This window comes from Prauserella oleivorans (genome assembly GCF_042685745.1).
Lineage (GTDB): Bacteria > Actinomycetota > Actinomycetes > Mycobacteriales > Pseudonocardiaceae > Prauserella_A > Prauserella_A oleivorans.
The window spans coordinates 2,986,083-3,042,460 of sequence record NZ_JBHUNT010000001.1; the positions used below are offsets into that span (position 1 = coordinate 2,986,083).

Here is a 56,378-nt window from a genome sequence, read left to right on the forward strand (position 1 = left end):
GGACGCCGCGGCGGAGTGGAACGGATCGGCGAAGGTGCCCGGTGAGAGGGCCGACGATGCCGTGTGCTTCGTGCACGGCCGTGGGGGGTGGATTCAACTGGCCAGCGCAACACCGGGTAGATTGCTGTCTGGTTGCGAGAGTAGCCGATCGAGCGCCTCGGCTGGGCTGCGCCAGCCAAGGCGTTTGCGGGGCCGGTTGTTGAGTTCGGCCGCGACGAACTCGAGGTAGTCCGGGTGGTAGCCGGACAGGTCGGTGAACTTCGGAAAGTACTGCCGAAGAAGGCCATTCGTGTTCTCGTTGGTGCCGCGCTGCCAGGGCGAGTGCGGGTCGCAGAAATAGATCTCCAGGTCGGTCGCCGCGGCGATCTGGATGTGGTTGGCCATCTCCTGCCCCTGGTCCCAGGTCAACGTCCGGCGCAGCGTCCCCGGCAGCCTGGACATTGTCGTCGTCATCGCTTCTTGGACGTCGAGGGCCTTGTGCGTGTGCGGCAAATGCAACAACATGACGAACCCGGTTGCTCGTTCGACGAGCGTGCCGATAGCGGAGCCGTTTCCGGCCCCGGTGATGAGATCTCCCTCCCAGTGCCCCGGTACTGCTCGGTCCTCGACTTCGACAGGCCGTTCGCTGATCGAGACCGCACCAGCATGTCGGCTGCGGCGTTGGTCGGGCTTGCGCTGAGGCTTGCGCAGTGCGCGACCGGTCCGCAAGCATTGCGCCAGTTCACGTTTCAGCGCGCCCCGCCCTTGAATGTAGAGCGACTGGTAGATCGTTTCGTGGGACACGCGCATCTCCGGATCGTCAGGGAAGTCGATCAGTAACCGCTGACTGATCTGCTCGGGACTGTGCTTGAGCACCAGCTGTCGCTCAACATAGGCGCGCAACCGGGTATCACGACGAAGCAACGCGATCTTGGGACGACGAGCACGCTTGTCAGCCAGTGCTTGAGCGACACTTGCCCGGTAACCGGTCTTCGGCCGACGAGTACCACGGGTCAGCTCGCGGCTGACGGTCGAGGGCGATCTACCGATCGCCCTCGCAATAGCTCGAACGCCCTCGCCGGCCGCTCGGCGACAGGCGATCTCCTCCCGGTCGGCGAACGACAGGCGAGCGGGGCGGCCAGAGGGTTCACACCATGGTGGCGGCATCACCCCGCCAGCCTCACGGAACCACCGCCAGCCCACCGTCTTCGACACGCCGACCGCCGCGGCAGCGATGTCGATGATCTCGCCTCTACGGATCCACTCCCAGAACGAGCGCTGAACCTCGACTGATATCGCAGGACGCCCCAACACAAAACCCCTCGTCATGACGGGTGTTGCACTGACTCCCTGAACCTAAGGGGTGCCGTTCGACCGGATCTGGAACGACCCGCCGCGTCCGGGCGAGGACTGGTCGCGGGAGACGTCGCGGTTCGCGACGCTCGCCCGCCGGGTGTGGGATCCGCTGCTGGCCGTCGAGGAGGTGGGGCGGCTGTGAGCCAGGGATCACGGTTCGACCTGACGGGACCGCTGCCCTCCGGCACGACGGTGATCGAGGCGAGCGCGGGCACCGGCAAGACGTACGCGATCGCCGGGCTGGCCACCCGCTACCTCGCCGAGGGCGTGGCGGAGTTGTCCCAGCTGATGCTCGTCACCTTCGGCCGCGCCGCCACCCAGGAACTGCGCGAGCGCACGCGCGCCCGGCTGGTGGGAGCCGCCGCCGCGCTCGCCGATCCCCGCCGCGCCCGCACCGGGACCGACCCGCTGCTGGCATATCTGGCCAGTGGTGACGAGCAGAGCGTGCGAGCGCGGCGGCTCCGGCTGCTGCGCGCGGTGTCCGATTTCGACGCCGCCACCATCGCCACGACACACGGCTTCTGCCAGCAGATGCTCGACAGCCTGGGCACGGCAGGGGAGCGGGAACCCGACGCGGTGCTCGTCGAGTCGGTCGACGACCTCGCCGAGGAGGTGATCTCCGACCTGTACCTGGCGGGGTATCGCGACGCCGACGAGCCGCTGTTGCCGTTGTCCGAGGCGCGGGAGGCGGCCTGGGCGGCGATCCGTGACGCCCAGGCAACCCTGGCGCCAGCCGACGCGCCGCCCGACACGGTCGCGGGCCGGCGGGTCGCCTTCGCCGAAGCCGCCCGGGACGAGGTGCGGCGCCGTAAACGCAGGCGTGGAATCCGGGATTTCGACGACCTGCTCGTGCTGCTGCGCGACACCCTCGCGCACCCTGTGCACGGTCCGGCCGCGTGCCGCCGGGTGCGCGAGCGCTACCGCGTGGTGCTGGTCGACGAGTTCCAGGACACCGATCCCGTGCAGTGGGAGGTGCTGCGCCTCGCGTTCCACGGCAGCGTCACCATGATCCTGGTCGGGGACCCGAAACAGGCGATCTACGCCTTCCGTGGCGCGGAAGTGCTCGCCTACCTCGACGCCGTCCGCGCGGCGGACCACCGGCTCGCACTGGAGACCAACTGGCGCAGCGACGCGGGACTGCTGACGGCGCTGGAGCAGGTGTACGCGGGCGCGGCGCTCGGCCACCCGGAGATCATGGCCCACCCGGTGGCGCCCGCCATCTCCGCGGCGCGGCTGCCGGGGTCGGCGCCGCTGCGGTTGCGCTACGTCGATCGCACCGGGTGCGGGCCACAGAACACGCGGGGGTTCCCGGCCGTGGACGCCGTGCGCCGCCGGATTGCCGCCGACCTCGCTGATGACGTCGTCGCGCTCCTGGAGAGCAGGCCCGCACTGGGCACCGACCGGGATCGGCGTCCCCTGGTGCCCAGCGACGTCGCGGTGCTCGTGCGCAATCGCACGCAGATCGCCCTCGTCCGGGACGCACTGCACGAAGCGGGTGTCGCGAGCGTACTGGCCGGGGGCACGAGTGTGTTCACGACCCCGGCGGCGGAGGAGTGGCTGCGGCTGCTGCAGGGGATCGAGCACCCGCATCGCCCCGCCCGGGTCCGGCTGGCCGCGCTGACGCCACTGATCGGGGTGAGCGCAGCGGAGCTCGACACCGGCGGCGACGACCTGGTCGCCGACCTCGCCGGGCTGCTGCGGGAACTCGGGGCCACCTTCGCCCAGGCCGGCGTCGCCGCGATGGTCGAACGGCTTGCCGGCCGGACCCGGCTGGACGAGCGGATCATGGGCATGGACGGCGGCGGGCGGATGCTCACCGACATCCGTCACCTCGCGCAGCTGCTCAACCGTGCGGCGACCGCACAGTCGCTCGGGCTCACCGCGCTGATCCACTGGCTGTCGGCACGCATGTCCGAGGAGCAGCGTGTCACCTCCGCCGACCGCAGCCGGATGCTCGACCGCGACAGCGCGGCGGTGCACATCGTCACCATCCACGCGTCGAAGGGCCTCGAGTACCCCGTGGTGTACCTGCCGTTCGGCTGGGACGGTGCGAAACCACAGAACGTGGAGTCGTTGCTGCTGCACGAGGACGACCACCGTGTCCGGGATGTCGGCGGCCGCCGGGCGCCGGGGTACGCCGAGCGCAAGACCCGGCACCAGCGCGAGGAGGAAGGGGAGGACCTGCGGCTGCTGTACGTCGCGCTGACCCGGGCGATGTGCCGGGTGGTCGCGTGGTGGGCGCCGACGGCCACCACGAGGTCCGGTCCGCTGCACCGGTTGCTCTTCGGCCGCGCCGACGGCCACGCGACACCCTCCGGCGCCGCGCCGGTTCCCGCTGATGCCGACCTCGCCGCACGGTTCTCGGACTGGGCGAAGCCCGCCGGCGGCACCATCGAGATCGAGCAGGTCCCGGACGTGCCCGCCCGGCGGTACTGGCAACCGCCCGTCGAACCACACCCGGAACTGGCCGTCGCCGCCTTCACCCGATCCGTCGACTCGAGCTGGCGCCGTGCCTCCTACAGCGCGCTCACCGCGGCCACCCACGAGCGCCCGGGTTCCGCGAGCGAGCCCGAGGAGAGGGTGACCGTCGACGAGCCGGACACCCCACCCCTCGCCCCGGCGCGGCTCGGGGAGGGGAGCGCGACGACATCGTTGATGAACGACCTGCCGTCTGGCCGGGAGTTCGGCTCGCTGGTGCACACCATCCTGGAACGGATCGACACCTCCGCCGGCGATCTCGCGGTGGAGGTGCGACAGCGCTGTGCCGACGCCGCCGCCCGGCGGATGTCCGACGTGGACGTCGTGACGCTGGCGACGGCGGTGACGGCCGCACTGCGCACACCCTTGGGCGACGGCACGCTCGCCGACGTGAGCCCGGCCGACCGGCTGACGGAGCTCGACTTCGAATTCCCCGTGCCGACCCGGGTGTCCGTGTCCAGCCTGGCCGAGCTCGTCCACGCGCACCTGCCTGCCGACGACCCGCTCGCCGGCTACGTGGACGTGCTCGCCACGTTGCGGCCACCGCCGTTGCTCGGATTCCTCACGGGCAGCATCGATGCCGTGCTGCGCAGAACCGGGCCCGCGGGCCCGGAGTTCATGGTCGTCGACTACAAGACCAACAAGCTCGCCGCCGGATGCGTCCACACCGGCCACTACAGCCAGGAGGCGATGGTCGCCGAGATGATCCGCGCCCACTACCCGTTGCAGGCGTTGCTGTATCTGGTCGCGCTGCACCGGTACCTGAGGTGGCGGCTGCCCGGCTACGACCCGCGCCGGCATCTCGGCGGCGCCCGGTACCTGTTCCTGCGCGGCATGGTCGGCCCGGACACACCGCCCGGCTGTGGCGTGTTCTCGTGGCGGCCACCCGCCGCGCTCGTCACCGCCCTGTCCGACCTGCTGGCGGCGACATGACCGGACCACTGACGACCCGGCGGGCCACCGGGATGCTGCGGACGTTCGAGGACGCCGGCGTGCTCGAACCGGCCGACGTGCACGTCGCCTACCGGCTCGGCGCGCTCGGTGGCGAGACGCGCGAACCCGTCCTGCTCGCGGTGGCGCTCGGCGTGCGCGCGCTTCGGCTCGGCTCGGTCTGCCTGGAGCTGGATCGGCTGCCCGCACTCGCTTCGGGCGCCGAGGGGGAGGCGCTGCCGTGGCCGGACCCGGACGCCCTGTGGGCCGCCCTGCGCCGCAGCCCGCTCGTGACGGGAGGACCGGCCGGCCCGCTCACGCCGCTGACCCTGGCGGACACGCCGAGCGGCCGGTTGCTGTTCCTGACCCGCTACCACCGGCAGGAGGACACCATCCGCGCCGTGCTTGCCGCGCGGGAGCGCAGCCGCCCCGACGTCGACCTCGACGCCCTGGCGGCCGGGCTCGACGCACTCTTCCCGGGTGGCGACGGTCCGGACCGGCAGCGGATCGCCGCCGCACTCGCCGCGACCGAGTGGACCACGATCGTCGCCGGCGGACCCGGGACCGGCAAGACCCACACGGCGGCCCGGATCCTGGCGCTGCTGCACACGCTGCACGGCCCGGGGCTCCGGGTCGCGCTGGCCGCCCCCACCGGGAAGGCCGCCATGCGGTTGCAGGAATCGATCACCGGGCAGGCGGCGGAGCTCGGGCTCCCGGACGGCCTGGCGGCGACCACCCTGCATCGCCTGCTCGGCCCACGACGCGACAACCGCAGCCGCTTCACTCACCACGCCCACAATCGGCTGCCGCACGACGTCGTCGTGGTCGACGAGACGTCGATGGTGTCGCTGACGATGATGGCCCGGCTGGTCGAAGCCGTGCGCGCCGACGCCCGGCTGATCCTGCTCGGCGACCCCGACCAGCTGGCGTCGGTGGACGCGGGCGCCGTTCTCGCCGATCTCATCGCGCGCCCGGTCACCCGGCCCGCGAACCCTGCGCTCGCCAGGCTGGTGAACCCGGCTGCCGCTGCACCGGGCGGCGACGCACCGCTCGACGAGCGGGAACGCGAGCGGTTGGGTAGCGCGGTGATCCGCCTGAGCCGGGGACACCGGTTCACCGGTGCCCTGGCCTTGCTCGCCGATGCGGTCCGCCGCGGTGCGGCCGACGAGGCTGTGGCCATCCTGCGTTCCGGTGCCCACTCCGTCACCTTCCACGAACCGGACGACCTCGACGCGGTGCGAGCCGAGGTGACCAGCACGGGCCTCGCGCTCATCGACGCCGCCGAGCGCGGTGACATCCCCGCCGCGCTCGAGGCACTCGACACCCACCGGCTCCTGTGCGCGCACCGCGAAGGCCCCTACGGAGTGCGCCGCTGGTCCCAGCGTGTGCTGGACTGGACCGTCGCCGCGCGGGGGAGGTCGCTCGATCCGGAGCACCGATACGCGGGACAGCCGTTGCTGGTGACCGAGACCGACTACGACACCGGGCTCAGCAACGGCGACAGCGGGGTCGTGGTCCAGAGGCAGGACGGCCTCACAGCGGCCTTCGATCGTGGCGGCTCGCTGCTGCTGCTCCCGCCCAGCAGGCTCGCCGCGGTCCAGCCCCTGTACGCGATGACCGTGCACCGCAGTCAGGGCAGCCAGTACGACAGCGTGTCCGTCGTCCTTCCCGAGGAGGAATCGTCGATCCTGACCCGGCAGTTGCTGTACACCGCCATCACCCGCGCCCGGCGACGGGTGAGGATCGTCGGCCGGGAAGAGACGGTGCGGGCCGCCATCGGGCGCCAGGCCTTACGCGCCTCCGGTCTCGCGCGGTGGTGAACCGGACGGGCGACACGGTCCGAAGTAGACGGCCCCGGCCGCGGGTCCGGGTACGGATATGCGCTCGGCGCGTGGCTGGTCGTGCCGAGGTCTAGCCCTCACCGGCGTAGCGCTCGCGGACGAGGTGCAGGTCGGCGGCGTCGAGGTGCAGATCGAGGGAGCGCAGCGCGCCGGCGAGGTCGTCCGGGCCGATGACGGTGTGCTCGCGCGAGCCGTCCGGGTGCTCGGCCACCAGGTGCTTGCCGATGAGCTTGCGGCACACCCCGTCCGACAGGCGCATCACCACGATGCGGCCGGTGAACGGCGAGCGCGGGTGTGTGGCGACGTAGTGGTTGGCGACCTCATAGTCGATGGGCTGCTGCGGTTCCGGGCCGAACGAGTACTCCGCCCGCCATTCGCCGTCGGTGAACTTCTCCAGCCGGAGGCCGCCCTCGTCGGCGCTGAGTCGGTAGCGCCACCCGGCCTGATCGAACTCGGTGCCGGTGCGTAGCGGCATGGGGTGCATGATGCCGGCGCCGAAACCGGTGTCGGCCAGGTAGTCGGTGCCGTCGACGTGGACGCGCAGGTTCATGTGTGTCCGGGGCCCGCCGGAGTCGGGCTGCACGCGCGCGGTCTGCCGGACGACGTCGTAGCCGAGCTGTTCGAGCGCGGCGGCCAGCAGCAGGTTGTGCTCGTAGCAGTAGCCGCCGCGGCGGCGGTGGACCAGTTTGTCGGCGATGTCGCCGATGGCCAGGGAGGGGGAGCGGCCGAGCAGCGGGTCGATGTTCTCGAACGGGATGGCGCGCACGTGCGCCTCGTGCAATGCGGTCAGGGCGGCAGCTGAGGGCGTGGCGCGGGCCTGTCCGATCCGGGCGAGGTAGGCGTCAAGGTCGAGGTCGCCGGAGTGCCAGATGTCGGTGGTGGTCGGCATCGTCGTCGTGTCCATGTCGTGAGCCTGACACCTCCACCGAACTCGAGGTCAAGACGGGCTTGTCCGCCCGACGCGGGCGCGAGCCGGGTGGCACGCGGACGGCGGAAATGACGGCGGTGTTACGCCCGTGAATCAGAGCGCGCGGTGTCTGGGATCCGAGACGGTTTGTCCTTGACACGTGTTCTGCCTGGGCAAGGCCGGTGCGACGCTGCCACACACCGAGGAGGTGGTGGCCCATGGCGGTCGAGCAGCGACACGGTGACCAGGTCACTCGAGGTGCGGGTGGCGCACCGATGTGGAAGTTCTTCGTTTACAGCCTTGTCGGCGCGTTTGTGTTTTTCGTGCCCATACCGGTGGGCGGTGAGAGCTCCATCGTGCTGGACCATCTGGTGACCGCCATCGAGTCGGCGGTGCCGGACGTCCTGCCGTATCTCGCATTGGCGATCATCCTGGGCGGAGCCGTGCACCCGTTCGTCGCGGGGACGTGGAACTCCTCCGCCGTGTCGATCGTGTTCTCGGTCGCCAAGGTGATCGGCCTGGCCGTGGGTGTCATGCTCGTGTTCGACGTCGGTCCGGCCTGGCTGTTCGATGAGGACATGGGGCCGTTCCTGTTGAACAGCCTCGTCATCCCGGTGGGCCTGCTGGTGCCGATCGGCGCGGTGTTCCTGGCCCTGCTCGTGGGCTACGGCCTGCTCGAGTTCGTCGGTGTGCTGCTGCGGCCCGTCATGCGGCCGGTCTGGAAGACGCCGGGCCGTTCCGCGATCGACGCCGTGGCCTCGTTCGTCGGCAGTTACTCGCTGGGGCTGCTGATCACCGACCGCGTGTACCGCGAGGGCAAATACACCGGCCGCGAGGCGGCGATCATCGCGACCGGATTCTCGACGGTGTCGGCGACCTTCATGGTGGTAGTGGCGTCCACACTCGACTTGATGGGCAGCTGGAACACCTATTTCTGGACGACGCTGCTGATCACGTTCGCCGTCACGGCGCTGACCGTGCGGATGTGGCCGCTGTCGAGAATTCCCGACACCTATTTCGACGGCGTCACGCCCCAGCCGGAGAAGACGGTGCGCGGGCGGCAGCGTTTCGTCCTCGCCTGGCAGGAGGCCAGGGACACGGTCGCGGCCGCGCCGTCGCTGGGACGCAACATCGCGACCAATTTCAAGGACGGGCTGCTGATGACGATGGCGATCCTGCCGTCGATCCTGTCGATCGGCCTGCTCGGCCTCGTGCTGGCGACCTACACCCCCGTGTTCGACTGGCTCGGATACCTGTTCGCCCCGTTCGCGTGGATCGTGCAGGCGCCGGACCCGCTGCTGATCGGCAAGGCCGCGGCGGTCGGCGTGGCGGAGATGTTCCTGCCCGCGCTGCTGGTCACGGAGTCGGTCGCCGCGGTGAAGTTCATCGTGGCCGTCGTGTCGGTGTCCCAGGTCATCTTCTTCTCCGCGCTGGTGCCGTGCGTGGTGGCGACCCGGATTCCGATCTCCGTGCCGCAGATGATCGTGATCTGGTTCCAGCGCGTGGCACTCACGCTGCTCCTGGTGACTCCGGTCGCGTTGCTGTTGTACTGACCGGCGCTAGGCCGACGGCGTGCCGCCGCACTCGCGCACCAGCGCGGCCATGATCTCGCGGTCCGCCGGCGCGACGTGGTCGGCGTAGTAGGAGTACAGGCTTTCTCTGGCGAGGCGGGATGCCCGCAGCCCGTCGCGGTCGGCGATGGCGGCGAACACGGCGCGGTGGTGCCGCATGGACTGCAGCATGAGCGCCTCCTGATCGTCGGCGTCGAGGATGGTCTGCTGGATCAGGGTGAGGATGGCTTCGCGGGTCACGTCGCCGTAGACCTGGACAAGGGTGTTGCCACCCGCTTCGGCGATGAGGTCGTGGAACTCCAGGTCCGCGCGGCTGAACTCGGCGTACCCGCGATCCAGGCAGGCGCGCATGCGAGCCATGTTGCGTTCGAGCGCCAGCAGATCCTCGTCGGTGCGGCGTGCCGCGGCGAGGAGGTTGGCCGAGGCGTCGGTGATCATGCGGAACTGGACGAGCTCGGCGAGCCCGAGCGCGCCGCCGAACGTCAGCATCGCGATCGACCGGCGGACCGGCTCGACTGACACCGGCAGGACCAGGGGGCCACGCGGGTCGCGGGGCTGGGAGCGGACCAGCCCCATGTTCTCCAGCACGCGCAGCGCCTCCCGGACGGAGGTACGACCGATGCCGAACTGCTCGCCGAGCTCGCGCTCGCTCGGCAGCCGGTCACCGGGTTTCAGCTCGCCGGTGGCGAGGGCCTTCTGCACGTGGTCGACGACGCGCTGGAAGACGCGCCCGGCAGGTGGGCTGGTCCGGCCGGTCACTGCGCACCCCTTTCGGCCCGGTCCCGCGGAAGTCGTGGGCAGCCCAGCCTACCGGCGTCGGCCGGCCGCACCCGGGTCATCGGCGGCCGGTCGGTGCGAGCCCGGCGAGTGCGCTCATGAGCGACCGGCCCGGATCGCCGATCTTGGCGGGATCGACGTCGGCGACCCGGTCGGCGATGCGGCGGCCCAGCTCGGCCGTGGTGGCGCCCATGCGCGGTCCGGCCAGGGCAGGCAATTCGGCGAGCACCGAGGCGGCGGAGGCCTCGAGGGCGAGCGCGGCGTCCCGCTCGCCCAGGGTGGCCAGGCAGAGTGCCGCCGACAGGGCAGCCGCGGCCGGGTTGGCCCAGCCCGTCCCGGCGATGTCGGGAGCCGAACCGTGAACGGGTTCGAACATGCTGGGGGCGGTGCCGGCCGGGTTGTGGTTGGCACTGGCGGCGAGCCCGAGTCCACCTTGGACGGTGGCGCCCAGATCGCTGATGATGTCGCCGAAGAGGTTGTCGGTGACCACGACGTCGAACCGGCCGGGGTCCAGCGGCAGGTGCTGGCACATGGCGTCGGCGTGGACGTAGTCGCGGTCGACGTCGGGGAACCGGGCGCCGACCTCGTCGACGACGTCCTGCCACAGCTGCCCGGCGTGGGTCAGGATGTTCGTCTTGTGGCACAGCGTCAGCTTCTTCCGGCGCGCCGCGGCGAGCCGGAAGGCGAACTCCACGGCCTCGGTCGTGGCCTGCACGGTGGTGATCGAGGTCTGCGTCGCCACCGCGTTGGCGGTGCCGGGATGGGTGGTGGACCCGCCGCCGGTGTAGAGGCCCTCGGTGTTCTCGCGGATGATCACCAGATCGCAGTTGTCGGGCGTGACCGCGGTGACCGGGCTCGTGACGCCGGGATAGAGCCGCACGGGCCGGATGTTGACCGACTGCCGGAACGCCACGCGCAGCGCGACGATGAGCCCGCGTTCGAGGACGCCGGGCGTGACCCGGGGATCACCGACGGCGCCGAGCAGGATCGCGTCGTGTGCGCGGAGGCGCTCGGTGGTGCCCTCGTCCAGCGCCACACCGGTGCGCAGATACGCGTCGGCGCCGAGGTCGAAGCCGGTGGTCTCGACAGCGAATCCGAAGTGCTCGGCGGCGGCCTGCACGCCGTCGAGCGCGGCGCGGGTGACATCCGGGCCGATGCCGTCGCCACCGATCACGGCGAGCTGATACGTGCGCGTCACGGGGAACTTGACTCCTTGTCTGTGCTCTCGAGGGCCGGGACGGGGCGCGGGCGCCCGGTGGTCGCCGCGCCCCGCCCGGTCACGCCTGCAGCGCGAAATCCCGCCAGGTCTTGCCGTCGGCGGGTTCGACGTCGACCCACAGCGCGGTGACGCAGTGCGGGCAGACGTAGGCCACGGCGGCCAGCGCGTCGTGGACGTCGACGCGGGCGCCGAGATCGTCCGGACCCAGCGGGACGCGGCCCGCGATCGCCTCCCAGCCGTCGGCGATCGGGCCGAGTGGCCGGCCGCAATGGCGGCAGGAGGCCACCAGCCCGTCCGGTCCCTGCGAGGTCACCAGCGAGGCACCCCAGATCCCGGTCGGCTCCCCGGCCTCCACCGCCGTCGCGCGGGGCGCGATCATGCGGGCCCGCCGGGACTCCCGGATCCTCTCCCGCGCGGCGCGGGTGCCGTCGTCGTCGACCTCGCCGTCGCGCAGCAGCACGCCGTAGAGCCGGGCGGCCGCGTCGGCACTCACCGCACCGGAGGCGACATCGGCGGCGACCTTCGCGGGATCGCGCAGGATCGGATCGCCGTACCCGCCGCCGTTCTGGACGGTGCACTCGAAGACGTCGCCGTGCGCGATCCGCGCGGCAGGGGAGACGCCCGGCAGCACCTGGTGTTCACCATCCAGATCGGACAGTGCGGTGATCGCCTCACCGCTGGCCAGCTTGTCGAGCGCACCCGCGCCCGTGACGCGCTCGAACCGCGCGCACGAGCCGGGTAGCCCGCCGAACAGACCCGTGCGGTTGGGCACCGCGACGCCGTGGGTGCCCAGCACGCCGGTGACCTCGTCGGTGTCGATGGGTGTCATCGCGAACTGGATGCCGTTGCCGCCCCGGTAGGTTCCGGCGCCCCCGGAATCCGGCACGATGCGCCGCCACAGATAGAGCAGTGGGTGCCGCATCTCCTGCTGCTCCACGTCGGTCGTGCCGCCGGCGAGGATCACCATCGCGCCACCCGCGTCGACGCCGTCCCGGAACGAGAACGCCGGGCCGCCCCACAGCAGCGAGTCCATGTACATCGATGCGAAGGGTTCCCCGTGCTGATCGATACCGCCGAACTGGTTGAGCTGCCACGAGCCGTCGGAAGGTCCGAAGGCGTGCCCCTCGTACTTCTCCGAGAACGACAGCATCTTCGCGATGGCGCCACCGGCCGAGCACGTCGCGGTCCAGTTCGCGCCCGCGGCACCGCCGGAGACCGGCATCGGCTCGACCGCCGTCACGCACAGCCCGTCCGGCGCGACTACCTCGACCGGCCGCATCAGCCCGTGGTTCCACGGGATGTCGGACCCGAACGTGCACAGCATGAGCGTCGCCACGGCGCCGAGCAGACCACCGCGTGTGGTCATGCCGTAGGCGGGCGACTGGGGGCTCGCCTCGGAGAAGTCGAACACGAGCCGGTCGCCCGTCTTCTCCAGCCGGCACGGCACCTGCAACAGTTCGATGCCGTCGCCGCCGTCCGGACGGTCGAGATAGGACGTGTGCTCGTAGACGCCGTCGGGCAGCTCGCGCAGCATGGCCCGCAGGTCGGCCTCGGAGTTGTCGAGCGTCTTCTCCATCGTCGCGCGGACCGCGCCTGCCCCGTAGCGGTCGCACAGCTCGTGGAAGCGCTGCTCGGCGACCCGCAGCCCGGCCAGGAACGCCCGGAAGTCGTTGGCGACGGTGTCGTGCATGCGGGAGTTGAGCACGACGGTGTCCCACAACTCCTGGTTGAGCACGTCCTTGCGGACGATGCGACCGGGCGGGATCCGGATGCCTTCCTGGAACACGTCCGTGGCGGTGGTGCACCAGCTGCCGGGGTCCATCCCGCCGAGATCGACCTGGTGGGCCATGCACCCCAGCCACGCGACGATCTCGCCGTCGCGGAACACCGGCTTGCAGAACTGGACGTCGTTCTGGTGCATCGCCGCGAGATAGGGGTCGTTGATGATGAACACGTCGCCGGGCTCGATGTCGTCGTAGCGGTCGAGGAACACCTCGATCGCCATGGCACCGGTGTAGATCGGCGTGAGCAGGTAGGTGCCGATGATCGCCATCTCGCCGGCGGCGGTGTAGATGCCGAAGTTGTAGTCGGTGGCGTGCACGACCGATGATCCGGAAACGTGCTCGACGGTCGTCGCGCCTTCGGAGTTGATCGACCAGAGCTTGTGCCGGATGACCTCGTAGGTGACCGGGTCGACGGTGGTGGTCATGGGGTGTTCTCCTTTCCCGGTCAGCGGTTCTGGATGACGAGATCGCCGAAGGCGTCCACCTGAGCGTCCTGGCCGGGGCCGATGACGACGGTGGTGTCACGGAGCTCGACGATCGCCAGCCCGTCGATCCGCAGCCCCTCACGCAGGTGTTCGGTGCGGTAGACGGCGGCGTCGCGCCACTCGCCGCCCGAGAACACGCGGCGCGTTCCCGGTTCGGGTGCCTGCGCGTCGCCGAGTGCGCCGGTGTCGAACTCGGCGCGCGGCACCGGGCTGGTCGCGACCACCCGGAACGTGGTGATCTCGACACCGCCGTCGAGGAACGCCGCGCCCTTGCCGAAGCGGCCCTCGTAGATCTCGACGAACCGCTCGATCATCGCGTTGACGTCGTCCGCGGTGAGCACGTCCGCCTCGATCGGCACGGTGAGCACGTGGATCTGCGCGCGGAACCGGAGCTCGACGGACTTGGCGTAACGGATGGAGTTCTTGTCCGCGCCCGCGGCCACGAGGTCCCGGCGAGCCCGGGTGGACAGCTCCTCGAACGTCGCGTTGAGCTCGGCCGGCGGGAGGGCGCTGGAGTGGTCGGTGGTGCCGGGCGGCGTCTGCATGGGCTTGGACAGCTCCTCGACCATCGTCAGGTCGGAGCAGCCGATGCCGAACGCCGAGTGCACCGACGCCGTGATGGGCACGACGATGCGCGGGCAGCCCAGCTCGGCGCCGTAGGAGAACGCGTGCAGCGGGCCCGCGCCGCCGTAGGCGAACACGGCGAAGTCCGTGGGGTCGTAGCCTTGCTCGACGGTCACCTGCCGGACGAGGTCCGCCATGCGGGCGTCCACAATGGTCTTGATGCCCTCGGCCGCCTGCTCGACGGTGAGCCCGGCCGGTGTGGCGACGTGCTCGTCGATCGCCGCGCGCGCCTTGCCGACGTCCAGCTTCAGCCTGCCGCCGAGGAAGTTGTCCGGGTTGAGGTAGCCGAGCACGAGGTCGGCGTCGGCGACGGTGGGGGCGCGTCCCGCCGCGCCCGTAGCACGCGGGCCCGGGCCGCGCACCGGCCGACTCGGGACCGACCTGCAGGACGCCGTTGCGCACCGAGGCGATGGACCCGGCGCCGGCGCCGATCGCGCGCACGGCCACCGACGGCAGGGCCAGTTCGTCCCGGCCGATGAGGGTGGTGTTGGACATGACCGGCCTGCCGTCCAGCACCAGGCCCACGTCGAAGCTGGTACCACCCATGTCGGTGGTGACGATGTTGCGGTAACCGTTGCGGGCGCCCAGGAATTGCGACGCCACGACCCCGCCGACCGGGCCGGACAGCACGGTGGCGGCGGCGCGTTTCTCGACCTCGGCGAACGTCGCGAGCCCGCCGTTGGACTGCATCAGCAGCGGGCCCGTCTTCAACCCCGCCTTGGCGAGGGTCTTCTCGAAGGAGTCCAGCGACGTCTTCAGCACCGGGCGCAGGCTCGCGTTCACCGCCGTGGTGAGGGTGCGCTCGTACTCGCCGATGCGCGGCAGGAACTCCGAGGACAGCGTCACCGACGCGCCGGGGACCTCCTCCTCGATGATCTCCGCGACCCGCTTCTCGTGCGTGGCGTTGGCGAACGACCACAGCAGCGACACCGCGAACACCTCGGCCCCGGCGGCCCGCAGCTCGGCCACGGCGCGCCGGACGTCGTCCTCGTCCAGCGGGCACACGACGCGCCCGGCGTAGTCGATGCGCTCGGTGACCTCCGCCGTGAGCTGCGGCGGCACGACCGGCGGCTGCTTGACCAGCGTCCGGAACCGCTTGATCGACTCCTCGTCGAGGCCGATGCCCTTGAACCCGCGCATGACCGTCAGCGTGTCGCCGAAGCCGCGGGTCTGGATCAGCCCGACCGTGCGCGTGTTGCCCTCCAGCATCGCGTTGGTGGCGACGGTGGTGCCGTGGGCGAACACCTCGATGTCGGCGAGGAAGTCCGGCAGTGGCCGGTTCCGCTCCTCGGCGGCGAGGACGAGCGTGTCCAGCACGCCCTGCGCGGGATCGTCCGGCACGGTCGACGACTTGTACCGTCCGACGGTTCCCGCGGAATCGATGACGACGGTGTCGGTGAAGGTGCCTCCGATGTCGGAGGCCACGTAGTAGTTCGGCATTTCCGGCGATTCACTCCTTTGTGGCGCTGGGGTGGCTCACCGAGGCTCAGGAGGCGTCCTCGGCTTCGGCGGGCGATGGTGTCCGGGCGGTCGTGAGCTGGGCGATCGTGGCCTCGATGTGGGCACGGGCGAGCCGTTCCGCGGCCGGCCCGTCGCCGGCCTCGATGGCGTCGGCGATCGCGGTGTGCTCGCGGATCGCGCGCCGCGCGGCGTCCGGCCGGACGAGTTCCACCGGTGCGAACACCTGGGCCGTCATCCGCAGCAGCGGCCGCTGTCCGAGCACGAACTCGTTGCCGGACAGGTGCATGATCTGCTCGTGGAAGTCCACGTTGGACTCCGTGTAGTCGTGTGCCGCCCACGGGTCGACGGCGGCGCGCTGGGTCTCGACGATCCGGCGCAGGTACCGGATGCGGCCCGCGGGGGCCCGTTCCGCGGCCAGGCGTGCGGCGAGTCCGTCGACGACCGCACGCAACTCGTAGGCATCCAGCAGGGTGGCGAGGTCACCGGTGACGACCCGGGCGCCGCGACCGGGCTCGAGCTTGACCAGGCCCTCCTGTTCGAGCAGCCGCAGGGCTTCCCGGAGCGGTGTGCGGCTGACCCCCAGCTCGGTGGACAGGTGTTCCTGCCGCAGCCACGAGCCGGCCGGGTACCGGCGGGCGTAGATCCGTTCGCGGATCACCGCCGCCGTTTCCTCCACGAGCGGGAGACGCGCCGGTCCGCCGCCGTCGTCCCGTCTCGCCACGTTCGCCGACCTTCCTTGCCCAGCGATTGGATACAGTGCCGCCGAGCCTGGCCCAATCGGGTGGGTTCGTCAAGGTCCGTGGCCTGGTCCGTACCTCCGAGCGGGGAAAATCCCGTGTTCGGGTGGCGTGCCCGGCTGGTGGCTTGACTCGCCGGTGGACGATGGGCGATGCTCGGGCGTCGCGAGCTGGTCTGACCAGCAGGCGTCCGCCGGTGCGTCGATCGAGGCCGCGGGCGTCGGGACGAGGACGTCCGGAGGAGAGTTGCTGATGAGTCCGAAGCCGGGCTTTTCGTTGCCCGTGGTGCGGTCCGGGTTGCCGATCGGTCCGGACTGGGTCACCGACACCGAGTCCGCCCCGGTGGTGTTCCCCTACGACCGGTCGGTGGTGGCTCAGGCGCCGGTGGGCTCGGTCGAGCACGCGCGGGCCGCGGTGGAGGCGGGAGCCGCGGCGGTCAGGCCGGTCGGCAGGCTCAGCTCGGCCACCCGGCGTGCGATCCTGCTCGAGGTCGAGTCCGAGATCCGGGCACACTCCGCGGAGCTGGTCGAGCTGCTGATCGCGGAGACCGGCAAGACGCGCGGCGACTGCGAGGTCGAGGTCTCGCGCACGCTGTTCACCTGGTCGGCCGCCGCGGAGGAGGTGGCGCACATTCACGGCGAGACCGTGGCCCTGGACGCGCAGGCCTCCGGCGAGGGCATGATCGGGTTCTGGACCCGCAAGCCGATCGGCCTGGTGGTCGGCATCGCGGGGTTCAACGGACCGTTGTTGCTCGCCAGCCACAAGATCGCCCCGGCGATCGCGGCCGGGTGCCCGGTGATCTGCAAGCCGGCGCCGGCCACGCCGTTGTCGGCACTGTGGCTGGCCGACGTCGTCCGCCAGGCCGCCGCGCGGCACGGGGCGCCACCGGAGGTCGTGCAGGTTGTCACCGGTGACGCCGAGGTCGGCCACCTGCTCGTCACGCACCCGCGCGTGGCCGCCGTGTCGTTCACCGGCTCCGCCGCGGTCGGCCACCGCATCGCCCGCGACGCCGCACCGCGGAAGGTGCTGCTGGAACTGGGCTCCAACGCGGCGCTGGTCGTCGACGTGGACGCCGACCTGGACAAGGCCGCGGACGCGGTGCTGCGGGGTGGCTACTACTTCAACGGGCAGGCCTGCATCGCCGTACAGCGCGTGATCGTGTGCGAGGAGGTGCGCGACGAGTTCGTCGGCAGGCTGACCGCCCGGATCGGCGAGCTGACCGTCGGCGACCCCCGCGACCCTGGCACGAGGGTGGCCCCGCTCATCAACGACGCCGCGACCGAGCGCACGCTCGACTGGATCGCGCAGGCCGAACGCGCCGGGGCGAAGCTGCTGCACGGCGGGCGCGTCGTCGACCGGGCCGTGGAACCCACCCTCCTGCTCGACGTGCCCGAGGACGCCAACGCGTGGTGTGAGGAGATCTTCGCCCCCGTCGTCGCGATCCGGTCGGTGCTCGACCTCGCGGCGGCGCTGGAGCTGGTCAACCGCTCCCGGTACGGGTTGCACGCCAGCGTGTTCACCCGCTCGCTCGCGACCGCGTTCCGGGCCATCGAGGAGCTGGACGTCGGTGGCGTCGTCATCAACGAGGTGCCCGGCTTCCGGTCGGACATCATGCCCTACGGCGGCGTGAAGGATTCCGGCATCGGGCGGGAAGGTCCCCGGTTCGCGATCGAAGAGCTGACCGTCACGCGTATGGCCGTCATCCGGCCGGAATGAGGAACCCATGACCGACTACGCGAACCTGTTCCGGCTCGACGGCAAGCGTGCCCTCCTCATCGGAGCCGGCGGCATCGGCCGCGAGGCCGCGCTCGCGCTTGCCGCGCACGGTGCGGAGGTCGTGTGCGCGGACAAGGACGCCGCCACCGCCAAGTCGACCGCGGCCGACGTCGGCGGCGAGTCGCTCCAGCTGGATGTCACCGATGCGGATGCCGTGGAACGCGCGGCGGCCGAGCTGGGTGAGGTCGACATCCTCGTGCTGACCGCCGCGATGAACGTGCGCAAGCGGATCCTCGACTACACGCCCGAGGAGTTCGACCGCGTCGTGGCGCTCAATCTCAAGGCGACGTTCACGGTGCTGCAGGCGTTCGGGCGTCGCATGGTGGCTCGCGGTGCCGGCAGCATCATCGTGTTCTCGTCGATCCGCGGCCAGGTCGTCGAACCGGGCCAGGCCGTCTACGCCGCGACGAAGGCCGGGGCCATCCAGCTGGTCAAGACGGCGGCGGCCGAGTTCGGCGAGGCGGGCGTGCGCGTCAATGCGATCGCGCCCGGTGTCGTGGAAACGCCGCTCACCGCGCAGATCAAGGCCAACCCGGACTGGTACCAGGCCTACGCCACCAAGGGCGCGCTCGGCCGGTGGTCGCGCCCGTCGGAGCTCGCCGGCGCCGTCGTGTACCTGGCCTCGGACGCTGCCAGCTACGTCACCGGCTCCACCGTGATGGTCGACGGCGGCTGGACCGCCGTCGACGGCCGGTTCACACCCCCGGCCTGAGGGGCGGTGCGGGCGACTGTCCACTGTGTGCTGAACGCCTGCGCGGGCCCGAGGCTACCCGCCGGAACGGGCATCGGCCGGTCCGTGCGCCCCGCCCGTCCCTCTGTCCACTCGCGACCAATCCGCTATGGCCTCGTGCGGCCCGGCCTTCTCACGCGTTCGGCAGGAGCCGACCCCCGACCACGGTGTACTCGTCGTGCTGCGGCTGGAACTCGACCACGATGCCCGCCCGGAACTCCTCGCCGAAGACTGCGGCGACCGCGTCGGTGACGCCGGCCGCGAGCCGCTGCGCGATCTCCGAGCCGTCCGGCCGGGTCAACGCGCCGGCCCGGATCCCGAACCGGACGGCGGGTGCGACCGTGGCCGGGGTGGTGCCACCGACCGCCCATCGGCCGTCGGGGAAGCCGATGAGCTGGACGACGGCGACCTCGCGGGCCCACTCGCGTAGACCTCGACGACGGCGTCGGTCAATGCGGCGATCAGCTTGTCCTCACGCCCGGCGAGCTGGTGCTCGAGGGCGTGCACGGTCAGATGAGGCACGATGACTCCCAGGAACTCGTCAAAGAAAGCAAAACAGCTTTGCATTCAAAAGTAATGCGAGGAGGCGATCCGGGTCAATGGTTTCACCGGGTTTGGCGACCGACGAGGCGATTCGTGCGCTGTTGCTGCTCATGCCGCGGCTGATCGGGCGGGTCAAGCGACTCGGGGTCCCGGATGCGCTACGCGGTTTGGATCTGGCACCGCGACACCTGTCGCTGCTGTCCTATCTCCAGCTGGAGGGACCGCTCAGCATCGGGGAGCTCGCCGAGCGGCTGGAGGTCGCCCCGACGACGGTGAGCCTGATGATCGCCGACCTCTCCCGCGCGGGCGTGCTCGTCCGGCGGGAGGACGAGGCCGACCGGCGCAGGCGGATCGTGACGATCGCGCCGGAGCACACTGACGCGGTCACGGCATGGCTCGGCGGGAGCGCGGTGGCGTGGCGGGAGGCGGTGGCCGACCTCAGCGACACCGAGCGCGAGGTCGTCGTGCGCACCCTGCGCGCCTATGAACAGGCGTTGGGCGAGACGGGCCTGCAGCGTTGACGCGCCGGAGGCTCAGCTGTCCTCGGGAGGCGCCGGCCACTCGGGGACGCAGTCGGGCATGTCCTTGCTGACCCGGCCGGGAAAGCGGGGTGGGCGCTTCTCGAGGAACGAGGTCACGCCCTCGGCGACGTCGACGCCCTTGCCGAGGGCGTGGATCAGCTGCGAATCCGCCCGGTGGGCGTCCCAGGGCGAGCCGGCACCGAGCATCGACCAGAGCAGCCGGCGCGACGCGGCGACCGAGACGGCGGAGGTGTTGTCGGCGATCTCCCGGGCGAGCGCGACGGCGGTCGGCAGAAGCTCGTCGGCCTTGGTCACGCGGGAGACGAGCCTGCCTGCCAGTGCTTCCTCGGCGTCGAACACGCGTCCGGTGGCGACCCACTCCATCGCCTGCGAGATGCCGACGACGCGGGGAAGGAACCAGCTGGAGCCCGCCTCGGGGACCAGGCCGCGGCGGGCGAAGACGAACCCGAATCGGGCCGTGTCGGCGGCGATGCGGATGTCCATGGGCAGGGTCATGGTGGCGCCGACGCCCACGGCGGCCCCGTTGACCGCGCCGATCACCGGCTTGCGGCAGCCGGCGATGGCCAGCGCCACGACCCCTCCCGCGTCCCGCGGGACGCCGTCGACCTGGCCGAACTCCGGGGCGGCCTCACCGGCATCGAACGTGCCTGCGCCGCGGCCGAGATCGGCGCCGGCGCAGAACGCCCGCCCGCGGCCGGTGACGATGACGACGCGCACGTCGTCGGCCGCGTCCGCTCGCGCGAAGGCCGACGCCAGCTCGTGCGCCATGGTCTCGGTGAAGGCGTTGAGGCGGGCGGGTCGATCGAGCACGATCGTCGCGATGCCGTCGGTCACGGAGTACGCGATCTCGGTGTAGTCGTGGGCGTCGTTGCTCACTGCGCTCCGTCCGTCGAGGTGCGAACCGCGACCAGGCTACTGAAGGCGTGGCTCCCGTGGTCGAGGTTCGGGCCGGTGTGTGCGCCGGTCGGGTCACCGCTCGTCCCCGGCGCCGTTTCGGCGGTTGACGCGGCAGAAACACCAGCAACAAGCCGGTAACGGCGCTGCGGCCGGTTTCCCGCATCTGTCTATACATTCACGCCGTAGTCCCGTAGCTTCGCCCGAATCAACGCCGGATCTGCTCAATTCGATCGAGAAGTCGGTGGAGGCGCGAGGGTGGCGGAACTTGACGAGCTCGACCGCCGGATCGTGGCGGCACTGCAGCTGGACGGCCGCAGCGCCTGGGCCGAGGTGGCCCGGCTGGCCGGCACCACGGAGAGCACGGCGGCCCGCCGCGGTGGTCGTCTCCTCGAGGAGGGCATCGTGCGGGTCGTCGGCGTCGCCGACCCGCTCGTCTGCGGCCTCGGCCAGCCGGTGCTGGTGCAGCTCGACTGCGCCCCAGGATCGGTGCGCCGGGTCATCGACGAGCTCGCGCATCGCGCGGACACGCGGTTTCTGGCCCTCACCACGGGCGCCTGGGACGTCGTCGCCGAGCTCATCGTGCCGTCCAAACGCATGCTGGTCAGCGCGCTCGTGGACGAGCTCGGCTCGCTACCCGGTGTGCAACGTTCGTCGTCGGCACTGATCACCAAGACGTTCACCATGCGGCACGACTGGAGCCGGCGACTCCTCGGTGATCCGCGGCCGGCGCAGCGCGGCAACACACCCCGGCCTGGCCGAGTCCAGCTCGACGACCTCGACCGCCGGTTGCTCGCGGCACTGGCCGACGACGGCCGCCGGTCCTACCGGGAGATCGCCAAGAGCCTCACCCTCGGCGAGACCGGCGTGCGCCGGCGCGTGGAGCGGCTGGTCGCGGCGCGCGCACTCGTGTTCAGCACGCTCGTCAGCCCGGCCGTGCTCGGTTTCCACGTCGAGTTGCTGGCGTGGCTCACGGTGGACCTCGCGCGGCTCGACGAGGTGGCCCAGCTGCTGTCCGGCAGGCCCGAGGTCCGGTACGTCTCGGCGACGGCCGGATCGGCCGACCTCGTGTGCGAGGTGATCGTTGCCGAGGCGTCGGAGATCTACGCGTTCACCACCCGGGTCCTGGGTGCGCTGCCCGGTGTGCGATCCGTCGATGTGGCGCTCGAACTGGAGAACCACAAACGTGCGTACCGCCCTTTCGACCTCGACGAGAAGCCGTCCTGACCCCCACCGGAGGCCTGATGCATCTGACCTATCTGCTCCCGGCACCGATGCATGTCACACCGCTCGGCGAGACGGAGATGCGGCGCCGCGCCACCCTGCTCGGCGAGTGGGCGGGCGAGTCCACCCGGATCACGGTCGCCGCTGTCGACAACGGTCCGGCGTCGGTCGAGTCCGCCTACGAGGAATACCTGGCGATCCCGGCCATGGGCACCGCGTTGCGCCGCGCCGAACGGTCCGGCACCGATGCGATCATCCTCGGCTGCTTCGGTGATCCCGGCCTGGACGGCCTGCGCGAGATCGCGGTGAAGCCGGTCGTCGGTCCAGCCGGCGCGGCGATGGCTCTGGCGTGCACCCTGGGTCACCGGTTCTCCGTCGTCACGGTGGCCGACGGGGTCCGGCCGCTCCTGCGCCGGCTCGCCTGGGAGACCGGGGTGTTGCCCGCGCTGTGCGAGATCCGGTCCGTCGAACTCTCCGTGCTCGCCATCAATACCGACCACGACGCGGCATACGCCGCCCTGCGCACGGAATGTGAACGCGCGCTCGACGCCACCGAGGCCGACACGCTCGTACTCGGCTGCATGAGCATGGGATTTCTCGGTTCGGCCGAACGCCTCAGCACCGAACTGGGCGTGCCGGTGGTCAACCCGATCCGCGCCGCCGTCCACCACGCCCAGGCCCTGCACCGGATGGGACTCGCGCCCAGCCGCCGTGCCTATCGCCGTCCCGCCGCCCTCGCCGATGACGCCGGGGACACCAGCCTGCTGCACCAGGCGGCAGGTCCCTTGGAGGTCACCCCATGAGGAGAAGGAACATCGCGCCCGGACTGCTCGCGGCCGGCCTGGTCCTGGTGTTGTCGGCGCCCGCGTCGGCCGCGAGCAGTTCACCGGAACCCGTGCTGACGCACGCCGACATCGCTGTCACGATGCACGACGGCGCCGACGACCGCGTTCGCGCCACCTACCGGCTCGCCGAGCCGGCGGAGGAACCGACGCCCGTGCCGTTGCTCGCCCTTCCCCGCACCGGTGCCGACATCACGGAGCTGAGTGCCGGGCCCGGAGTGACCGAGATCGGGCCGGTCCGCGGCCTGCGTGCGGTCGCGACGCTCCCCGCGGGCGTCAGGGAGTACACAGTGGAGTACCGGGTCCGGCGCACCGGCGGTCAGCAAGGTGTCCCGCTGGTGATTCCCGACATCGCGACGGCTCGTGCCGCCGAGGTGACCATCTCGGTGACGTTGCCGCCGGGCCGGCACCTCGTCGGCGACGCGATGCCGACCTTCACGTCGGAGAGCACGCCGGGGGAGCGCACCGTGTTGCGTCACACCGGCCGGTCGCTGCCGTCGGTCGTCGTCGCCGAGTACGGCACCACCTCACGGGCCTCGCTCGGTGACGTGTCGTCCTACACCGGACTGGTGCTCATGGCCGGTGTCGTTCTCGTCTGGCTGTACCACAGCATGCGAAAGGAGCGTATCCGCGCATGAGCGTCCTCGCGTCCGGAACCTGGCTCACTCCCTTCGGTGTCCCGTTCGACACTGCCGTCATCATCGGGCTGGCCCTCACCGTGCTGAGCATCGTGCTCGCCGGCCGGGCGGAGGGGAAACCCGTCGAGCGGGACGGCGGTGACCGGTGATGGACTTTCGCACCGCATTCCTGCTGTTTCTCGCCGGCTTTCTCGTCGTGCTCGTCCTCGAAGGATGGCGATCCTACCGCGTCAACAGCAGTGAGGAGGACTACTTCGTGGCGGGCCGCAGGGTCGGGGCCTGGGCGGGCGGCGCCAGCATCGCGGCGACCCAGATGAGCGCGGGCACGTTCGTCGGAACGGTCGGGATCCACTACCTCACCGGCGCGGCGTTCATGTGGGGCTGGCTGGGGATCTGGGTCGCCTTCCTGATCGCCGCCTACGTCATCGCACCCCGGCTGCGCCGCTACGCACACGAACGCAACGCGCTCACCTTCCCCGACTTCATCGCCGACCGGTTCGGCGGCAAGGTGCCTCGCGCCGTGATCTCGGTGTTGCTGGTGCTGTCGTACCTGGTGTTCATGTCGGCTCAGTACCAGGCGGGCGGCGTGATCCTCGAGACGGCGTTCGGCATCCCGTTCTTCTGGGGTGCCGTGATCCTCATGGTCCTGGTTGTCGGCTACACCGTGATCGGCGGCATGACCGCGGTCATTCGCACCGACTTCCTGCAGCAGATCATGATGGCGCTGGGAGTCGTGATCGGACTGCCGTTGCTCATCAGTCACGCGGGCGGGCTCTCGTCGCTGTCGCAGTCCCTCCCGGAAATCGCCCCGGACTTCATCGGCTGGGGCTTCGGCTGGGCGGAGATCAGCGGCTTCTGGCTCGGTTTCGGCTTCGCCGCCCTCTGCGCTCCGTACCTGTTGTTGCGGTTCTACGCGATGCCCGACGACCGGACCTGCCGGCGGGCGTCTGGCGTGGCTCTGTTCTTCGTGCTGCTGACCGGGATCTGCATCGGCGTCGCCGGCATGGTGATGCGGGTGCTGTACCCGAACCTCTCGATCCCGGACGCGGCGTCCACCCTGCTCGCCTCGGAGGTCTTGCCGCCGATCGTCGGGGCGATGCTGCTGACGGCGATCGTCATGGCCGTACTGAGCACTGTGGACTCCGTACTGCTCGTCGCGGGCCCGGCGATCTCCCACGACATCTACGCCGCGCTGATCCGGCCCGGCGCCTCCGAACGCACCCGGTCGCGCCTCAACCGGTGGGCGACGCTGGTGATCGGGACACTCCCGGTGCTGCTGACCCTGCAGGAACTGGACATCGTGCAGTTCGTGGTGCTCAGCTACGCCGCTCTGCTCGGCAGCACCGTGACCGCTCCGGTGCTGCTCGGCCTGTACTGGCGACGGGCCACCCGAGTGGGCGCGGTGTGCGCGATGGTGGCCGGATTCGGTGTGTGCCTGCTGTGGTACGCGCTGGACGCGCCGGTGGTCGAGCCGGTGGTTCCCGGCGTGCTGGCCGGCTTCGCGGGCATGGTCATCGGCTCCCTGCTCAGCAAGCCGATGCCACCGGAAGACATCCGGGTGTTCTTCGACCGGCCCGCTCCGCTCGCGATCCCCACCACTGTCGTCAACGCCGGATGAACGCAACCGACAGAAGGGAATCACCGACCATGACCCAGAAGACCGGCGCGGAACCGTTGCGCTACCGGGGTTACCGATCGTTCGACGCCCTCGTTCCAGGCGAGGACTACCGCGAGTTCACGCTCGCGAAGGAGATCGGCCGGGTGCCGTCACGAGGCCCCGACCTCACCGACGGCCAGCGAGCCCGCGTCGCGCGCCTGCTCGCCGACAACACGGTCATCTCCCTGCACGATCACACCAGCGTCTTCCCGGACGACATCACCGAGACGTTCGACTACAACCGCACCGGCCGGCATCACACCGGCTACGAGGGGCTGTCGCTGTCCGGCATCGACGCGGTGTTCGAGAACTTCATGGACGGAACGTGCTGCATCACCTCCCAGATGGGCTGGAAATGGGAGGACGTTCTCGTCGATCTCGGCATGCGGTACTCCGACATCGCGAAGCAGGACTTCGTCGTGCGGGCAGAGCGGGTCAGTGACATCGCCGACGCGCGAGCCCAGGGGCGGATCGCGCTCGTGCCCGCGCTCGAGGCGGCGACCCCCATCCAGAACGAGGTGGACCGCATCGACGTGCTGTACGGGTTCGGTGTGCGGCAGATGGGCATCGCCTACAGCGAGTCGAACACCCTGGGCTCCGGACTGCGCGAACGGCACGACGGGGGGCTCACCTACTTCGGCGAAAAGGCCGTGCGCCGGATGAACCGGCTCGGCATCGCGATCGACGTCTCGCACTCCGGCGACCGGACGAGCATGGACACGATCAAGGCGTCCGAGAAGCCGATCTTCATCACGCACGCCGGTGCCCGGTCGGTCTGGCCGACCAAGCGCATGAAGCCCGACGACGTCATCGTCGCGTGCGCCGAGCGGGGTGGCGTGATCGGTATCGAGGCGGCTCCGCACACGACGATGAGTGCCAACCACCCGGCTCACAATCTCGACGCTTTCATGGAGCACTTCACCTATTGTGTCGACCTCGTCGGCATCGACCATGTCGCCTTCGGACCGGACACGCTGTTCGGCGACCACGTGGGGCTGCACGACGCGTTCGCCAAGCAGCTGTCGATCTCCGCGGCGCACGACGGTCCCGAGTTCGAGAAGGTCGAGTACGTCGACGGCATCGAGAACCCCGCGGAGGAGTTCCACCACATCACCGGCTGGCTCGTCGCGCACGACTACTCGGACGACGAGATCGCGAAGGTCCTGGGCGGCAACATCCTGCGGGTGCTCGACGAGGTGTGGTGACCGGCGCCGGTGGGGAGCCGGTCGGCTGACGGCGCGCGTGTCGCCGGGTCACAGCCGCAGGCGGCGGAGCCTGCGGGGTTGTTCCGGCTCCGCCGCCTCCGGCGTCAACGGCGACGCGACAGCCGGGTCGGCAACCTGCCAGACCTCGTGGTCGAGCACCTGCGGCTCGGGCGTGGCGTTGCGGGCCGCGGACATCGCGATCGGCCGGTAGCCGCGACCGGTGGTGGCCGCGAGTGCGGATCGACCCTGGAGTCGTGCCGGGACGCCCGGCACGGCCTGGGCGTTTCTCGGGCGGCGCTCGGCAGCCTCCAGCGACTTGCCCGGTGCGCTCCGGCCGCCCCCGCCCGGCCGGAGCGCACCGGGCATCATCATGGGCGGCACCATGCGACCGGGCCCGGCGTGCGCCTTCGGCTCGGTCCCGCCGGCGGCCTGCGGCGGCTGCGGAGCCTCTGAAGTGGACGGTGGTGCCGAGATCGGTACGGGATTCGCGGCCTGGTCGATCCGCGGTGGTGGACCCGGCGTTCCCGTGTCCGGCACGGATCCTGACGAGCGCGGGGTGAATTCGCTTCCCTCGATCCTGCTTCCCTCGGCGCCGCCGGACAGGGAACTGCTGTCGCCCGGCAGGCCGGCCGGTCCCGGCGACGCGCCGCGACTGCCGGATCCGCGCCGCGGGAGCTGCCCCCCCGACCGGGCTGCCGGGTGGAATGGCGACGAGACCCGGGATCGAGACACTGCCGGGCGGCAGTGGCGTCCCGGTGCCCCCAGCCGGATCCAGCGACGGCACAGCACCCGGCCTCGGGGCAGTGGCGAGCGTGGGGGCCGGGGCGGGGCTGGGCGAACAGCAGCCGTGTGCACCGGCGTCCATCGTCGCGGGGCGGGAGGGATGGCCCGCGGCACCGAGGACCGCGGCGGCGGCCGCCCGGAAGTAGCGGTCGAGCTCGGCCAGGTGGAGGCCTGCCTCCTGCCCGCTCGCCTCGGTGCCGCGCTGCGCCGTGTGCGTCACCGTCTCGCGGCAGAGCAGGAGTTGCCTGGCGAGGTCGTCGAGTGCCCGGCACGGCTGGTGCTCGGCGATGCGGGTGAGCACGTCGTCGATCGCGGCCTTGCGCACGACGACCTGGCGGACGAACTCCGCGCCCGTGCCATCGGTCCACTGTGGCCGGAGATGTTCGAGGTCGTTCCGGAGCGCGTCGGAGAGCTCGCGTAGCCGCGTCGTGACCGTCCGCCACATCCGGCTCGCCTCCTCGACGCGAGCGAGGTGCGTGTGGGCCTCCACGTTGGCGAGCGGCAACGGGACCAGGGCGGGCAGGCGCGCGTACTCGTACCCGGCAGCGCCGCAATCCTGGCTCACGATGCCTCCACGATGACAACCGCGGTCGCGACACCGATCGCCTGCGTACCGGCCCGGTCCGTGGCCAGATAGTCCTCCGCGGCCACGAGGGCGGCCTGCCGCAACGTCGCCAGGGCCTCGCCGGTCTCGGCGAGAACGCTCGCGAGTGTCGTCGTCGACGCGAGGTCGGCGGCGGTGAACGTCGCACACCCAGGCAGCCCGCCGGCGCAGACGGAGGGCCCGGACGTCACGCCGGGGAGCGAGAGCGCGGCGGTGCGCTCGGCGAACCGGCGCATCGCTTCGGGATCGCCGTGCAGGTCATGGTGCGTGTCGCACATGGATGCTCCGTTCACGTGTCGGCGGTGTGGGTCGACGGCTGCCCGGGTTTGGGCAGCCAGGCGAGCTGGACGAGGCGCGGGGCGTGGCGGCGGCCGACCAGCCACGCCCGGCCGGGTGGAAGGAACTCGGGCTTGAGTCCGCCCAGCAGCGGTCCCTCGTCCTTGTCGCCGGACATGAGCAGGCCGGGGGAGCCGAGGTCGCGCAGCCGCGAGAGGAACGGTTCGAACAGTGCCCGGCTCGCGCCTCCCGTGCGGCGCGCCAGCACCACGTGCATGCCGATGTCGCGACCCTGGGCCAGGAAGTCGAGCAGTGGCAGGAAGGGGTTGTCCAGCTGGCTGACCACGAGGTCGTAGTCATCGATCAGGATGAACAGCTCGGGGCCTGCCCACCAGCTGCGCTCGCGCAACTGCTCCGGTGTGACGCCGGGCCCGGGCAGGCGGACGGCCATCTCGTCGGCGACCTGCCGCATCAGCCGGGAGGTGGTGTCCCGATCGGTGCCGTAGCCGATGAGGTGCGCGGTGTCGATGTCACCGAGCAGGCCGCGCCGGTGGTCGATGACGATCAGCCGCGCCTGGCGGGGTTGGTAGCTGTCGGTGATCGCCCTGGCGAGCGTGCGCAGGAACGTGGTCTTGCCCGATTCGGTGTCGCCGAGAAGCACGAGATGGGCGTCCGCGGCGAAGTCGAGGCGCACCGCACCGAAGTCGTGTTCGGCCACGCCGATCGCCAATCGGTGTGCGGCCGCGTCGTGGGCCCGGGCCAGCCGGTCGTAGGGCAACGTCGTGGGCAGCATCCGCACGGCAGGTGCCGGCCTGCCGTGCCACGCCGCCGACACCGTCTCCACCAGCTCGTGGAGCCCGTCGGCGAGATCGGACGGATCGTCGACGCCGTCGATGCGGGGCAGCGCGAACAGCAGTTGGTGCCTGCTCATCGTGACCCCTCGGCCCGGCGCGCCCTCCGGCACCTTGATCGCCGACTGCCGGTCCACCATGCTGTCGACCGGATCGCCGATGCGCAGTTCGACCTTGCTGCCGAACAGGTCCCGGATGTTCATGCGGAGGTCGAACAGGCGCGTGGCCGACACGATCACGTGGACGCCGTAGGAGAGACCTCGTGCGGCGATGTCGGCCACCACGGCCTCCAGGTCCTCGAACTCGGTACGCAACGTGGCCCAGCCGTCGATCACGAGGAAAACGTCGCCCCACGGGTCGTCGGGCTCGCCGTCCCGGCGCCTGCTCCGGTACGCGGGCATCCCGTCGACCTCGCAGTCAGCGAAGGTGCGCTCCCGGTGCGCGATCAGCGCGCGGATCTCCGCGATCGTGCGCCGCACCGCCCCGGGGTTCTGCCTGCCGGCCACACCGCCGACGTGCGGGAGGCCGCGCAACCCGTGCAGCGCGCCCCCACCGAAATCGAGGCAGTAGAACTGCACCTCGCCGGGCGTGTGGGTGAGCGCGAGGCCGGCGATGACGGTCCGCAGCGCGGTGCTCTTGCCCGACCGCGGACCGCCGATCACGAGCACGTGCCCCGCCGAACCGGACAGGTCGAATACGAGGGGGTCGCGGCGCTGCTCCAGCGGGCGGTCGACGATCCCGGCCACCACGCGCAGGGTCCCCGCCAGCCGGGGGTCGGCGGAGCCGAATCCGCGGGCCTCGTCGTGGACGAGATCCGGCAGCACCCGGTCGAGCGTGGGCGACTCGGCCAGCGGTGGCAGCCATACCTGGTGGGCCGGTGTTCCGCGACCGCGCATCCGCTCGACGATGACGTCCAGCAGGCTCTCGCCGCCCGCGTCTTCGTCGTCGGTCGTCGCCTCGGGCGTCTCGCCGGCGGCGGCCGCCGGGGCCAGATACCGCGTCGAGTACTCGAGCAGCTCCAGGACACCGTCGTCGCCGTGCTCGGTCCTGGCCTGCTGCGCGGGTCGGTAGGTGCCGGAGACATACGCCGAGCGAAACCGGATGAGCGACTCGTTGTCAGGCTTGAGAAATCCGTGGCCAGGTGCGCGGGGGAGGCTGAACGCGTCGCCCACTCCCAGGACGGCGCGGCTCTCCAGCTCCGAGAACGTGCGCAGGCCGATGCGGTAGGACAGGTGGGTCTCCAGGCCCCGGAGCCTTCCTTCCTCGAGCCGCTGGCTGGCCAGCAGCAGGTGCACGCCCAGGGACCTGCCGACCCGGCCGATCTGCACGAACATGTCGATGAAGTCCGGTTTGGCCGACAACAGCTCACTGAACTCGTCGCAGATCACCAGCAGCGTGGGCACTTCGGGCAACGGAGCTCCGGTGGCGCGGGCTCGCTCGTACTCGCGCAACGACGCGAAGTTGCCCGCCGCGCGCAGCAGCTCCTGCCTGCGCAGCAGCTCGCCGTTGAGCGCGTCGATCATGCGGTCCACCAGATGCAGCTCGTCTGCGAGGTTGGTGATCACCGCGCTGGTGTGCGGGAGCTTGTCCAGCGTCGCGAACGTGGCTCCGCCCTTGAAATCGATCAGCGCGAAGTTGAGCGAGTTCGGCGGATGCGACACCGCCAGGGCGAGCACGACGGTGCGCAGCAGCTCGCTCTTGCCGGATCCGGTGGCGCCGATCAGCAGGCCGTGCGGGCCCATCCCGTCCAGCGCCGACTCCTTCAGGTCCAGCTCGACCGGCGTCCCGTCGGTGCGGATGCCGAACCTGATCCGCAGCCGGTCCCGGGTCGGCCGCGGCACCCAGGTCGCGGCGGGGTCGAACGTGGCCGGATCGCCGATGTCGAGCAGCGCGGCGAGGTCGAGGTCGGTACTCATCGGCGCCTCGCCCCGGCCGCCCGTGGTGGTTCGCAGCGGCGCCAGCTGACGGGCGATCCCTTCCACCGCGGGGACATCCAGGGCATCTGCCCGGCCGAGCTCGACCGTGCCCTCGAGGGTTTCACTGGTGAGTGCGCCGTCCTGCTCGACCCGCAGCACGATCGTGGCCGGATCGAGGGTGCGGGGCGGCTGGCTGGTGAGATCGAGGAGCGTGACGCCCTCGACGCCGCCGGCGCGCAGCAGTGTGTCCGAGCCCGCGGCCGAGCCCCCGTCGAGCACGACGACGAGGTGCGGCAGCGTCTCCCGGGTGTCGGCCGCGGGATCGAAGCGCGGCCGGGTGCCGAGCAGGTCGTCGACCATGGCCTCCACCGAGACGATCGAGGACGCGACGAGCCGCAACGGCCCGGCGGCGTCCGTCCGTTCCGGATGCAGGGCGTGCGGCAGCCACTTGAGCCACTCCCACTCCGCGTGCGCGCCGGGGCCCGGGCACGCGGCGATTCGGAGGTCGTCCGGCGAGTGCAACGACGCGAGCTGGGCGAGCACGGCCCGGACCAGCGCGGTGGCACGGTCGCGGTCGCCGCCAACCTGGATCCGGCTGAAGCCGGTGACCGCCATCGCGAGCGGTAACCCCGGAATGGCGGTGTAGGTGGTGAGAAAACGGCGCAGTGCCAGCGCGGAGAGCGGCTCCAGCTGCTCCAGTGGCTTCGCGTCGGGAGGCACGAGAGTGATCGACGGCCGCTGCTCCCCGGTGCCGATGCGGGCGACGCCGAAGTCCGCATCGGACGGACGACGCTCCCACAGCCGGTAGCTCGCGACGAGCGACAGCAGTGCTTCCGGTTCGGGATGCAGGTACACCATGGCGTCGCGCTGCCGGTGGATCGCGCGCGTCAACCGGAGCCGGTGCCTGCCCAGATGACGAAGGTAGCCGCGGCGTTCCAGGCCCATCTCGCGCTTGCTCGGGCCCGCGGCGTTGAGCAGGCCGACGGCGAGCATGCCCAGCATGCCGACTCCGAAGAGTCCCATGACGACCCACCGCAGTACCCCGGAGTCGCCACCGAATCCGCCGGAGAACATCAGCATCATCGCGGCCATCATGGCGACCATCGGGAGCACCATGAGCAACTGCGTCCACGGCCGCCCGGAGGGAGTGGGCAGCTCGGGCGGCGAGTCCAGAATGAGCTCGCCGCTCGGTTGTTCCGGCGCGGGCCGGCGAACCGGCCTGCGCACCACGACGGTGGCCATCACCATCCCCTTTCACCGGGACCCGATGTCGGCGAGTCTCGCGTTGCTCGCGGCAGCCGGAACCGCGCTGGCAGGAACGTGCCGCGCGGCCCGCCGGGTGGACTCGAGCGGCCTAGCGTCGAATCGCACCCCGGCAGCGCGCGAGCACTTGGTCACGTGACGTCGCGGGAGCACTGGACGGCGTGAGCCGGATGGAGGAGAGGAGAATCCTGTGACCGGTACCGGTCTGATGGACGCCAATACGGACACACTCGCCCGAGTGGTCCAGATGGCGGCTGTTGTGGTGCAGGAGATCGAAGGGCACCGCAGCAAGCTCGAAGGTGAAGTGAACTCTGTGATTCCCGCGCAGTGGAACATGGAGCAGTCCCAGGCGCTGCTCGTCGCGCACAGGAAATGGGACATGGCGATTCGCAACCTGTGCCAGAAGCTCGAAAAACTGGGCAACGACACCAGGTTCGCCATGAACGACTACATCGATGTCGACCAGCAGGGCTCCGCGTGCTTCCGCGGCGTCGGTGAGATCGGCGGCGGTGGCGCGGGCCTGGGCGGCGGCTTCGCCGGCGCGGGCATCGGCGGTGGCGTGAGTGCGGACCTCGGCGAGCTCGGCGGCCTGGGCGGTGGCCTCGGCGAACTGGGCGACCTCGGCGGTGACTCCGGCGACTCCGACTCCGACTCGGGCTCGGGCTCGGGCTCGGGCGAGTCCGGTGGCGGTGGCGCCTCGGGTGGCGGAGGCGACGCCGACTGCGAGGACGGCGGTGAGGGTGGCGGAATCGAGCACGGCTCGTCCGGCTCGAGCTTCGCCTTCGCCGGGGTACTGCGTGCGCTCTGAGTGGTGCACCGGCCACTGAGGACGATGTGGAGAGGAGTGGATACATGACACGCAAACTCGCGATGTTCGGAGCCCTGGATGGGCTGTCGATGAACATGAACGGCTGTGTCCAGGGTGTGCAGCAGTCGATCGATAGCTGGGGCCAGGCCTCGGGCATGGGTCAGGCGGATTGGCTCGACCAGGCCGGCGGGCAGTTCGCCGAGATCAGCAGGGCGTGCCAGCAGGTCATGATCGCGGGGCAGGAACTCATGCAAGCCATGAACCAGGGCGTGCAGACCTGCAATCACGAGAACATGGCTGCGGTGCAACGGTCCTGTGGCCGGCTCGGCTCGGCCCTGTGACGGTAAGTCCTCGACGATGTCCCGGTGCGCGTGAGCGTGCCGGGACATTCCTTTGTGGTGGTTCGCGAGCGTCCGGCCGTGGCCGGTGGCCGGAACAGGTCACGAGCGGCCACGCGTGACGCGCCGAGGCCCACACTGCGATCCAGACCGGTCGAGTGCCCGGGGAGCGCGAACAACGGCCGAGGCGTCAGGGAACGCGGGCGGCGCACCCGCCGGCGACACGGCCGCGGATGCCGAGCTGAAGCGAGCGGGAGTACACCCGACCGCGGCGCGTCGATCGGCCGGCCCCGGCACACCCGCCCGGCGCCGATCGCACCAACACCAGGAGGTTGCATGACCCGGCCGATGATCGACGTGGCCGCCCGGCAGGCGAGCTACATCAAGCTGCGCGACGACCTGCTCGAGATCAGGACCAGGATCGCGAACATCGAGGCCACCGCCGAGTCGCCCGACGGCCTGATCAGTGCGACAGTGGTGGGCCGCGGGGAGATCAGCGAGTTGTACCTCGACCCGCGGATCTTCCGGAACCCGGATTCCAAGGCGCTAGCGGAATCCATTGTGGACACCATCGGCGACGCCGTGGCGCGGGCGCGGGAGGAGCTGCTGGAGATCACGCGCAGGTTCCTGCCACCCGGCGCGACCGTCGAGAACACCGATGTGCACAGCGACCCGTTCCTGCACCAGCTGGAGAAGAAGATCGAGGGAGCGTCGTGATGATGGCGGACTTCGACCTGGACCCGGACGCCGTGACGCAGAGCGTCGACCGGTTGCGCGCCGCGCCCGCGTAGCGTGATGCACGGGACGAGGCTGATGGCGGCCGCCGCGTTCGCGGTGGCCGCCATCGTGAACCCCGGGCAGGCTGCCGCGGCCCCACCGGCCGGCGCCTGCGGCCCCGTCGATCCGGCGAGTCCGGCCGTGACCGAGCTGCCGTGGGCACAGCGAACGCTGGACGCTGGTAGGGTGCGCGAGCACGGCACAGGCGCCGGGGTGGTGGTCGCCGTGATCGACTCGGGTGTCGACGCCGATCACCCACAACTGCGGGCGCCCGGCACGGTGCTGCGCGGCCAGGACTTCTTCCTCGTCGGCGACCTGCCGGGCAGCTTCGACTGCGTCTCGCACGGCACGGCCGTCGCGAGCATCATCGCGGCGCGGCCGGCCGACGGCGTCGGATTCGCCGGTCTGGCGCCGGACGCCACGATCCTGCCCGTCCGGGTCAGCGATCGGGACGTGGCCGCAGACGGTGACGGCCAGGCCATCGACCCGGAGGTACTCGCGCGGGGAATCTGGTACGCGGCCGACCAGGGCGCGGACGTCATCAACCTGTCCGTCGCGGGTGGACTCGATAACCGGTTCGTCCGCGACGCGATCCGGCACGCCCGCGCCGAGGACGTCGTCGTCGTGGCCGCCGTGGGCAACGCCCAACAGGGCACGGCACCGGGGCCGGTGACGTATCCCGCCGGCTACGACGGCGTGCTCGGGGCCGGCGCGGTCGACATGGCCGGCACCCGGCTGCCGAGTTCCCAGATCGGACCCCAGGTCGATCTGGTGGCGCCGGGCGGGGGAGTGCTGGCCGCGGCCCGCGCGGGCGGGCACCAGTACCGGGACGGCACCAGTTTCGCCGCGCCGTTCGTCTCCGCGACGGCGGCGCTCGTCCGCTCGGCCTACCCGGAGCTGTCCGCGGACGAGGTCGCCGCCCGGATTCTCGCCACGGCGACACCGGCGCCGGGTGGCCGGGACAGCGCCGCGTACGGCGCGGGCCTGGTGAACCCGTACCGCGCGCTCACCGACGGCCTGGTCGACGCTGCCCCCGCATCGGTGCCGAGGGTGGACCGTCCCGTGCCGGACGCCGCGCACCTGCGGCTGGCCGAGTGGTGGGAGGGCACCACGTCGGCCTCTCGCCTCGTGGCTGTCCTGACCGCTGCGGCTGCCGTGCTGGGCGTGGTGGCCGCCGTGGTCGTCGTGCGGGGACGCCGGGCGCACTGGCACCCCCGGCGCGCCGTGCTCCCGCCCGTCGAGCCACCCCGCGACGACCTCCCGGACGAGCTGTTCCTCGTGCCGCCTCCACCCGCCGAGCGCTGACCGGCCGGTCGGCGGGGAGGTGGGTCGCCGACGAATGCTCCCGGTGCGACGCGGGATTCGCACTCGAGCTGCTCCGCGCGGCGGACGGCCGGCATTCGCTCGCTCGGAGCTTCGTCGACGCACACCGTCGTAGCGCCGGAAACGGCTCGCCACACCAGCGGACGCGCCGCCCGACACGGCCACCGCGCCGACACCGGAAGCCGACACGGTGACGCGAATGGCATACACGGCGACGGGAGCGGCGGACACGGCTACCGGAATGGCGGACACGGCTACCGGAGCGGCGGACACGGGGCCACGGTCAGCCGCTCAGCGCCCGCTCCGGATCCAGGCCGGCGCCGAGCGGTACCCGCACGACCACACCCGCCGGCAACCGGACGGGCTCGACGTCGCCGTATCCGAGCATCGCCTGCACCGCCGGGCTCGCCAGCGGGAACGCCCGGCCTTGATCGGTGACCAGCACGAGCGTCCCGGCGTGCGCCTCGGCGCTCGGCATCACCTCGACCAGCGCGGCACGACCGGGTTCCACCTGGATCCGGTCGGCCATCGGCATTCCGAGTTCGGTCCGGCGGGTGGTCACTGCTCCGGCACCAGCGGGCAACACCGGATCGACGTGCACGGTCGGCGTGGCGGCGCCCGGCTCGTAGGTGGCGCAGACCGTCCCGCCCGCGGCGAAGCGCGGCCGCACCCGGGGCGCCGCCGCGGGACCGGGGGCCTCGGCGGGTGCCCGGCTCGCCTCCGCCGCCACGGCCGGGTCGAGCGGAATGCCGGCGACACGCCCGTCCGGATACGCCTGCCGGGTCTGCGGGTCGGCGCGCTGAATGTCGTACTGCAACGGCGAGAGGGGCCGGAGCCGGCCGGTGTCGGCGAGGTAGTGCTCGCGTCCCGCGGACGTGTCGACCACGAGCAGGTGCCCGGCCCGGATGTCCGGGCGTCCCGGCACCGCGGTCGACGGCGTTCCCACGCCCGGCACTCGGATCGGCGCGATCGGCTCACCCGCGGGCAGGATGTCCACGAGTGGCATTCCGGCGCGGGCTTGCGGTTCCGACCGCAGCGCGAGCCCGACGGCGACCGTGTCCGCCTGCCGGATGCGGTGCCGGTAGCCGCCCGAGATGAGGTACTGGTCGCCGCTCGCCGGCACCTCGACGAGCATCGCGGCCCCGCCGAGCGGCCGCCCGCCCCGCGCTCCCGTGCCGACCGACAACACCGACTCGTCCACAGTGGATCCGCTGGCGTCGGGGACGGGACGGGAGCACAGGCTCCAGCCACCGGTGAGCAACTGCTCGGGTGCGGGAATCTCGTCCGGTGCATCGGGGATGCCGATCAGGGGCCCGCGCGGCACACCGCTCAGCGACTCACTCGACACCGACACCGTCTCGGCGTGCCGGCCCAGGGCGAGCAGTGCCGAGGCGTAGTTCCGCACGGGATGCAGGACACCGTCCAGGTAGACGTACCGCGTGCCGGTCTCCTTCGCCACGATCACCGCGGGCCGGTCCCGCCACGCCGAGTTCCCGCCCGGGTCGATCAGCCCGTACACGCCCACCGCGACCAGCGCCACGATGCCGAGCACGATGCCGCCGATGGCCGCGCCACCGGGGCGGCGGAACGGCGGCTGTTCCGGGTCGGGGTCGCGTGTCACCAGAGCGGAGATGGCCCGCTGAGCCAGGAACTGGTGCGCCTGCAGCAGGTCGCGTGTGGACGCCACCGGGTCAGCCTCCGAGCCCGCGCGCGAGCCCGTACAGGCCGAGAACGGCACACAGGACCGGCACGCACGCCAGCACGATCGCGACCTCGAGCAGCTCGGCGGACCGGGCGAAGAACGGGCTGGGACGCCGCCGGCTGCAGGCCAGGCCGGCGAGTACGACCACACCGCCCACGCCGAGCAGCACCGGTGCGGTGACGAACACGAGATGTCCCGCGCCGGCCGTGACAGGCCCGGCCGCGAGCGCGCCCGCGCCGGTGATTCCCGCGCACAGCAACGGTGCCCGGTGCCGCAACGCCGGGTAGAGCCGTGCCCGCAGGCTGAATCCCGCCGACAGCACCGACAACAACACCACCACCGACGTGCTCGCCTCCCGCGCGACAAGCAGCAGGCACAGCACCGCGACCGCCGCCGCCCCGCCGATCATGCCCGTCAGCAGCTGGTCCGCGCGCAGCACAGCGGCGTAGACGGCGTGTCTCGGCGGTTGCGGGTCGTCGCGGACCAGGTCGGCGGTGCTGCGCGGGAGCACCGGCATCGGCACCCGGCCCAGCCGGATCGCGAGCGGGCCGAACAACGGCGAGCACAGCAGCACCGCCGTGGCCGCCACCGCCGCGCCGTCCACACCGTCCATGGTGGACGTGCCCGCCAGCCACGCCGCCGGTATGCCGAGCACCCCCGCGGTGGCGCCCGCGATGAACAGCTCGGCGCGATCCACCACGCCGAGGTAACCGGCCACCGAGGCGACCAGCAACACCGAGCACCCCGCCAGCACGTGCGCGGCTCCGAACCCCGCGGGAGGTGGGCCGCTGCCGAGAACCAGCCCGCCCCCGGCGAAGGCGAACGGCAGCGCGAGCGCGGCGACGACGGCACCCGCGCCCGCGTCGCCGGCGGTGCGCGCCAGCACGGTCCCCGCCGCGAGCAGCAGGCCCGTGAACCCCAGCGCGACCCACGCCGCCGCGGTCCACGGCGGACCCGCCCGCACCACGGCCAGCAGGGCCAGCGACCCGGCGAACACCCCCGCCAGCAGACCCGCGACCCGGGTGTGCGCCGGTCCCCACAGCCGGCCGGCGCGCCCGGCACCCTGGGCGATGGTGTCGGCCAGATCGTCGTATTCCAGCTCGGGCCAGTGCAGTCGCCGCGGCACCAGGTGCAGGATCTCGCCGTCGCGGATCCCGTACCCGCCGAGCGCCCGCCCGAGCTCGAGTGCCGTGCCGTCGGCGCGCCGCAGCAGCCACCCGCCCTCGGTGACCCCGTCGTCGGGCAGGTTCTCGCCCGCACGCCGCAGCAACCCGGGCAGGAGCTCGGCGACGGTCGCTCGCTCGGGCAGGGCGAGGTCGATCCGGCGGGCCGGTGCGTCGACGGTCACCCTGACGAGACCGGTGGTCGTCATCCGTGTGTCCCTTCGGCCCTGCGGGCGGCGGCAGCAAACGGCCGCCGCGCCCACGGTGGCGCTGTCCGTCCTTACGATGAGCGCGCCGGTGCGGCGGCGGAACCGGCACGGCAGCTACCGGACACGACGGGATGGCGCCAGAATGACCAGCGCGATGACGATGACTTCCGGAGACGACGAGCTGGTGCCCCTGGGCGAAGGCCCGGTCGCCACGGTGTACGCGGGTGTCGACGCGCAGGACACCACGGCGTTCGCGCTGAAGGTCTATCCCGGCTCGCTCGACCGGCGCACCCGTGCCGAACTCGAGACGGAACTGCGCCGACTCTCCGGGTTGCGCGCGCGCCCACGTGCTCGTCGCCGACCGCGTCGTGGACCTTCCCGACGGCCGGTGCGCGCTGCGGATGGAGTTGTGCGCCCAGTCGTTGCCGGAGCTCGTGGGGTCCTTCGGTCCGTTGTCCGTCGCGGACGCGCTCGCGCTGGGCCACGGGCTGGCGAGCGCGCTCGCCGCCGCTCACGGGGCCGGGCTCGTGCACGGCGGTGTCACTCCGGGCAACGTGCTGTTCCGGCCCGCCGGCGAGCCGGTGCTCGCCGACTTCGGGCTGGTGCCACGGCGTGCCTTCCCCGGTGACGTGACCGCGGGTGCCGGCTTCCTCGCTCCGGAGACCGTGCGGGACGGCACCCGGGACGAGCGGACGGATCTGTACGGCCTCGGCGCGGTGCTGTATTTCGCGCTGTCGGGTTCGTCGCCGCACCAGGGCAGACCTGGTGAGCAGGTCGACGAGCGGCTGCTGCGCACGCTGAGCGAGGAGGTGCCCGCGCTGGAGCGCCCGGACCTGCCCGGTGGACTCGCCCAGTTGGTCTCGGCGTTGCTGGCCAGGAACCCTGCCGCGCGTCCGCTCGACGCCGCGACGGTCGCCACCCGCCTCGGCGCCCTGATCGGGCCCGCGCAGACCGGGGCGGCGTTCGACGACTTCGCGGCGGCGGTCCCGGGCGCCGCACCACCCGCCCAGCCGTCGGCGGCGCCCGCGCCGCCGTTGCCGCGCGGTGAGCTCCTCGTCCAGTACGGGCCGGGCGAGGCGAGCCGGAAGCGGCCACGTACGGGCGTCGTCGTCGGCGCGCTCGGCGTGCTCGCGGTGCTGGCCGTCGTGGTGGTGGCGCTGCTGCTGACCAGGCCTCCGCAGCTCGATGTGCCCGAGGTGCCACAGGCAGCGGTGGGGTCCCTGGCGCCGCCGCCCACCACGGCGCCGCCGGTGCGCCTCGAATTCGACGACCCCGTGGACCGGGGAGAGTACGTCGAGCTGTCGTGGCGCAGCAGCGAGCCACTCGACTTCGCGATCATCGTCGCCGCCGAAGGCCGGCGCGAGCACGACACGATCTTCGTGCAGCGCAACACCGAGTACCGGCTGAAGATCGACCCCACGCTGGCGTACTGCTTCCGGATCCAGGGCGCCTCGAGCGCGGGGTTCTACGAGAGCCAGGCCAAGCCGCTGCGCGGCGCCACGTGCACGGGCTGAGTCAGCGCGGCGCACGCAGGGGAACGGGGTTCAGCGCGGCGCGGATCCGCGCGCGCAGGCCCCGCCGGGCAAGGCCCTGGCGCACCGACCTGACCGCGGCCCACGCCTGCCTGCCGGTGTCCGGACCGGGGGCAGCGCCGGACCACAGTGTGTGGTCGACGGTCGCGCCGAGCGCGCGCAGGCCCTCCAGCACCCTGCTGTCGGCGCCGGCGGATCCGGCGGCCGCGGCCAGATCCCGCACGGTCATGCCGGTGGACACGGGAACGCCATAGGCACGCAGCCGGTCCCGCGCCTCCTCCCACGCGCCGATCACCGCGCCCGCACCCGGTCTACGCCGGCGCCGCCGGGCGCGTAACGCCGTCACGAGCGGCACCCCAGCCACCCACACGAGCGCCCCGCCGACCGGCACGGCGAGCAGCACCAGGAACGGGAACGACCAGTCACCGCCGGAGCCGCTGCTCGCCGCGACCGGCTCCGGGGCGACCGGCGCGTCGCGCAGCTGATCGGGCGGGGGCAGGGTGGCCCGGACCTCCTCGGTGGCCGCGGCGAGGCCGCGGGCGGGGCCCGAGCCCGCCGCGGTGGCCGTGCCGCTCGGGTCGAGCGGCACCCAGCCCACGCCCTCGACGGCCACCTCCGGCCAGGCCAGGACATGTTCGTTGCGGACGGTGTAGCGCTCGCCCGGCCGCCGGTCGGCAGGTGCGCGGAAGCCGACGACCAGCCGCGCGGGGATGCCCTTGATCCGCGCCAGTGCGACGTACGCCGCCGCGAACTGCTCGCTGGTGCCGCGTTTGCTTTCCAGCAGGAACTCGCTCAGCTGCGGCCACGAATGCCCGGTGGGCAGGTTCTGCCCGGTCGCGACGCGGTACTCGCGGCGGAGGAACTCCGCCAGGGCCACCGCGGTCCGGAACGTCGGCCGGGCGGGAACGGCCCGCTCGGCCAGTTCGGCGACGCCGGGCGGCACGGGTCCGACGCCGCCCACCTCGTCGGCGACGGACCGGTCGATGGCCGCGTTCGCAAGGCGGTCGCCGCCGACCTGCGGTTCCCACCAGCGCAGCGTGTAGGCCACCGCTGCCTCCCGCCGGGGGACGAGCAGTGAGCCCTGGCGTTCCTCGACGAGCGGCCGGACCCCGTCCACCGAGGCGGGCAGGGGCTGGCTCGGCAGCCACGGACCGTCGAGCGTGGCCGCGCTGATCGCGGCCGTTCTGCGCTCGACGTCCACGGTGATCTCCGGGCCGGGCCTCAGCTCGGAGCCGAGCGTGCGATACCGGTCACCCGGGGTCCAGTTGACGCCGTCGAACTCGTTGAGCACCACCACCGGCCACCGGTCCACCCCGGCGTCACCGTCCACTGTGAACACGGGGAGGTCCGGATGGGACAGGCGGTCGGCGATCTGGTCGAGCGGGTTGGTCAGGGTGCTGTCCGCCAGCGGGGCGAACCGGTCGTCCCGCAGCGTGAACCGCGGCTCGCCGCCGGGCAGCAGCACGCCGCCGACGACGGCTCCCACCACGGCGAGTGCCATCGCCGGTGCGCTGAGCAGCGCGGTCGTGAACGGTCGCCGTTCGCCCGGCCCGTTGTCCGCCCTGCTCGTGACCAGGAGCGCCCCGGCGGCTGCCGCGTAGGCCACCGCTGTCGGCACCGTCGCGATGCCCGTGGTCGCACTGTAGAACTGGCTGAGCACCACGACCGCGGCGCTCGGGGCCAATGCAGGCAAGGTTCCCCAGCGGTGCAGGAGTTCCACCCCGAGCACACCGGCCATCAGTGTCAGCAACGGCACGAAGACCGTCAGCGCGGGCTCCGGCTGGACCGGCCAGGTCGAGTGCAGGACCAGCCGCCACGACTCCGTCGCGCCCGTGACGAGCGCGCGCACGGTCTCTGCGGTGGGCACCCCCGCGGCCGTCGTGGCCGGCAAGGCCGTCTCGACGATCGCGACGAGGCCCGCGAGCAACGCGAACAGGGGACGCCACGGGGCCATGGCCTCACGGCGCCCGGCGAGCACCACGACGGCGACAACCGCCGCCGCGGTGGCGAGCAGCGGCGCGAGCATCGGCGCGACACCGAACACGGGTGCGAACAACAGGCCTGCGACCACCGCGGCCAGGACCACGCAGGCCGCGGGCAGGGGCCGGGCCGCTGTCATCCGGCCACCTCGTTCCACCGTCGCACGGCGTGTTCGGCAGTGTCGGCGACGAGGACCCGGGCACCCGCCACCGGAGCGACCCCGCGTCCGGCCGGGCCGAGCGCGAACACGACGATGGCCGAGTAGCGGCGCTTCAGCCAGGCCAGTGACGTCACCTCCGTGCCCGCCGACGTGACGACGACCAGGCAGCCACCGAACCCGCGGGTGGCGGAGAGCGCTCCGGGGACGATCGCGTCGCCGTCCTCGCCGGGGCTGCTCTGCCGCACGACGCAGAGCTCGTCGAGCAGGGTGCGCGCGGCCTGGTTGCCGCCGGCAGTGGGCACGTCGAGCCCGGAGGACGTGACGAGCCGGGTGTGCCTGCCCGCCCGCGCCGACGCGCCGAGCAACGAGGCCGCGAGATCGACGGCTTCCTCGAAGATGTGCGGATCCCACGACCCCGCTCGCGTGTCCAGGAGCACGGTGAACCGCGGCTGCTGCGGGTCGGTCAGGTCCCGCACCATCAGCGTTCCCGTGCGGGCGGTGGCCTTCCAGTGCAGGTGCCGAACCTCGTCACCCGGCATGTACTCGCGCACGTCCCGCAGGTCGGCCGAGCCGCGGAGGGGGTCGTCGGTGGCGGCGCCCTCGTGGTGGTGCCGCGGATGAGCGCCGGCTAATGCCCGCGCCGGGAACTGCCGGGGATGCACCCGCAGCGTGGCGGTGTCGCCGGTGGGCAGCCGGTTGGTGACGAGTCCGAACAGGTCGGTCCGGTGCAGCAGCAGCGGTCCCACGGTCAGCAGGCCGCGTGTGGTGGTGGCGAGCTCGTAGTGGTAAGTCGCCTCGGCTCGCGGGGGCAATGCGCGGATCCGCACTGTCCGTGCCGTATCGCCGGTCCCGTCGGTGGCGAGCAACGCCGGGTGCCTGTCGCCCGCCGGGTTGCGCACCCGCAGCCGCGCCAGCGCCGGCTTGCCGCGTTCGACGCGGTCGGGGTACACCGAGCGCGTCACCACCACCCGCACCCGCCGCGCCGTCACGGCCACAGCGGCGACGACGGCGGTCAGCGGGATCACGCCCAACGCCCGCAACAGCGGGTAACCCGCCCACTGTCCGAACGCGACCAGGAGTACGGACACCACGAGCACCGCGACCCCGCGCCGGGTGGGACGCACGGCGTCTACCCGGCGGCCACGTCGATCGCCGGGACGGGCGTCGCGGCCAGCACCTCGGCGACGATCTCCTGCGGCTGCCGCTGGTTCAGCTCGGCCTCGGCGGTCAGGATCAGCCGATGCGCCAGGACCGGCTCCGCGACGTCCTTGATGTCGTCCGGGGTGACGAAGCCACGCCCCGCCATCGCGGCGAGTGCCTGCGCGGTGCGGACCAGCGCGATGCTGCCGCGCGGGCTGGCCCCGAACCGCACGGCCGCGTGGTCGCGCGTCGCCGCGGTCACTCGCGCGGCGTACTCGACCACGGCGCGGTCGATGTGGGAACGCCGGACGTCCTCGATGGCCGCGCGCAGGGTCTCGATGTCGACCACGGCAGGCAGATCGTCGGCGGTGACCCCGGCGCAGTCGCTCATGATGACCAGCACCTCCGACGCGACGTCCGGGTAGCCCACCGACAGTCGCATCAGGAACCGGTCGAGCTGCGCCTCGGGCAGCCGGTAGGTGCCCTCCATCTCGATCGGGTTCTGCGTGGCGACCACGAGGAACGGCCGGGGCACCTCGTGGGTGACGCCGTCCACGGTCACCCGCCGTTCGGACATCACCTCGAGCAACGCCGACTGCGTCTTCGGGGTACCGCGGTTCACCTCGTCGGCCACCACGATGTTGGCGAACACACTGCCACGGTGGAAGGTGAACTCCTCGTCCTTCTGGTGGTACACCGTGACGCCGGTGATGTCGCCCGGCAGCAGGTCGGGGGTGAACTGGATGCGGCTCCACTCGCCCCCGATGCTGCGGGCGAGGCAGCGCGCGAGCGTCGTCTTGCCCAGCCCCGGCACGTCCTCGATCAGCAGGTGTCCCTCGGCGAGCAGCGCGGCGACGGCCAGCCGCACGAGCTCCGGCTTGCCGCGGATCACCTGCTGCACGTTGTCGGCGATCGACCGCGCGACCTCGCCCGCTCGCGTGCTCATGAGGCAGGCCAGGTGTAGCGGTTGGACTCGTACCGTTCGCCGTTCGGCCCCTCGACGACCACCCAGACCTGCTCTCCCACCTGTCCGAAGTGGAAGGCCTGGAAGTCGTAGTTGCCGTTCTCGTCGGTGGTGTAGGTGCCACCCTCGTTCTCATAGGTCCCGGTGGAGTACGGCGTCACGCGGTATTCGGTCTCCTGGTCGAAGCCGGTCATGGTGATGAGCATCTTGGCACAGTCCGGCGCCTCGCAGGTCTCGTTGAACGACTCGGTGTCGCCCCTGGTGACCGTGACGACCGGGCCCGGGGTCATCACCTGCGTGCTCGCCGCCGGTCCTCGGCCCGCGCGGTTCTCGGCGACGACGGTGACGGTGTGGCCGGTACCGCGTTCGAGTCCGGAAAGGACGGCCGAGCGCGCGGTGCCGGGCACGGTGAGCCCGCCCGCTCCCGTGGCCGGTTGCCACGACACGTGGTACGCGGTCACCGGTGCGCCGTTGGGAGCGGCGGCGCCCCAGGTGACCCGCACGGTGCCGTCCGGTTGCGGAGTCGCCGTGACGCCGCCGGCGATGCCGGGTGGGCTCGCCGGCACCGGCGGGGGCGGCGGTGGCTCGGGAGGAGGTGGAGCCGGGACGCTCGCCGGCGACGGATCGGGCCGCGGGCCGGGCAGCGGCAGGCGTTGCGGTTGTCCCTGGCTCTGCCCGGGCGCCGGCTGTGGGGGCGGCTCGGCCAGCACACGCCGGTCCCGGCCCGCCGGCGGAGACGGCGGCGGCGGCGCGTCCGGTGCCCGCTCGGGCGGCGGCGCCTGCGGCTCACCCTCGCCGCGCGGCCGCTCCTCACCGACGAGGGGAACCTGGCTCACGGCACCGCCCTCGTCGACGACCATGACGTGCCCGCCCTTGTCGCCGTCGACGTAGACGCGGGCGTCATCACCGCGGCTCAGCCTCGGTTCGCCGGTCTCCGGGGGAACGGGCGTGACGCCTCGCGGCCTGCCGTCGCTGCCGTAGGTGCGGACGGTGTTGCCCGCGACGTCGAGCAGAACCACCGAATCGCCGCTCGGTTCCGGGTTCGCGTACTCGCCCTCGGGCACCTGGACCGTCACGGGAGCGGCGGCCGGGCCTGTGCCGCTGACGCCCGCGCCGTCGACCAGGTGGAGGCGGCTCGTGGCGGGATCGAGGATAGGGATGCGCCCGCCGGAGTCCGCGGCGGCGACCTTGGCGACCGCGGGCACGTCGACGCCGAGGTCCACCGGGGTGCCGAGGCCGTCGCCGGCCACCGCGCGCACGGTGTCCTGCGTGGTGTCGACGAAGGCAGGCCGGTCACCGACGACGGTGAGGGCGCCACTGTGGCCCTGTGGTGTCACGGCCGGACACGACACCTGATCCGAGCCACGCGGCAGCATGCACAGCACCCCCGACGCGGACCGGTGCACCCACAGGGTGCCGTCGGGTGTGACGACCGGGTTGCCGAGCCCGCGTCCCGCGCGGATGGTCGCCGGCTGCTCACCGAGCCGGACCACGGTTCCCGCCTCGCGGTAGACGAGGTAAGGCCCGCCGGGCGCTTCGATGCCGACCGGCCGTTCCCCGGTCGGAGGTGTGATGGTGCGTTCCACCCGCAGCGTGGACTTGCCGAACTGCCTGATCCGCGCCTGGCCCACCACGTAGGCGCTGGTGTCCCCCTGGTACACCCGGCTTCCCGGGTCGATCGCCATGGGCGCCCGCGTGTCCACGTTCTTGGCCGCGCCGTTGACGTGGAAGACGACGTCCAGGCCAGGGTTGGCGACCCAGTGGCCGGACTGCGCGAAATCCAGTCCGCGCACGGGCTGGCCGGCACCGGACACCGCGATCACCACGGTCACGCCGCATGCGGCCACGAGCAGTGCCACCGGCAGCCGATGCCACAGCTTGCTCCCCGTCACACGGGGGAGCATAGGACACACCGGTACATCGCGGGTCCAGACCAGAACGACGAAAACCCGGACAGCGCAGCGCAGGCGGTCTACGGGACGGGCGGGAAGGCCAGTTCGAAGATGGCGCCACCGTGCTCGGCGTTGTAGACGCGTAGGAATCCGCCGTGCGCCTGCGCCGTCCAGCGCACGATCGACAGGCCCAGACCGCTGGAGCCGGAGCCGCTGGTGAACCGGTCGAAGGACTCCTCGGCGACCGCCGCGTCGATACCGGGACCGTGGTCGGCCACCGTCACGCGCCCACCCGCGACGGTGATGTGCACGATCGCGGGCGAACCCGGCTGGCGGCCGTACCGGATGGCGTTGTCGAGCAGGTTGCCGACGGCCCGTTGCACGAGTCCGGGATCGGCGTTCACCTTCGTGGGCGCGGTGGTGACGGTGACCTGCGCGCCGTCGGTGGGCGTCTCCTCGACGACGCTCGTCACGAGCTGGTCGAGCCAGATGGGTTGCACGGCCAGCACCTCGACCCCGGCGGCGAGCCGGGCCCGCACGAGCAGGTCGTCGATGATGGAGCCCATCCGCGCCGCCAGCCGCACGGTGCGGGGCAGCAGATCGGGGCGGTCCGTGGGGTTGCGCCACGCTGTCTCGGCCAGTGCCCGCAGCGCGGCGACCGGGGTGCGGAGGTCGTGTGCGGTCTCGGCGAGCAGGACCTCCTGTTGTTCCAGGGCGGCGACGGCGGGCCGGATCGCGCGCCCGGACAGCAGGTGACCGGCCACGGCGAGCGCGCCCACCAGCAGCACGCAGCCACCGATCACCGTCCACAGGACACGCTCGTGCCGGGCCAGTTCGGCCGCCGGGTCGCTCGCGGCGACGATCGCGCCCGCGTACTGGCCGGCCGAACTGAGGAACGGCTGGGCGACCACCCGCACCAGCCCGTCACCGGTGCTGGGCACGTAGCCTTCGACGAACTTCCCGCTGTCGGCCGCCTGCCGGGCGAGCCCGTACAGGACTCCTCGGTCGACCTGGGCGCAGTCGCGCCGGCTGAAATGCGGTTCGAACTCACCCGCGCCCGCGGGCAGCACGGCGAACTCGGGGCAGCTCGTGTCGATCTGGTCCTGGCCGACGAACGCGGTGACCACGGTGCCGTCGCCATTGGACTGCACCAGGCGCAACACGGCGGCCGTCACGCGTTTGAGCTCGGCGTCCAGCCGGAGTTCACCCTGCTCGCGATCCTGGGCCACGAACAGCCACGCCAGCACGAGCAGGCCGGCGGCGTTGAGCGCGGTGAACAGCACGGTGAGCAGCCAGCGCAGCCGCCGCAGCCGGCCGGCGGCCGAGGACCTCACGAGCCGCTCCGCGCGCCGCCGAGCCGGTAGCCCACGCCGCGCACCGTGTGGATCAGCTCGGGTCCCCGCAGTTTCGCCCGCAGCCTGCGCACCACTACGTCGACCACGTTGGACATCGGGTCGGTGCGGGTGTCCCAGCAGTGCTCGATCAGTTCGGCGCGGCTGACGGCCTGATCCGGCCGGGTCATCAGGTACTCCAGCACGGCGAACTCCTTGTCGCTCACGGTGAGCAGGACGCCCGCCCGGCGTACCTGCCTGCGCGCGCTGTCCAGTTCGAGATCGCCGTAGCGCAGCACCGGTGGTCGTCGTTCACCCGATCGACGGCACAGCGCGAACACCCGCGCGGTCAGCTCGGCGACCGCGAACGGCTTCACCAGATAGTCGTCGCCGCCGTGCTCGAACCCGGCGACCCGGTCGGCGACGGTGTCGCGGGCGGTGAGGAACAGCACGGGCACCGCCCAGCCCTGCTGCCGGCGCCCGCGCACGTAGGTCGCCGCGTCGCCGTCGGGGAGCATGCGGTCGAACACCACGCAGTCGTGGCCGCCGTCGGCGAGCACGGTGTCGGCCGTCGCCAGATCGGCGGCCTCGTCGATCCGGAAGCCGTGTGCGCCGAGCTCGGCGGTCACCGCCACGCGCAGGTCCTCGTTGTCCTCGACCACCAGCACCCGTGCTGTCGCTGTCATCGGAACCTCATGTTCGTGCCGCGATCGTTGCTCACATGCTCTTCCGTGTTCTGGGGCCGGTGGAGGTCCACGGCCGCGACGGCGAGGTACACCGGCTCGGCGTGGGCAAGCCCGCGACCGTGCTGGCGACACTGCTGGTGCACCCTAACGCGTGGGTCTCGACCAGCACGCTGATCGACGCGACGTGGCACGAAGCGGCCCCGCCCGGCTCGGCGCGGGCGAACCTGAAGACCTACATCTGGCAGCTGCGGCGCTTGCTGCCGAGCCCGGACGACGGCCTGCCGCGCATCGAGAGCGTCCCGGGCCGCTACCGGCTACGGGTCGCGCCCGGCGAGCTGGACACCGACCACGTCGCGCACCACGCGGCCCGCGCGCGGGCCGCGGCGCAGGCCGGTGACGTCGCCACGGCGATCGACGCCGTCACCGCGGCGCTCCGGCTGTGGCGTGGCCGGCCCTTCGAGGGCCTGCCGGATGCGCTGGACGACGCCACCGACCGGCTCACACAGCTGTACCACCGGCTGCGGGATGACCTCGCCGACGCGCAGCTCGCGCTCGGCCGCACCCGGGATGCCGTGCGCACGCTGCGGGCGATCACGGCGGACGATCCGCTGCGCGAAGGAGCGTGGGCACGGCTGATGCGTGCGTTGCACGCACTCGGCAGGTACGCGGAGGCGGCGTGTGCCTACGAGCGGGCGCGGCGGATCCTGGCCGCCGAACTCGGGGTGCCGCCTGGGCGGGAGCTCACGGCGGCCCGCCGCGAGGTCGATCGCCCCGCGACCGGCCCGGTTCGGGAGCTGCCGCGCCATCCGGCTCGAGTGGTTGGACCGGTCCCGATCCGGCTTGCTGAGGCGGATGGGGCGGCGGCCGGGCGGCACGGTGGCGAGGCGGCCCGGCCGGTGCGGGCCCGCTCCGGTAGTTCGCCGGACGGCCGGTGCCGCTGTCGGCGGGTGAGGCCTGCATGCCCCGCGCCCGGATCTCCGGCCCCGGCTGCGGATGTCGTGAGGGTCCGGCGATGACCGCGCAGCCACACCAGGGCGTCACCGCACCGGCTGGGTACGTCCGGCCCGAACCGGCGCCGCGAGCCACCGGGCGGCCGCTCGCGACCGTTGCTGCGGCCGCCCGCGCCACCGCGACCCGGCCCCGGCCTCCCGCCGCACCTCCGCGGCCCGCCGGCACCGGAACGACCCGGACCCGCCCGCACCCCGCCGCCGTCGCCTCCACCGTCCGGGTCGGACACACAGACGTACCGCCACGCGAACGCCCGGCGCGCCGGGAACCGCTCGAGTTGCCGCTGCTTCGCATCGTGTGCTGGCAGGTGGCGGTCGTGCTCGTGCTGCTGGCGATCGGCAGGCCGTGGCCCATCCTGACGGCCCTGCTGCTGGCCGCGGTGGCACTGCTGGCCTGGACCGCGGTGCGCGTCCGGGGCCGCTGGCTCTCCGCCGAGGCGACCTTGCGGGCGCGACTGCTGCTCCGGCGCCGTCGGTGTGACCTGCCCGGCGCGCACGCCGCGGACGTCTTGCTCCGGACGTTCGCGCCGGGCGCCCGGATCCACACGGTTGCGCTCGCCGGGAGTCCCGCCGCGGTCGTGAGCCGCAACGAGGAACTGCTCGCCGTTCTGCGCCCGGCCGGCGCAGATCCCGCTGCACTCGCCGAGCTCGCGTTGTCCGGTGCGCTCCTCCCGGACGCCGCCGATCCGCAGGCACTGGCACCGCCTGCCGTCCGGCTGCAGCTTGTGCTGCACCACGGTCCACAGCAGACCGAGCACGCCCGCGCATGGCTGGCCGTGCGGGCGGTGCGCGAACCCGGCTGCGCGGGCGACGCCGACCTGCTCGTCCCGCTGACCAACGCCGTGCGCAGGGTGCAGAGCACGTTGCGCAGGGCCGGCCTGGCCGTGGTCGCCCTGACCGGGCCCGAGCTGCACGCCACGCTCGTGGCTCTCACCCACACCGGGCCGGGGCGGGGCGCGATCCGGGAGGACCGGCGCTACTGGCGGGCGGGTCCGATCGCGCAGGCCGGCCTCCGGCTGACCGGGTTGGCCGCCCGATCGCCCCGGGCCAGGGTGCACACGCTGCACCGGCTGCTCGCCGCCGCTGCGGGTACCGCCCGCACCGTCGCCGTCACGGTGCCGGAGTACGCCGGTGTGCTGCGCGTCGCCGCGCGGCTGGACGCGACGGCCGACGCGGCCGCCGACCAGCTCCGGAGGACCCTGCCGTCCGGTCTCCGGCTCGAGCGGATGGACGACCAGCATGCAGCGGCCGTCGCCGCGTCGTTGCCGATCGGAGGGAACCCGTGATCACCCAGTCCTCACCCGAGTTGTGCGAGGCGCCGCCGCGGCTCGCGGTCCTGCACGGGCACGCGCCACGCCCGCCGGTGTCCCGGCTCGCGCGGGTGGCCGCGAAACTGGCCGCCGCCCAGCGGGAGGTTCTCCTCGTCAGTCCGATGTCCGGTGCGCCCGGCGACCCGGTCGCGATGTTCCGGGCGATCGACGAGGCCAACCTCAGGCGCGGTGTCCGCTACCGAATGCTGTTCCCCGACGTGGCGCGCACCTCGGCCGGGATCGCCCGGCGTCTCGGCATGCTCGCCCGGGCGGGCGCGGAGATCCGCACGATGCCCAGCGTGCCCGTCGAGGCACTGGTCGTCGACGGTGCGGTCGCGATCGTGCCCGGCGAAGGGCAGGGCAGCACGGCAGGCATCGCCGTGCTCCGGTTGCCCAGCGTCGTCGGGACGATCACCGAGCTCGTCGACCGGCTGTGGCCCGCCGCGGTGCCGCTCGTCGCGGCCGATCCGCCGGCGACGGCCGAGCCGGCGGGACGCGACCGGGAGCTGCTCGCGCTGCTCTCCGCCGGGTGCACCGACGAGTCGGCGGCCGCCGCCCTCGGCGTCTCGGTGCGCACCGTGCGCCGCATGGTGTCGAGCCTGATGAACCGGCTCGGCGCGCGCAGCCGCTTCCAGGCCGGGGTCAAGGCCGCCGACCGCGGCTGGCTCCCGGATGCGGCCCGATGACGGGGCGTGCGGTGGCCACCGGTCGCACCGTTCTGGTCGATCCGGACCGGCGAGGCGCGTATCCCGCGATCTGCGAGGCCGTCCTGGAGGCCCCCGACGGCGCGTGCGTGGCCATCGCGGCGGGTACGTACGCCGAGACGCTCGAGCTCCACGAACGGCGCCTCACCCTGCGCGCCGCCGACGGCGCGGAGGTCGTGCTCGACGGCGCCGGTGCCGACGTGCCGGTGCTGCTGGCACGCGGCGGTGTCCTCGCGGTGCACGGGCTGACCGTGCGCGCGGGCGACGCGGCGGCCGTCCAGGCCGAGAACGCCGAGCTGACCCTCACCGGCTGCACCGTGCACGCGGGCCGGGGACCGGGCGTGGCGCTGCGGGGCCCCGGTCCGGTGACCATCCGGGACGTCACCGTCACCGGAGGGGAACACGGACTCGTGCTGGAAGGCACGTCCGGAGTCGTGGAGGAGGTCGCCGTCGACGACGTCGCCGGGGACGGGCTGATCGTCGGCCTCGGAGCCGACCCCGCCATCCGGGCGTGCGCGGTCGGCGGCTGCGGCCACCGCGGGCTCTACGTCGACCAGCACGCACGGCCGATTGTGCAAGGCTGCCGGATCACCCGCACCGGGAACGCCGGCATCGTGGTGGCCCACCGGGGCGAGCCCGTGCTGCGGCAGGTGTCCGTGCGGGACGCGCTGGGCGTCGGAATCGAGGTGGGGCCACACTGCGGCGGCTCGATCGAGGGCTGCGAGTTCCACAACACCGCCGAGCCGGCGTCCGCCTCGCCGAGACGGCGACCGCCACCGTGGTGACCGCGCCTGCCGATGTCCTCGGCGCCTCCGGCCCGCTCGACGTCCTGCTCGCCGAGCTGGACGGCATGGTCGGGTTGCGCGGCGTCAAGGCCGAGGTGCGCTCGCTGGCCGACGAGCTCCAGGTGAACGCGTGGCGGTCGCGGGCGGGGCTGGCCACCGGCGCGGTGAGCCACCACCTCGTCTTCGCCGGTGCTCCCGGCACCGGCAAGACCACGGTCGCGCGCATGTACGGCACGCTTCTGCGGGAGCTCGGGGTGCTGCCCGGCGGCGAGTTCCGCGAGGTGTCGCGGCGGGACCTCGTCGGCCAGTACATCGGCCACACGGCCGAGAAGACCGCGGGCGTGTTCGAGCAGGCGCTGGGCGGCGCCCTGTTCATCGACGAGGCGTACACCCTCTCCCGGCAGGCGGGCAGCGGCGGCGATTTCGGCCAGGAAACCATCGACACGCTGGTGAAGCTGATGGAGGACCAGCGTGATCGGATCGCCGTCATCGTCGCCGGCTACACGGAGGAGATGCGCCAGTTCCTCTGCGCCAATCCCGGGCTGTCGTCCCGGTTCGCCAAGGTCGTCTCGTTCGAGGATTACACCCCGGACGACCTGGTCGGCATCGTCGGCCGCATGGTCGCGGCGGGCGACTACGAGCTCGACCCGGCGTCCGCGCCTGCCCTCGCCGACCACTTCCGGCGGGTCGCGCGGGCGCCCGGCTTCGGCAACGCGCGCGACGCGAGACGGCTGTTCGAGGCGATGCGCAAGGCACAGTCCGGGCGGCTGCGCAGGCTGGGCCGGATCCCGGACGCCGCGGAGCTGCGCAGGCTGCGGTCCGAGGACGTGCTGGCGGCCATCGCCTGCTCAGCGCGTGGGGTCGCCGAGTAGGTAGCCGGCGCCACGCACGGTGTGCAGCACGGGCGGCGGGCCCAGCTTGCGGCGGAGCTGGGTGATCAGCACGTCCAGCACGTTCGACGCCGGCGGCACCAGCTCGTCCCACGCCGCGGCGATCAGCTCGGCACGGCTCACCGTGCCACCCGCGGCGGCGAGGAGACGTTCGAGCACGACGAACTCCTTGCGCGTCAACCGCAGCGGTGTGCCCCCGCGCCGCGCCTCGTGGGCGCCGGTGTCCAGCTCGAGGTCCCGCCACCGCAGAACCCGGGGCGCGGGCAGGTCACCGCGCCGGCACAGGCTGCGCACGCGGACCACGAGTTCGGCCACGGCGAACGGTTTCACCAGGTAGTCGTCGCCCCACGCGAGCCCGGCGATGCGGTCGCCGACGGCGTCGCGCGCGGTCAGGAACAGCACCGGCACGCTCCACCCGGACCGCCTGCGGTGTTCGACGTAGTCCAGCGCGTCGCCCGCGGGCAGCATGCGATCGAACACGACGCAGTCGTAGGCGTTGACCGCGAGCGCCTCGTCCGCCTCGGGAAGGTTCGGCGCGGTGTCCACGGCCAGCCCCGAACCGCGCAGCGCGGACTCCACCGCGACCCGCAGGTTCTCGTCGTCCTCGGCTACCAGCACCCGCACCGGGGCGAGAGTAGCGCGTGGTCGCCGAACGGGCGCGGCATGTCATCAAATCCTCATTCACGCCTCGCGAGAGTGGTTCCGCGCGGTCAGGGGACCGCGGATGACCGGAGAGGAAACGCCTGACATGACCGAGACGACTGACCTGTCCCACGGGGCCACGCGCAGGACGCGACCGCTCGCGCTCAAGATCGCGGTGGGCATCCTGCTCCTGCAGGCGCTCGCCAACGCCGCGGGCGGCGTGCTGCTCCTGATGGTGGCGGCCGAGGACATCGAGCACGGACGGGACGTGCCCGCACTGCAGTACGTGCTGGGGTATGCGTCCATCGCCATTGGCGTGGTCCTGCTCGCGTGCGGGGTGCTGCTGGTGCGCGGTGTGCTCGCGGCACGCCCCGTCGTGGTGTGCCTGGAGGTGCTGGCGATGGTCGGTGGCCTCGTCAACGTCGTCCTGGGCGCGCCGCAAGCCGTGGTGGGTCTCGTCCTGGCGGGGCTGGTGCTGATGCATCTCTACCGCGCCGAGGTCACCGAGTGGTTCCGGGAGCGCACGGAGCAGCGCACCGGCGCCTACTCCGGGTGACGCCGGGATCGCACCGTCACGGCTGCTGCAGCAGCAGCGCCAGGCAGAGCAGGAACACCGGGAGCGCGGCCAGCGCGACCTGAGGGAACGACCGGGGTCGACGCCAGCTGACCAAGTAGGTCAGCGGCGTTCCGGTCACGACGATGGCGATGAGCTTCGGGCCGACGTCGTAGTACAGGGTGTCCGGGTCGGGCAGGCCGCCGATCGCCAGGAGGACGAGCATGAGCACGGCCTCCCAGGTGAGGATCGCGGCCAGGGAGAGCAGCCATCCCCGGCCGCGTGCCCGCTGCGGCCGCTGTTCGTCGTGCTGAACGGTCATGTCCTCAGCATGGGACGCGGCGCGCCGGCCGCGGGTGCCGTGGCCGCAACCGGACAGGTTCAATGGAGACATGACGACCTCGCGACGGCGCCGGGGCGATCGCAGCGTGGACGGCCAGATCGAGACCGTGACCTGGAATCCGACCACCGGCTGCGACATCGTCAGTGCCGGGTGCGACCACTGTTACGCGCTGGCGTTCGCGCGCCGGCTCAAGGCCATGGGCAATCCCGGCTACCAGCGGGACGGGGACTCCCGCACCAGCGGTCCCGGTTTCGGGCTGACACTGCATCCGGACCGGCTGGACCACCCGTTCCGCTGGCGCAGACCACAACTGGTGTTCGTCGACTCGATGAGCGATCTGTTCCACCCCAAGGTGACCGACGACTTCGTGGCCGAGGTGATCGAGGTGATGCGCCGGACACCCCGGCACACGTACTTCGCGCTGACGAAACGTCCGGGGCGGATGGCGTCCGTGCTCGGGCGGCTGCGCCCGGATCCGCTCCCCAACGTGTGGTGGGGCACCACCATCGAGACCAACGACTACGTGTGGCGCGCGGACCGGTTGCGCGCCACGCCTGCCGCCGTGCGTTTCCTGTCCCTGCAACCACTTCTCGGCCCGCTGCCGGACCTGGATCCGTCCGGATTGGACTGGGTGTACGTCGGCGGTGAATCGGGGCCCGGGCACCGGCCGATGGAGGCGTCGTGGGTGCGCCAGATCCGGGACCGCTGCGTGGCCGCCGGGATTCCGTTCCTGTTCAAGCAGTGGGGCGGGCGTACCCGCAACGCGGGCGGCCGGGTGCTGGACGGCCGCACGTGGGACGAGATGCCGCGGTCCGGCGGGTGGTGACCGCGGCCGGCCCGGACGGGCGCCGGTCGGCTCCGGGGCAGTGTGTGCGGTGGTGACTCGTCCGGCGCCGGCGTTCGGCCGGTAACGGCACGCCGTGCCGTTACCGGCCGGGTGGATCGCCGAGCGCGGTGGTGAGCCGCCGGAGCACCTCCTCGGTGGCCATCGAGGTGCGCAGGACGGCGACCACGGGCTCCTCGGACGGCGCGGCCCCGGCGTCGCCTGCCTGCCGTCCGGCCCCGGTTGTCCCGTCGGAGCGCGCGGCCGTCCGGCCTCGCTCGCTCGCGCCGGTTCCCGCGCCTTCGTGGTGCTGGCCGGTCCCGGCGGTCTCGCCGGGGGAGTGGGTCCGGGGCACCATGGCGAAGGCCTGGTCGGCGAGCGCGTGGGCGTCGACGGCGCCGTCGCTGCGCAACCACTGGCGCAGCACGTGGTTGTGCGCCGCGGCCACGGCCGCGCCGGTGATCGGAGCCCGGACGTCGGCGAGGGGGTCGCCCGCGGCATGGAAGCGTTCGCGCAGGAACCGGGTGAAGACACGCTGGTAGCGGTCGACGCTGGCGACCTCCTTGTCGCGCAACGACGTCACCGTGCGGGTCAGCGCGTAGCGCTTGAGGGAGATGTCGGGGTCGCCGAGGTAGAAGTCCAGCACGAGCCGCACGGCCGCGCACACCGTGTCGACCGGGTCGCGTCGCGGGTCCGAGTCGGCCAGGGTGCGTTCGAGCTTGACCAGCAACTCGTCGTGGTTGGGGAAGATGGCGTCCTCCTTCGACCGGAAGTACCGGAAGAAGGTGCGCCTGCCCACGCCCGCGGCCACCGCGATGTCGTCGACCGTCGTCGCGTCGTAGCCGCGTTCCAGGAACAGATCGATCGCGGCCTTGGTGAGCGCACGGCGCAGCCTGCGGCGTCCCGCGACCGTACGGCCTGCGCGGGGACGCGGCGCGGAGGAAGTCTCGGCGGGCATGAGCTGAAACGTAGCAGATTTCGGGCTTGCTAACGGCACTCAGTGCCGTTAGCGTGGTGTGGAACGGGAGCGACGATGCGCCGCAGGAGGACGCCATGACTCTGGAGCTGGACCCGCAACGGACGACTCGCGTCGACTACCGCAGTACGTTCGGCTGGCCGGTGGAACGGCACCGGGACGGCCTGCGCCTGGTGACCGGGTCCGGTGTCGGCGCCGTGGTGGTGCCGAGGGCGATGTCGGACTCCGTGCTCGCGCGGCTGCGCAGGCAGGGGTGTTCGGGCCCTGCGCTCGGCCTGCCGACGCGGCGCGAACGGATCACCGTCCTCCTGGTCGAGACCGACGACTTCACCGTCGCCCAGGCGCCGCTGCCCGAGGGCGTCCGGGTACTTCCCGCCGGCTCGGTCATCCCGTTGCCGGACGAGCGGCAGCTCCACGGCCCCGCCCAGTGGCTCGTCGAACCGGACC

General features: G+C 72.2%; 50 protein-coding genes and 2 pseudogenes (2 of these 52 cut by a window edge). 28 read left to right on the plus strand and 24 right to left on the minus strand.

Going from position 1 to position 56,378, the window contains the following annotated elements:
- Positions 1 to 37: pseudogene (gene recC / locus ACFSZT_RS14600) on the plus strand (exodeoxyribonuclease V subunit gamma); its annotated part reaches 3,149 nt to the left of the window's first position; the annotation flags it as partial.
- Between the two features lie 56 nt (positions 38 to 93).
- Here the strand turns inward: recC and ACFSZT_RS14605 are convergent.
- Positions 94 to 1,308 carry an IS30 family transposase gene (locus ACFSZT_RS14605; protein WP_377478261.1) on the minus strand — a complete coding sequence of 405 codons (1,215 nt, stop codon included), beginning with the start codon at positions 1,306 to 1,308 and terminating at the stop codon, positions 94 to 96.
- A 34-nt stretch (positions 1,309 to 1,342) separates the two neighbouring features.
- On the opposite strand from ACFSZT_RS14605, the gene ACFSZT_RS14610 reads away from it, so the two are divergent.
- The 3 genes from ACFSZT_RS14610 to recD are packed head-to-tail and all read left to right on the plus strand — an operon-like array spanning position 1,343 to position 6,563.
- Positions 1,343 to 1,477, plus strand: coding sequence for a hypothetical protein (locus ACFSZT_RS14610; RefSeq protein ID WP_377392019.1), 135 nt, complete (start codon positions 1,343 to 1,345; stop codon positions 1,475 to 1,477).
- Positions 1,474 to 4,746 (plus strand): UvrD-helicase domain-containing protein, encoded by a 3,273-nt coding sequence (locus ACFSZT_RS14615; RefSeq protein ID WP_377392017.1) that lies wholly within the window; start codon positions 1,474 to 1,476, stop codon positions 4,744 to 4,746. The genes ACFSZT_RS14610 and ACFSZT_RS14615 overlap by 4 nt, the downstream gene beginning before the upstream one ends.
- Positions 4,743 to 6,563: an exodeoxyribonuclease V subunit alpha gene (recD, locus tag ACFSZT_RS14620; RefSeq protein ID WP_377392014.1), complete on the plus strand. Its 1,821-nt coding sequence runs from the start codon at positions 4,743 to 4,745 to the stop codon at positions 6,561 to 6,563. The genes ACFSZT_RS14615 and recD overlap by 4 nt, the downstream gene beginning before the upstream one ends.
- A 91-nt stretch (positions 6,564 to 6,654) precedes the next feature.
- Here the strand turns inward: recD and ACFSZT_RS14625 are convergent, their stop codons facing one another.
- Positions 6,655 to 7,488 carry an arylamine N-acetyltransferase family protein gene (locus ACFSZT_RS14625; RefSeq protein ID WP_377392011.1) on the minus strand — a complete coding sequence of 278 codons (834 nt, stop codon included), beginning with the start codon at positions 7,486 to 7,488 and terminating at the stop codon, positions 6,655 to 6,657.
- Between the two features lie 221 nt (positions 7,489 to 7,709).
- Between ACFSZT_RS14625 and ACFSZT_RS14630 the strand changes: the two genes are divergently transcribed.
- A complete protein-coding gene (locus ACFSZT_RS14630; RefSeq protein ID WP_377392008.1) occupies positions 7,710 to 9,044 on the plus strand; it encodes a YjiH family protein in 1,335 nt (444 codons plus the stop codon).
- Between the two features lie 6 nt (positions 9,045 to 9,050).
- Here ACFSZT_RS14630 and ACFSZT_RS14635 read toward each other — a convergent pair whose 3' ends face one another.
- The 6 genes and pseudogenes from ACFSZT_RS14635 to ACFSZT_RS14660 form a co-directional block, all read right to left on the minus strand.
- Complete coding sequence (locus ACFSZT_RS14635) at positions 9,051 to 9,821, minus strand: FadR/GntR family transcriptional regulator (protein WP_377392005.1); 771 nt, start codon at positions 9,819 to 9,821, stop codon at positions 9,051 to 9,053.
- 76 nt (positions 9,822 to 9,897) lie between these two features.
- Positions 9,898 to 11,037 carry a 3-isopropylmalate dehydrogenase gene (locus ACFSZT_RS14640; RefSeq protein WP_377392002.1) on the minus strand — a complete coding sequence of 380 codons (1,140 nt, stop codon included), beginning with the start codon at positions 11,035 to 11,037 and terminating at the stop codon, positions 9,898 to 9,900.
- 79 nt (positions 11,038 to 11,116) lie between these two features.
- Positions 11,117 to 13,267 (minus strand): hydantoinase B/oxoprolinase family protein, encoded by a 2,151-nt coding sequence (locus tag ACFSZT_RS14645; protein ID WP_377391999.1) that lies wholly within the window; start codon positions 13,265 to 13,267, stop codon positions 11,117 to 11,119.
- Between the two features lie 20 nt (positions 13,268 to 13,287).
- Entirely contained in the window at positions 13,288 to 14,313 is a 1,026-nt protein-coding gene (locus tag ACFSZT_RS14650; RefSeq protein ID WP_377478263.1) for a hydantoinase/oxoprolinase family protein, read from the minus strand.
- A 13-nt stretch (positions 14,314 to 14,326) separates the two neighbouring features.
- Positions 14,327 to 15,391 (minus strand): annotated as a pseudogene (locus ACFSZT_RS14655) (hydantoinase/oxoprolinase N-terminal domain-containing protein); the annotation flags it as partial.
- A gap of 46 nt (positions 15,392 to 15,437) precedes the next feature.
- Entirely contained in the window at positions 15,438 to 16,133 is a 696-nt protein-coding gene (locus ACFSZT_RS14660; RefSeq protein ID WP_377391993.1) for a GntR family transcriptional regulator, read from the minus strand.
- 268 nt (positions 16,134 to 16,401) lie between these two features.
- On the opposite strand from ACFSZT_RS14660, the gene ACFSZT_RS14665 reads away from it, so the two are divergent.
- Together ACFSZT_RS14665 and ACFSZT_RS14670 are read left to right on the plus strand one after the other, a co-directional pair.
- Entirely contained in the window at positions 16,402 to 17,865 is a 1,464-nt protein-coding gene (locus tag ACFSZT_RS14665) for an aldehyde dehydrogenase family protein (protein WP_377391990.1), read from the plus strand.
- A gap of 7 nt (positions 17,866 to 17,872) precedes the next feature.
- Positions 17,873 to 18,637: an SDR family NAD(P)-dependent oxidoreductase gene (locus tag ACFSZT_RS14670; protein WP_377391987.1), complete on the plus strand. Its 765-nt coding sequence runs from the start codon at positions 17,873 to 17,875 to the stop codon at positions 18,635 to 18,637.
- A gap of 151 nt (positions 18,638 to 18,788) precedes the next feature.
- Here the strand turns inward: ACFSZT_RS14670 and ACFSZT_RS14675 are convergent, their stop codons facing one another.
- Positions 18,789 to 18,956 carry a hypothetical protein gene (locus tag ACFSZT_RS14675; RefSeq protein ID WP_377391984.1) on the minus strand — a complete coding sequence of 56 codons (168 nt, stop codon included), beginning with the start codon at positions 18,954 to 18,956 and terminating at the stop codon, positions 18,789 to 18,791.
- Positions 18,957 to 19,254: 298 nt separating this feature from the next.
- Between ACFSZT_RS14675 and ACFSZT_RS14680 the strand changes: the two genes are divergently transcribed.
- Positions 19,255 to 19,719, plus strand: a complete 465-nt coding sequence (locus ACFSZT_RS14680; RefSeq protein WP_377391982.1) for a MarR family winged helix-turn-helix transcriptional regulator — start codon at positions 19,255 to 19,257, stop codon at positions 19,717 to 19,719.
- A 12-nt stretch (positions 19,720 to 19,731) separates the two neighbouring features.
- Here ACFSZT_RS14680 and ACFSZT_RS14685 read toward each other — a convergent pair whose 3' ends face one another.
- Positions 19,732 to 20,616 carry an enoyl-CoA hydratase-related protein gene (locus tag ACFSZT_RS14685; RefSeq protein WP_377391980.1) on the minus strand — a complete coding sequence of 295 codons (885 nt, stop codon included), beginning with the start codon at positions 20,614 to 20,616 and terminating at the stop codon, positions 19,732 to 19,734.
- 276 nt (positions 20,617 to 20,892) lie between these two features.
- Between ACFSZT_RS14685 and ACFSZT_RS14690 the strand changes: the two genes are divergently transcribed.
- Genes ACFSZT_RS14690 through ACFSZT_RS14715 form a run of 6 tightly spaced genes read left to right on the plus strand, consistent with a single transcriptional unit; the run spans position 20,893 to position 26,200 of the window.
- The gene (locus tag ACFSZT_RS14690) at positions 20,893 to 21,861 is read left to right on the plus strand and encodes an Lrp/AsnC family transcriptional regulator (RefSeq protein ID WP_377391977.1); all 969 of its coding nucleotides are present in this window, start codon (positions 20,893 to 20,895) and stop codon (positions 21,859 to 21,861) included.
- Between the two features lie 17 nt (positions 21,862 to 21,878).
- Complete coding sequence (locus ACFSZT_RS14695; protein WP_377391974.1) at positions 21,879 to 22,661, plus strand: aspartate/glutamate racemase family protein; 783 nt, start codon at positions 21,879 to 21,881, stop codon at positions 22,659 to 22,661.
- Positions 22,658 to 23,338, plus strand: a complete 681-nt coding sequence (locus tag ACFSZT_RS14700) for a hypothetical protein (RefSeq protein WP_377391971.1) — start codon at positions 22,658 to 22,660, stop codon at positions 23,336 to 23,338. Before ACFSZT_RS14695 ends, ACFSZT_RS14700 begins: the two co-directional genes overlap by 4 nt.
- A complete protein-coding gene (locus tag ACFSZT_RS14705; RefSeq protein WP_377391968.1) occupies positions 23,335 to 23,487 on the plus strand; it encodes a hypothetical protein in 153 nt (50 codons plus the stop codon). The genes ACFSZT_RS14700 and ACFSZT_RS14705 overlap by 4 nt, the downstream gene beginning before the upstream one ends.
- Entirely contained in the window at positions 23,487 to 24,956 is a 1,470-nt protein-coding gene (locus ACFSZT_RS14710) for a sodium:solute symporter family protein (RefSeq protein ID WP_377391965.1), read from the plus strand. The genes ACFSZT_RS14705 and ACFSZT_RS14710 overlap by 1 nt, the downstream gene beginning before the upstream one ends.
- 29 nt (positions 24,957 to 24,985) lie before the next feature.
- A complete protein-coding gene (locus tag ACFSZT_RS14715; RefSeq protein ID WP_377391962.1) occupies positions 24,986 to 26,200 on the plus strand; it encodes a dipeptidase in 1,215 nt (404 codons plus the stop codon).
- Positions 26,201 to 26,248: 48 nt separating this feature from the next.
- Here ACFSZT_RS14715 and ACFSZT_RS14720 read toward each other — a convergent pair whose 3' ends face one another.
- Entirely contained in the window at positions 26,249 to 26,572 is a 324-nt protein-coding gene (locus ACFSZT_RS14720) for a hypothetical protein (protein ID WP_377478265.1), read from the minus strand.
- Positions 26,573 to 27,083: 511 nt separating this feature from the next.
- On the opposite strand from ACFSZT_RS14720, the gene ACFSZT_RS14725 reads away from it, so the two are divergent.
- On the plus strand, positions 27,084 to 27,404 hold the full coding sequence (locus ACFSZT_RS14725) for a hypothetical protein (protein ID WP_377478267.1): 321 nt from the start codon (positions 27,084 to 27,086) through the stop codon (positions 27,402 to 27,404).
- Between the two features lie 140 nt (positions 27,405 to 27,544).
- On the opposite strand, the gene ACFSZT_RS14730 is transcribed toward ACFSZT_RS14725, so the two are convergent.
- On the minus strand, positions 27,545 to 27,865 hold the full coding sequence (locus ACFSZT_RS14730) for a hypothetical protein (protein WP_377391956.1): 321 nt from the start codon (positions 27,863 to 27,865) through the stop codon (positions 27,545 to 27,547).
- 11 nt (positions 27,866 to 27,876) lie between these two features.
- Positions 27,877 to 31,872: a type VII secretion protein EccCa gene (eccCa, locus tag ACFSZT_RS14735; protein ID WP_377391953.1), complete on the minus strand. Its 3,996-nt coding sequence runs from the start codon at positions 31,870 to 31,872 to the stop codon at positions 27,877 to 27,879.
- 211 nt (positions 31,873 to 32,083) lie between these two features.
- Here eccCa and ACFSZT_RS14740 point away from each other — a divergent pair, with 211 nt between their 5' ends.
- The 4 genes from ACFSZT_RS14740 to mycP all read left to right on the plus strand — a co-directional run bounded on the left by ACFSZT_RS14740 (position 32,084) and on the right by mycP (position 35,121).
- Positions 32,084 to 32,701 carry a hypothetical protein gene (locus tag ACFSZT_RS14740; protein WP_377391950.1) on the plus strand — a complete coding sequence of 206 codons (618 nt, stop codon included), beginning with the start codon at positions 32,084 to 32,086 and terminating at the stop codon, positions 32,699 to 32,701.
- A gap of 44 nt (positions 32,702 to 32,745) precedes the next feature.
- Positions 32,746 to 33,042, plus strand: a complete 297-nt coding sequence (locus tag ACFSZT_RS14745) for a hypothetical protein (protein WP_377391947.1) — start codon at positions 32,746 to 32,748, stop codon at positions 33,040 to 33,042.
- Between the two features lie 333 nt (positions 33,043 to 33,375).
- Positions 33,376 to 33,756: a YbaB/EbfC family nucleoid-associated protein gene (locus tag ACFSZT_RS14750; protein ID WP_377391944.1), complete on the plus strand. Its 381-nt coding sequence runs from the start codon at positions 33,376 to 33,378 to the stop codon at positions 33,754 to 33,756.
- Between the two features lie 78 nt (positions 33,757 to 33,834).
- The gene (gene mycP / locus ACFSZT_RS14755) at positions 33,835 to 35,121 is read left to right on the plus strand and encodes a type VII secretion-associated serine protease mycosin (RefSeq protein ID WP_377391941.1); all 1,287 of its coding nucleotides are present in this window, start codon (positions 33,835 to 33,837) and stop codon (positions 35,119 to 35,121) included.
- Between the two features lie 301 nt (positions 35,122 to 35,422).
- Here the strand turns inward: mycP and eccB are convergent, their stop codons facing one another.
- Both eccB and eccD read right to left on the minus strand, forming a co-directional pair.
- Positions 35,423 to 36,826, minus strand: a complete 1,404-nt coding sequence (gene eccB, locus ACFSZT_RS14760) for a type VII secretion protein EccB (RefSeq protein WP_377391938.1) — start codon at positions 36,824 to 36,826, stop codon at positions 35,423 to 35,425.
- Positions 36,827 to 36,830: 4 nt separating this feature from the next.
- Entirely contained in the window at positions 36,831 to 38,213 is a 1,383-nt protein-coding gene (gene eccD / locus ACFSZT_RS14765) for a type VII secretion integral membrane protein EccD (RefSeq protein ID WP_377391935.1), read from the minus strand.
- A 293-nt stretch (positions 38,214 to 38,506) separates the two neighbouring features.
- On the opposite strand from eccD, the gene ACFSZT_RS14770 reads away from it, so the two are divergent.
- Positions 38,507 to 39,727, plus strand: coding sequence for a protein kinase domain-containing protein (locus tag ACFSZT_RS14770; protein WP_377391932.1), 1,221 nt, complete (start codon positions 38,507 to 38,509; stop codon positions 39,725 to 39,727).
- Position 39,728: 1 nt separating this feature from the next.
- Here ACFSZT_RS14770 and ACFSZT_RS14775 read toward each other — a convergent pair whose 3' ends face one another.
- The 6 genes from ACFSZT_RS14775 to ACFSZT_RS14800 all read right to left on the minus strand — a co-directional run bounded on the left by ACFSZT_RS14775 (position 39,729) and on the right by ACFSZT_RS14800 (position 47,898).
- Positions 39,729 to 41,864: a DUF3488 and transglutaminase-like domain-containing protein gene (locus ACFSZT_RS14775; RefSeq protein ID WP_377391929.1), complete on the minus strand. Its 2,136-nt coding sequence runs from the start codon at positions 41,862 to 41,864 to the stop codon at positions 39,729 to 39,731.
- Positions 41,861 to 43,009, minus strand: a complete 1,149-nt coding sequence (locus ACFSZT_RS14780) for a DUF58 domain-containing protein (protein ID WP_377391926.1) — start codon at positions 43,007 to 43,009, stop codon at positions 41,861 to 41,863. Before ACFSZT_RS14780 ends, ACFSZT_RS14775 begins: the two co-directional genes overlap by 4 nt.
- A gap of 5 nt (positions 43,010 to 43,014) precedes the next feature.
- Entirely contained in the window at positions 43,015 to 43,971 is a 957-nt protein-coding gene (locus ACFSZT_RS14785; RefSeq protein ID WP_377391923.1) for an AAA family ATPase, read from the minus strand.
- Positions 43,968 to 45,881, minus strand: a complete 1,914-nt coding sequence (locus tag ACFSZT_RS14790; protein ID WP_377391920.1) for a fibronectin type III domain-containing protein — start codon at positions 45,879 to 45,881, stop codon at positions 43,968 to 43,970. Before ACFSZT_RS14790 ends, ACFSZT_RS14785 begins: the two co-directional genes overlap by 4 nt.
- An 80-nt stretch (positions 45,882 to 45,961) precedes the next feature.
- The gene (locus ACFSZT_RS14795) at positions 45,962 to 47,215 is read right to left on the minus strand and encodes a sensor histidine kinase (protein ID WP_377391917.1); all 1,254 of its coding nucleotides are present in this window, start codon (positions 47,213 to 47,215) and stop codon (positions 45,962 to 45,964) included.
- Entirely contained in the window at positions 47,212 to 47,898 is a 687-nt protein-coding gene (locus ACFSZT_RS14800; protein WP_377391914.1) for a response regulator transcription factor, read from the minus strand. The genes ACFSZT_RS14795 and ACFSZT_RS14800 overlap by 4 nt, the downstream gene beginning before the upstream one ends.
- Positions 47,899 to 47,933: 35 nt before the next feature.
- On the opposite strand from ACFSZT_RS14800, the gene ACFSZT_RS14805 reads away from it, so the two are divergent.
- Genes ACFSZT_RS14805 through ACFSZT_RS14825 form a run of 5 tightly spaced genes read left to right on the plus strand, consistent with a single transcriptional unit; the run spans position 47,934 to position 52,576 of the window.
- Positions 47,934 to 48,914 carry an AfsR/SARP family transcriptional regulator gene (locus ACFSZT_RS14805; RefSeq protein ID WP_377391911.1) on the plus strand — a complete coding sequence of 327 codons (981 nt, stop codon included), beginning with the start codon at positions 47,934 to 47,936 and terminating at the stop codon, positions 48,912 to 48,914.
- On the plus strand, positions 48,911 to 50,191 hold the full coding sequence (locus ACFSZT_RS14810; RefSeq protein ID WP_377391909.1) for a type VII secretion protein EccE: 1,281 nt from the start codon (positions 48,911 to 48,913) through the stop codon (positions 50,189 to 50,191). Before ACFSZT_RS14805 ends, ACFSZT_RS14810 begins: the two co-directional genes overlap by 4 nt.
- On the plus strand, positions 50,188 to 50,901 hold the full coding sequence (locus ACFSZT_RS14815; protein ID WP_377391906.1) for a helix-turn-helix transcriptional regulator: 714 nt from the start codon (positions 50,188 to 50,190) through the stop codon (positions 50,899 to 50,901). Before ACFSZT_RS14810 ends, ACFSZT_RS14815 begins: the two co-directional genes overlap by 4 nt.
- Positions 50,898 to 51,704, plus strand: coding sequence for a right-handed parallel beta-helix repeat-containing protein (locus ACFSZT_RS14820; RefSeq protein WP_377391903.1), 807 nt, complete (start codon positions 50,898 to 50,900; stop codon positions 51,702 to 51,704). Before ACFSZT_RS14815 ends, ACFSZT_RS14820 begins: the two co-directional genes overlap by 4 nt.
- Complete coding sequence (locus ACFSZT_RS14825) at positions 51,701 to 52,576, plus strand: AAA family ATPase (protein ID WP_377391900.1); 876 nt, start codon at positions 51,701 to 51,703, stop codon at positions 52,574 to 52,576. Before ACFSZT_RS14820 ends, ACFSZT_RS14825 begins: the two co-directional genes overlap by 4 nt.
- Here the strand turns inward: ACFSZT_RS14825 and ACFSZT_RS14830 are convergent.
- Positions 52,553 to 53,218, minus strand: a complete 666-nt coding sequence (locus ACFSZT_RS14830) for a response regulator transcription factor (RefSeq protein WP_377391897.1) — start codon at positions 53,216 to 53,218, stop codon at positions 52,553 to 52,555. The genes ACFSZT_RS14825 and ACFSZT_RS14830 overlap by 24 nt on opposite strands.
- Positions 53,219 to 53,342: 124 nt before the next feature.
- Here ACFSZT_RS14830 and ACFSZT_RS14835 point away from each other — a divergent pair, with 124 nt between their 5' ends.
- Positions 53,343 to 53,792 (plus strand): hypothetical protein, encoded by a 450-nt coding sequence (locus ACFSZT_RS14835; protein WP_377391894.1) that lies wholly within the window; start codon positions 53,343 to 53,345, stop codon positions 53,790 to 53,792.
- Between the two features lie 16 nt (positions 53,793 to 53,808).
- Here ACFSZT_RS14835 and ACFSZT_RS14840 read toward each other — a convergent pair whose 3' ends face one another.
- On the minus strand, positions 53,809 to 54,111 hold the full coding sequence (locus tag ACFSZT_RS14840; RefSeq protein ID WP_377391892.1) for a hypothetical protein: 303 nt from the start codon (positions 54,109 to 54,111) through the stop codon (positions 53,809 to 53,811).
- A 70-nt stretch (positions 54,112 to 54,181) separates the two neighbouring features.
- Here ACFSZT_RS14840 and ACFSZT_RS14845 point away from each other — a divergent pair, with 70 nt between their 5' ends.
- A complete protein-coding gene (locus ACFSZT_RS14845) occupies positions 54,182 to 54,958 on the plus strand; it encodes a DUF5131 family protein (RefSeq protein WP_377391889.1) in 777 nt (258 codons plus the stop codon).
- 100 nt (positions 54,959 to 55,058) lie between these two features.
- On the opposite strand, the gene ACFSZT_RS14850 is transcribed toward ACFSZT_RS14845, so the two are convergent.
- Positions 55,059 to 55,913 carry a TetR family transcriptional regulator gene (locus ACFSZT_RS14850; RefSeq protein WP_377391886.1) on the minus strand — a complete coding sequence of 285 codons (855 nt, stop codon included), beginning with the start codon at positions 55,911 to 55,913 and terminating at the stop codon, positions 55,059 to 55,061.
- A gap of 95 nt (positions 55,914 to 56,008) precedes the next feature.
- On the opposite strand from ACFSZT_RS14850, the gene ACFSZT_RS14855 reads away from it, so the two are divergent.
- On the plus strand, positions 56,009 to 56,378 hold the 5' portion of the coding sequence (locus ACFSZT_RS14855; RefSeq protein ID WP_377391883.1) for a hypothetical protein. It continues 89 nt past the right edge of the window; 370 of the gene's 459 nt are visible here — the first part of the coding sequence; the start codon lies at positions 56,009 to 56,011; its stop codon lies beyond the right edge, outside the window.

Bases quoted from the DNA above. Each gene is read 5' to 3' on its own strand.
- mycP (WP_377391941.1), top strand. From the start codon at position 33,835: ATGCACGGGACGAGGCTGATGGCGGCCGCCGCGTTCGCGGTGGCCGCC.
- ACFSZT_RS14715 (WP_377391962.1), top strand. From the start codon at position 24,986: ATGACCCAGAAGACCGGCGCGGAACCGTTGCGCTACCGGGGTTACCGA.
- ACFSZT_RS14730 (WP_377391956.1), bottom strand. From the start codon at position 27,865: ATGTGCGACACGCACCATGACCTGCACGGCGATCCCGAAGCGATGCGC.
- ACFSZT_RS14605 (WP_377478261.1), bottom strand. From the start codon at position 1,308: ATGACGAGGGGTTTTGTGTTGGGGCGTCCTGCGATATCAGTCGAGGTT.
- ACFSZT_RS14810 (WP_377391909.1), top strand. From the start codon at position 48,911: ATGACCGCGCAGCCACACCAGGGCGTCACCGCACCGGCTGGGTACGTC.
- ACFSZT_RS14850 (WP_377391886.1), bottom strand. From the start codon at position 55,913: ATGCCCGCCGAGACTTCCTCCGCGCCGCGTCCCCGCGCAGGCCGTACG.
- ACFSZT_RS14710 (WP_377391965.1), top strand. From the start codon at position 23,487: ATGGACTTTCGCACCGCATTCCTGCTGTTTCTCGCCGGCTTTCTCGTC.
- eccCa (WP_377391953.1), bottom strand. From the start codon at position 31,872: ATGGCCACCGTCGTGGTGCGCAGGCCGGTTCGCCGGCCCGCGCCGGAA.
- ACFSZT_RS14805 (WP_377391911.1), top strand. From the start codon at position 47,934: ATGCTCTTCCGTGTTCTGGGGCCGGTGGAGGTCCACGGCCGCGACGGC.
- ACFSZT_RS14800 (WP_377391914.1), bottom strand. From the start codon at position 47,898: ATGACAGCGACAGCACGGGTGCTGGTGGTCGAGGACAACGAGGACCTG.
- ACFSZT_RS14725 (WP_377478267.1), top strand. From the start codon at position 27,084: ATGGCCCGCGGCACCGAGGACCGCGGCGGCGGCCGCCCGGAAGTAGCG.
- ACFSZT_RS14745 (WP_377391947.1), top strand. From the start codon at position 32,746: ATGACACGCAAACTCGCGATGTTCGGAGCCCTGGATGGGCTGTCGATG.
- ACFSZT_RS14835 (WP_377391894.1), top strand. From the start codon at position 53,343: ATGACCGAGACGACTGACCTGTCCCACGGGGCCACGCGCAGGACGCGA.
- ACFSZT_RS14840 (WP_377391892.1), bottom strand. From the start codon at position 54,111: ATGACCGTTCAGCACGACGAACAGCGGCCGCAGCGGGCACGCGGCCGG.
- eccD (WP_377391935.1), bottom strand. From the start codon at position 38,213: ATGACGACCACCGGTCTCGTCAGGGTGACCGTCGACGCACCGGCCCGC.
- ACFSZT_RS14775 (WP_377391929.1), bottom strand. From the start codon at position 41,864: ATGACAGCGGCCCGGCCCCTGCCCGCGGCCTGCGTGGTCCTGGCCGCG.
- ACFSZT_RS14665 (WP_377391990.1), top strand. From the start codon at position 16,402: ATGAGTCCGAAGCCGGGCTTTTCGTTGCCCGTGGTGCGGTCCGGGTTG.
- ACFSZT_RS14705 (WP_377391968.1), top strand. From the start codon at position 23,335: ATGAGCGTCCTCGCGTCCGGAACCTGGCTCACTCCCTTCGGTGTCCCG.
- ACFSZT_RS14720 (WP_377478265.1), bottom strand. From the start codon at position 26,572: ATGATGATGCCCGGTGCGCTCCGGCCGGGCGGGGGCGGCCGGAGCGCA.
- ACFSZT_RS14630 (WP_377392008.1), top strand. From the start codon at position 7,710: ATGGCGGTCGAGCAGCGACACGGTGACCAGGTCACTCGAGGTGCGGGT.
- ACFSZT_RS14820 (WP_377391903.1), top strand. From the start codon at position 50,898: ATGACGGGGCGTGCGGTGGCCACCGGTCGCACCGTTCTGGTCGATCCG.
- ACFSZT_RS14670 (WP_377391987.1), top strand. From the start codon at position 17,873: ATGACCGACTACGCGAACCTGTTCCGGCTCGACGGCAAGCGTGCCCTC.
- ACFSZT_RS14785 (WP_377391923.1), bottom strand. From the start codon at position 43,971: ATGAGCACGCGAGCGGGCGAGGTCGCGCGGTCGATCGCCGACAACGTG.
- recD (WP_377392014.1), top strand. From the start codon at position 4,743: ATGACCGGACCACTGACGACCCGGCGGGCCACCGGGATGCTGCGGACG.
- ACFSZT_RS14750 (WP_377391944.1), top strand. From the start codon at position 33,376: ATGACCCGGCCGATGATCGACGTGGCCGCCCGGCAGGCGAGCTACATC.
- ACFSZT_RS14845 (WP_377391889.1), top strand. From the start codon at position 54,182: ATGACGACCTCGCGACGGCGCCGGGGCGATCGCAGCGTGGACGGCCAG.
- ACFSZT_RS14695 (WP_377391974.1), top strand. From the start codon at position 21,879: ATGCATCTGACCTATCTGCTCCCGGCACCGATGCATGTCACACCGCTC.
- ACFSZT_RS14680 (WP_377391982.1), top strand. From the start codon at position 19,255: ATGGTTTCACCGGGTTTGGCGACCGACGAGGCGATTCGTGCGCTGTTG.
- ACFSZT_RS14625 (WP_377392011.1), bottom strand. From the start codon at position 7,488: ATGGACACGACGACGATGCCGACCACCACCGACATCTGGCACTCCGGC.
- ACFSZT_RS14700 (WP_377391971.1), top strand. From the start codon at position 22,658: ATGAGGAGAAGGAACATCGCGCCCGGACTGCTCGCGGCCGGCCTGGTC.
- ACFSZT_RS14645 (WP_377391999.1), bottom strand. From the start codon at position 13,267: ATGACCACCACCGTCGACCCGGTCACCTACGAGGTCATCCGGCACAAG.